Genomic DNA, 57,671 nt, shown 5'->3' on the forward strand with positions numbered 1-57,671 from the left:
TTCCTTCTCTTGTACCTAACCATTTGCCAGAGGATATACATGTTATGTTCCAGGCTGAAAACGGCATTGTTGGAATGGGACCAACGCCAAGTAAAGGAAGCGAAGATGAAAACTTGTGTAATGCGGCTGGATTGCCGACGTCACTCATTACAGGAGCAAGTTATTTTGATAGCTGCACAGCATTTGGAATGATTCGAAAAGGGTTGCTTGATGTAACCATACTTGGTTCACTGCAAGTAAGTGAAAAAGGTGATTTAGCGAATTGGATTGTTCCAGGGAAACGTGTTCCTGGTATTGGCGGAGCAATGGATTTAGCGCAAAAAGCAAAGCGGGTTGTTGTGGTGATGAATCACGTTGATAAGTATGGAAATGCAAAAGTTGTTTCAGAATGTACGCTCCCATTAACGTCGAAAAAGTGCGTAGATTTAATTATTACAGATATGGCTGTAATGGAAGTTACTTCTGAAGGGCTAGTACTTCAAGAGTTAATGAGCCCTTATACAGTAGAGGATGTAAAACAAAATACGGAGGCATCTTTTCATGTGAGTTCTAATTTACTTGTGATTGAATGAGGGGAGCTAACAATATGGAGCAATTAAAAAAACAAGTGTGTGATTATATTGAAAGTCATGAAGGGGAAAGTATAAAACTCTTAAAACGATTAATTCAGGAAAAAAGTGTATCAGGAGATGAGAGCGGCGCGCAAGCAATCGTCATTGAAAAACTACGTGAATTAGGTTTAGATCTCGATATTTGGGAACCTTCTTTTACAAAAATGAAAGATCATCCGTATTTTGTATCTCCAAGAACGAACTTTTCAGATAGTCCCAATATTGTTGCGACGTTGAAAGGAAGCGGCGATGGAAAATCAATGATTTTAAATGGACACATTGATGTTGTACCAGAAGGTGATGTGGATCAGTGGGAACACCATCCATATAGTGGTGAAAAAATAGGAAATCGCATATACGGTCGTGGAACAACGGATATGAAGGGCGGCAACGTGGCTCTTATGCTGGCAATGGAAGCAATTATAGAACTAGGTATTGAATTAAAAGGAAATATTTATTTTCAAAGTGTCATAGAAGAAGAGAGTGGTGGAGCGGGTACTTTAGCGGCAATTTTACGAGGCTATAAGGCGGATGGTGTTATTATTCCAGAACCGACAAATATGAAATTTTTCCCGAAACAACAAGGTTCAATGTGGTTTCGCCTACATGTAAAAGGAAAGGCAGCGCACGGTGGTACACGTTATGAAGGTGTAAGTGCGATTGAAAAGAGCATGTTTGTCGTTGAACATTTGCGAAAACTAGAACAAAAGAGAAATGAACGGATTACAGATCCATTATACAAAGGAATTCCAATCCCAATTCCAATCAATGTTGGAAAAATTGAAGGCGGTAGCTGGCCAAGTTCCGTGCCAGATTCTTTAATTTTAGAAGGAAGATGCGGAGTTGCGCCGAATGAAACTATGGAGGCGGTAAAAGAAGAATTTGAAAATTGGATAGGGGAATTAAAGAATGTAGATTCATGGTTCGAAGAATATCCAGTAGAAGTAGAGTGGTTTGGAGCAAGGTGGGTCCCAGGTGAATTAGATGAGGACCATGAGCTTATTACAACGCTTCAAGATAATTTTGTTCAAATTGAAGGCAGAAGTCCAATTATTGAAGCATCTCCGTGGGGAACGGATGGCGGTTTATTTACACAAATTGCAGAAATCCCAACTATTATATTCGGACCAGGGGAGACAAAGGTAGCCCACTATCCAAATGAATACATTGAAGTGGATAAAATGATTGCCGCAGCAAAAATTATTGCATGTACATTACTAGATTGGTGTGAGGTGAAAAAATGAAATATTATGAATCATTTAGAGAACAGACGAATCACTATACTGTAGAAGGAGCGCTAGATTATTTTAATAAACGTATCAGGGTAGATCATTATACAGGAAATGTAGAAAGTCTTGTGCAAAAAATAGAAGAGTTAGCAGAGAAGCATTCTTTCACCAAATGCATTATAAAAGGAAAGGGAGAGCATGTTTCGGCGTGGCTCTCTTTTGGCTTTTTATTAGAAGCGACGATTCCACATTATTTTCAAGGACATGATGCGTATTTTCTTGTGAAATACTGTGATGATGAAAGACGAAATAGTATTCAGTGGGTTGATGAGGATCGCATTATAGATGGTGTGAGAGAAAAAGAGGTAAAGGAGAAACAAGTTCCTGAGAAATTTGTCTTGCGAAAAGCGACAGAGGCAGATGCAGAAGAATTGGCAAGTGTATTTGGAAAAGTGTTTGAAATTTATCCGACTCCGTTAAATGAAGCAGACTATGTTGTTCAAACGATGAAAGAAGATACAATTTATTATGTGTATGAATTAGACGGGCGTATTATTAGTACTGCTTCAGCAGAAATGAATATAAAAGAGGGGAATGCGGAATTAACGAATTGTGCAACTTTACCTGAATATCGAAAACATGGATTTATGAAAAGTCTACTCATCAAGTTAGAAGAGGAATTACAAGAGAGAGCAATCTTTTGTTCTTATACAATTGCCCGTTCGCTTTCATTTGGAATGAACGCAGCTTTTCATCAGCTGGGATATACATACACAGGAAGGTTAGCAAATAATTGTTATATTTTTGATAAATTAGAAGATATGAATGTATGGGTGAAAGATTTATCCCGCGTTAACGGACAGTAAGAGCCTCGCATACAAAATTAGAGAAAATGCCTGGTTGTTAGGTTTTAACCATCAGTGGAGGATGGTTAAAACCTTCACTGATGCAAGTTTTACTTTGTCACTTGTTAGTGGAAAATGAATGATATGAAATAAATAAAAAAGTAGAACGGAATCGTAATGCTTATAATCGCACACAGGGATGCTGAAAATCCGGCATGTAAATCGCTGGATTTTCGGCAAGAGGGGGGATGACAATGCTAGCAGTTTCGACACAAGAAGTCATTGAGGCGATTTTGAGCAGTATTGATGAAGCAATTCATGCAGTGGATGAGAATGGTATTACGATTTTTTATAATACAGTTGCTGCAAAACATGATGGGTCAAAGATTGAGAATGTATTAGGAAATCATTTATTAGAAGCATTCCCATCTTTATCAAGAGAAACGAGTACACTTATGAAAGTTTTAGATACAAAAAAGCCGATTTTGCATCAAGTGCAGCGTTATCAAAATTTAAACGGTGAAGATGTCTGTACTGTAAATACCACATTGCCTATTTTTATAGAAGATAAAATTGCAGGGGCTGTTGAAATCGCAAAAGATTACTCAACGGTTCAAAAATTAACAGATACGATTGTCGATTTACAATCGAAAATGAAACGTTCTTCTAGGAAAAAGGTAATAAAAAAGCACGTTGCTTTTAATACAATCGTGACAGAAGATTCTCGCTTTAAACAAACGAAAGATTTGGCACAAAAGGTGGCCCCAACAGATGCAAATGTTTTAATTTATGGAGAGACAGGGACTGGAAAAGAATTATTTGTACAAGCGATTCATGAGGCTTCAAAACGGAAAAATAAACCGTTTATTGCCCAAAACTGTGCAGCTCTTCCCGAATCTCTTCTAGAGAGTTTATTATTTGGAACAACAAAAGGTAGTTATACAGGTGCGATTGAACGTGCCGGGTTATTTGAGCTTGCAGATGAGGGGACTTTGTTTTTAGATGAATTAAATTCGATGCCCCTTGATTTGCAAGCAAAGATGCTTCGAGCGTTAGAAGATGGAGTGATTCGTCGCATCGGTGATAGTAAGACGAGAAAAGTTAATGTACGCGTCATTACGGCGATGAATCAACCTCCAGAGATATGTTTACGTGAAAATAAAATTCGAACGGATTTATATTATCGTTTAAATGTATTTTCTCTATATATTCCACCGCTTCGTGAACGAAAAGAAGACGTATTATTGTTAGCGTCGTATTTTTTAAACGATTATAATAAAGAATATAAAAAAGAGGTACTTCATATTGACAGTGAGACGAAAGAAAGATTACTAGCATACCATTGGCCTGGAAATGTAAGAGAGTTGAAGCATACGATTGAACACGCTGTAATTATTGCAGAAGGAGGTTCATTAACGGTTAATTGTTTACCACGAACCTTTCGAAAAGAGGTAGCTGCAAAGAAAAAGAAGAAAAGTATCCTTCCGTTACGTGAAGCACTTTATCAAACAGAAAAAGAATTAATTGATCAAGCGCTGACAGAAACAGATGGGAACATTTTGCAAGCTGCTAAATTACTCGGTATTCCAAGGCAAACATTGCAGTATAAATTAAATAAATATGATAAAACCGCCGAATAATCGGCGGTTTTTGTGTGTTTGCACCAATAAAAGAGCGTTTACATATACAGAAAGTAATGAATATGGTATAGAATAGAGCACCATTTAAAATAAGAAAAATAAATTTCCTCATATATAATAGGATATCCTTTGCAATCACCTATTGAAGATAGAAAATTGGCACAATTATTGCTTATATAAATGGTGAGCGTAAAAAAAGGGGGAATAGCAATGTTACATGATGTATATAAACCAAATCGTCACTGGAAAGATATCGAATTATGGAAAGATGTTACAGAAGAGCAATGGAATGATTGGGTTTGGCAATTAACGAATACGATCAAAACGTTAGATGATTTAAAGAAAGTAATTAATTTAACACCAGAAGAAGAAGAAGGTGTTAAAATTTCAACGAAAACGATTCCGTTAAATATTACACCGTACTATGCTTCTCTTATGAATCCTGATGATCCACGCTGTCCGATTCGGATGCAATCTGTACCGATTTCGGAAGAGTTATATAAAACAAAATATGATTTAGAAGATCCTCTTCATGAAGATGAAGATTCACCAGTTCCAGGTTTAACACATCGTTATCCAGACCGTGTGTTATTTCTAGTAACAAATCAATGTTCTATGTATTGTCGTTATTGTACACGTCGTCGTTTTAGTGGACAAATTGGAATGGGTGTTCCGAAAAAACAATTAGATGATGCGATCGCTTACATTAGTGAGACACCGCAAGTACGAGATGTTTTAATTTCTGGTGGGGATGGCCTTCTTATTAATGATAAAATCTTAGAATACGTATTAAAGAATTTACGAGCAATTCCGCATGTGGAAATTATTCGTATCGGAACGAGAGCACCAGTTGTATTTCCACAACGTATTACAGAAAATCTATGCAATATTATTAAAAAATATCACCCAGTGTGGTTAAATACACACTTTAACACTTCTATTGAAATCACAGAAGAGTCTAAACTAGCATGTGAGATGCTTGCAAACGCAGGTGTTCCAGTAGGAAACCAAGCAGTTATTTTAGCTGGAATTAACGATAGCGTACCAATCATGAAAAAGCTGATGCACGATTTAGTAAAAATTCGTGTGCGCCCGTATTACATTTATCAATGTGATTTATCAGAAGGTATTGGTCACTTCCGTGCACCGGTTTCAAAAGGATTAGAAATTATTGAAGGATTACGTGGACATACGTCTGGTTATGCAGTGCCGACATTTGTTGTAGATGCACCAGGCGGAGGTGGGAAAATTGCTCTTCAGCCGAATTATTTAATCTCACAAAGTGCGGATAAAGTTGTTCTTCGTAATTTTGAAGGTGTTATTACAACGTATCCAGAACCAGAAAACTATGTAGCAGGAAGAGCGGAAGGCTACTTTAAAGAAATTTATCCAACATATGAAGAAAAGCGTTCAGACATTGGTGTAGCAGGATTGATGAGTGATAAGAAATTCAATCTTGTTCCAGATGACTTGCAGCGCATGAATCGCCGTAAAGATTATGAAACAAATGACGAACATGCTTCTTTAAAAGATAAGCGTGATAAGCGTGATCAGTTAAAAGATAAAAAATATCAAGCGCAAATGGCGAAATTAGAAGAGAATAAAAAAGCTGAGGGTGACGCAGTATGAATTGTATGTGGTGTGACAGTACAGAAGCGAAAGAAAGTCTGAATACTGTATATTGGGAATTGCCAGATGGTACAAAAGCCATTGAAATTCAAAAGACACCATGTATCTCTTGTTCATCATGTGGAATGGACTATCAGTCTGATCATGTTGTAAAAGAAATAGAAGATCAGTTATTTTTAATTTATACAAAAGATTTACCAAAACAATTAACATATGAAGAATTAATGGAACGTCCCCGCTTATTAAAGAGAAATTATTTTGATTTTTAACCAAAAAACCAGCGAGTATGCTGGTTTTTTTCTTTTCTCCCTTGTATAATGTACCCAAGTTAGAAAGGTAGGGAATATTGTTGAAAAAGTCATTTTATCACTATATGATGAAGCACCGTGCGTCTTTAATCAAAAATGAAGTATCAGATTTAGCTGAAGCTATGTACGATGATTTAAGTTTTCCGAAGCAATCAGAAGATTACGATGAAATTAGTTCGTATTTAGAATTAAGTGGATTACTAGGTAGCATGACTATTTTTGATGAAGCTTGGGAGTTATACATACAGGAAAGATAGTTAATAATAAAAACATAATGAAGAAATTCGTTTTATCTTCAGCGGGCTCTTTGTTTGTATTAATTGAAAAGTAGGAGTAGAGAACGCTCCGCCAAGAATAGTATGATGCATATAAAACATAATGAGTATATTACTTTGGATAAAGTAAAGTACTTATTATGTTTTTTGTTTTTTATTATATTTATAAACTGCTATATCTCTGAATCCAGAAGGTGTGGTCTACTGTATTATGCTGATAAATTAAATGAAAGTACAGCACGATGCGTAGAATATGATACGAGATGCTAGACATGTATTCAGGAATGCTAAACGGAAAGCTAGTATGTCTATTACATTTTTTATGAAAAAATTTTGTAATATAAGCTTATGTGATAAGCGTTTTTTAATCGTTTGCATATACTGTTATCAAAATCACGACTTTAAAAAGGAGAGAGATAAATGGCACGAAAAAAACAACCTAAATATAATGTAGGAGATATAGTCGTGATTACGCTATATGGGACTGTTGGTAAAATCACAAATATGAAAATATTAGATGGCGTTTATGTATATGAAGTTAATAATCATGATGGATTTTATGTGGAACAAACACTTCAACATGTCACAGAACAAGAAATGAAAAAAGGTGAAACAGAATGGATTGAACTACGTTATCATTTTACGTTCGGTGATCTAGTGCAAGTTACGGGATATGATAAAGATGTTTTTCGTATCGTTGGGTTTCGCACAGAGGTGTGGCGGTATAAAAATGACGCTTGGGAAGATACAATATATGAATTATCGAGAATTACAGATGGTGAGTGGTTAGAGGCTGATGAATCAGATTTAACCTTGCTTGCGAATGCGCAAACTGCTAATGCGATTTTGAAAAAACTAAAACAAGATAAAGCAGGGATGAATAAATTAGATTTAGGAAAATTGAAATCAATAAACAACTCAAAAAAGGTGAGTGTTAAAACGAGTAGACAAGAAATTATTGATGGATTATTAGATATTTATAATGACTATCAATTATTATATGAAACATTTCAAGATGAAGAATATAAAATTGTTATGGATGTCGTTCATAATTATTTAGTTAAATTAACAGAGAAAAAATAGCTAGAAAGTAAGAAGGAACTGAACAAAAATATATATTGTGTAAGGTATACCTACAATTGTTAAAAAAATAATAAGCCCTTTGATGACAGAGTCTGCCCATTTATCTTCATGCATGAACTCTTCTTTTCTTTGCTCTACTTCATATTGGTATTCCATTTTTTATTTCCCCTTTCAAATAGCTTGTACTACATCGTATGCTGTGAGCTGAATTGATATGACAGACAAGTATGATATAGAAAAGAAAATCTATTTTTCTAATCTCGTATACATAATTTTGAAATTTCTTCATAAAACAGAAATAAAGGAGTGATGCTCATGAAGGAAATTGAAGTCGTAATTGATACGGAAGAAATTGCGGAGTTTTTTTATGAGCAACTAATTGAGAGAGGGTATGTGCCAAAGCGAGAAGAGATTGAGGATCTCGCTGATATTACATTTGAGTATTTACTAGAAAAATGTATGATTGATGAAGTGTTTGATGAAGATGAAGGATGAAAGTAACGACGGGACCTACTCGTCGTTTTTTACACTTCAAAATTCTTTCTTTACAAACTTGTCACAAACATAAAGGATTATTATTGGTATAATAAAAAGAAAATTTGAAACAAGAGGTGAAGGGATGTTCAAAAAAATTATTGATTCTTTACTAGGAAAGAAGAATAGATATCGTTCCTACTCAAGTAGTGATTATCGTCATAGAGGTCGCTCATATTCAAGCAGTGATTATAACAAGAGGAGAAATTCTCATGGTTATGGACATCAGCACTATAAAAGAAAACGTAAGAGCCGTAGTTTCTTTTCTAGTAGTTGATGAAGTGGCGTGACATACTTGCTTGGTTTGATAGACCGCTACGCAATGATACAATTGTTACGCAGCGCTATAAAATTGAATCAGTAATTGGAATGGGCAGCTATGGCTTTACATATATCGTTTATGATTTGGAAACGAAAGAAAAAAAGGTTTTGAAACAATTAAGACAAAGTAAGCAAAGGTATATGTCGGGTCGAAGGTCATTTGCACAGGAGCAAACGATTTTAGAACAGCTAGATCATCCGGCTATACCAAATTTATATGATAGTTTTATATGGAAAAAACAGCCGTTTTTTGTAATGGAGTATATGCCAGGTAAGAATTTCGAAGACTTCATTTTCAGAGATGGACATGTATATGAAGAGCATGAGGTTTTTCATATTTTATATAGGGTACTCGAGCTTGTTTCTTATTTTCATAGTAAAGGTATTATTCATCGAGACTTGCGAACTCCCAACATTTTAATGGAAGAGGGGCAGATTAGCATAATTGATTTTGGATTAGCTAGATTTATAGGAGAAATCGATGAACGAGCATCGATCTATGAAGGAGAACAAGCCTGTATGCGGGAGGTTCACTATCGCAGTGATTTTTATGCACTAGGCCATTTTGTATTATTTTTATTGTATTCTGGTTATGAGTCTACTGTAAAAGAAGAAAGACCATGGTATGAAGAGTTGCAGCTAACGAAAAAAAACCGCGAAATTATTATGCGAATGCTACGGATGAAGACGCCATATTATGAAGATGTACAAGAGATTAGAAAAGATGTACGCCATACATTAGAAAGGATGGGGGATACATGTTTCAAAAGTTTTTAGCAAGCGTTGGAATAGGAAATGCAAAAGTGGATACAGTTCTTGAAAAAGAAGAATATTTAGTAGGAGAAGAAATTGCAGGTGTGGCTCATATTACGGGTGGATCAGTTGGTCAACAAATTGAAAGCATTTACTTAACATTAACAACGTCATATGTACGAGAAGTGGATGATAAAAAAGTAAGCGCAACATTTGATTTAGAGCGAGTACGTTTAACCGATCCTATTACGATATCTCCAAATGAAAAAGTAGAAATTCCGTTTTCATTCCCAATGCCAATCGAAGCGCCGCTTACACTTGGAATGAAAACGGTTTGGATTCATACAGGTCTTGATATTAAGCGGAGTATTGATCCGAGTGATCGCGATTACATTCAGGTATTACCGAATGCATTATTAAATAGTGTTTTAGATAGTGTAAAACAATTAGGATTCAGACTTCATCAAGCGGAGTGTGAAGAGTTACCACGTCATTTACGTGCCAATATTCCATTTGCGCAAGAATTTGAGTTCATTCCAGTTTCAGGGCAATATTATGGGAAATTAGATGAGTTGGAATTATTAATTTTACCACGTGCGCATGATCGATTGGATATTGTTATGGAAGTAGACAGAAAAGCCCGCGGATTAGCAGGGTTATTTTCAGAAGCGTTAGACTTAGATGAAAGAGTCGTTCGTTTTACTGTAACGCGTGAAGATATTCCAGCTATGCAGCAAAAAATTAACAGTTATATTTCTTGATAAATGATGCATAAAAAAAGAAATGGAGAGGGAAACTAAAACAACCGCTCCATTTTTTATTTTTATATAGTGAGGTTATGTATGTGAAACGATATCGGCATGTATACTTGTTAAGCTTATTACTTATTTGTTTTGTCGGATTATCACTTTCGTATCATACCGCTTGTGTTGAGAAATTTGATGATGTTGTTACCAAATTTATTCAAAGTTTTCGGAACGATTATTTGACAGCTTATTTCAATTGGATGTCTTATATTGGTTCAAAAAAAATATATTTCCCGTTATTAATCATAGTTGTAATGTACTTTCTCATTCGAAAAAGGTTGTTAGGTGCGTTATTATTAATTATTAATTATTATGGATCTCGTCACCTTAACAGCCTCCTAAAATTATGGTATGAACGACCAAGACCAGATGTCACGCAGCTTGTTACAGCTACAGGATATAGCTTTCCAAGCGGCCATACGATGAATGCCACCGCATTTTTAGGGTTTATCGCTTATGTAACAATCACAGAGCATCGTATTACACTGCATAGAAAATTGTTGCTTATTTTTATTACATGTTTCGTGATATTCTCTATTTCCGTTAGCCGCGTATATCTCGGGGTCCATTATCCATCTGATATATTAGCGGGCTGGGCAGCGGGTGGAAGTTGGCTTATTTTATGTATTATGTTCCACCGAGCATTCATCAAAAAAGAACCTATGGAAGCATAGGTTCTTTTTGCATAGGTTCAACATGAATATGAGTGTGTAAAATTCCGAATTTTCGCTCTAGCATTTCTTCAATTTTATCGGTAATATAATGGCTTTTACTCACGTCCATATGAGCATCTACTTCAATTGTAATATCTACATACGTTTGATTCCCATACATACGGGCACGAATATCAACAATATGTTCCACACCAGAAACAAGCTTAACAGCCTGTGAGTATTCTTCCATTTTATCTGGATCAATGCCATCGGTTAACATATGAGAAGCTTCTACAAAGATGTCCCACGCAGTTTTGCAAATGATAAAACCAACAAGTAAGGCCGCGATTGGATCGAGAATCGGCATGTGGAACTGAGAAGCAACAATACCGACAACTGTACCGATACTAACAAGAGCATCTGATAAATTATCTTTCGCTGCGGCTTCTAGTGCTTTGCTTTTTGTACGCTTTGCAATTTTATTATTATATTTGTACACGACGTACATGACGACAGCACAAAATAAGGCAACCCACGCTGCAAGCATACTTGGTGCGTTTTTTTGCGGATTAAAAAAGGATTGAATTGCACTCACAATAACTTCTAAACCAACCGTTGCCATAATAAAGGAGGCAACAAGTGAAGCGATTTGTTCTGCACGTGAATGACCGTACGGATGATCTGGATCACGAGGCTTTCGAGAAATTTTTAAACCGATTAATACAGCTAAAGAAGCGCCAATATCTGTTAAATTATTTAAACCGTCCGCACGTAATGCACTGGAAAGAGCAATATAGCTAATTACGATTTTCAGTGATGACAAAAATATGTAGGCGATAATGCTGACAATAGCTCCTTTATCAGCTTCTTTATTAGAAAGTGAATTCATAACGATCACTCACCTTTCTGTTAGGAATTTCTTTCTAGTAATAGAGTATCAAACGAAACTCGTGTGGGTCTATACAAACATTGTTGACGTTTTATAGCTTTTTAAGTAGGGGATAACAAAGTTTCGTGAAGGAAAAATATGTTGCGAAGTACAAAGTGCTTAAAATTGTATGGGATTTCATTTACAATATAAGGAAGGGGTGGTTGGAATGCGAAAAATATTATCTTGTTTCATATTAGTAATGCTGACATTGATTAGCGCAGGGTGTGGGGCGTTCAATGAAGATAATGTAAAGAAACAAGATATTTCTAAGTTGTCGATATCTACTTCAAAAGGGTTAGGTGGTTTAAATGAAGATTATTTTATAAATATTGAAGACGAAGAAAAATTAAAGAGGATTCATAATCTGCTAAACGACGTAAAAAAACAAAAAAGAAGTGATGAAAAGCCGCAATACGATTTGTTAATTACATATCAAAATGGAGATACACATGGAATCCATCTATACCTCGGAGGCGCAGGGGAGAAAAGTGTCATCATGTATATCGGTCATGAGGAAACCGCATATTATACTTCTGAAGAAATGACTAAGCAATTGCGAAAGATAATCATTAAAAAAGACTAAAAAATGCCTCTGAAAAAATATATCTCAGAGGCACTTTTTCTATTTTAGTATGCTTCTAAAAACTCAGTAACTTGTTCTTCTGTTTTTGCGTTTGCACTATGTAAATGACCAAGTTTTTCACCATTTTGATACACCAATAAGCTAGGAATTCCCATTACTTGATACTCTTCTGCAATACTTGGGAATTCATCTTTATTAATAGAGTACCATTCAAATTTATTGAACTCTTCCATTACATCTCCGATAAAGTTGTCCATACGTACGCAATCTGGGCACCATGTTGTGAAGAACTTTACTACAACTGGTTCCTCGCTTGCGATAATGTCCTTAAATTCCTTGTCACTCTTGATTTCTCTCATTTTTTTTGCTCCTTTCGATTTTATACGAATCTGCTAGTATTTTTATGCAAAATCCGTATTTGCAAACATTTTGCAAACATTAGTGTTTTTGAAATAGATTGTTTGCAAAATCTTCGACTGCTTTTTCTTGTAGGCCTGGTACGACATGTGAGTAGGTGTCCAATGTGATGCCTACTCTTTTATGCCCTAATCGTTCACTGACAATTTTCGGGTGAATACCTTGTTTCAACATTAATGTTGCATGGGTATGCCTTAGATCATGGAAACGAATATTAGGAACCCCACTTTTCTTTATAAGCTTTTTCCAGAGCTGTGTCAAACTTCTGAAATCGCAGGGGTTACCATTATAGGTTGGGTAAACTAAATCATAATTATTATATCCATCGCCATACCGTTCTTTTTCTTCATTTATTTTCTGGAGATGTTCTTGAAGTGCCTGTAAAGTAATTTCAGGCAGAACAATTAATCTCTTGCCTGTAGATGTTTTAGGCTCGTGAAATTCTTTGGTTATATGTGAGAGGGAACGATTAACAGATAAGGTCCGTCTGTCAAAATCAATATCCTTCCATTGTAGTCCTAAAATTTCACCTTTACGCATTCCGCAAGTGATGGCAAGAAGATAAGTTACATAATATCGACTATCCTTAGCATTTTCTAAAAAACGCAGTACGTCTTCTTCTGACCAAGTGTTCACGGTTTTTCTTCACCCTTAGGAGGGCTTACTACATCAGCGACATTTCTTTTTATAATCTCATGACGTACAGCGTAGCACTATTATCTTGAGTTTAAAAATGAATTTTTCACAATGCCAGTTCACGAATTTTTAAAGTATGTGAAGTGTGAAAATCTTGGATTTGCCGATATTACGCAACTTTATGGAAAGGAAAAGTATTTCCGAAGAATGTGCAGGTATAGAAAGATTGATTTTGCTTATCGTGGTATGCGTGTACAAGTAGCTGGGCGAATGGGAACGATCGTTGGTAACTATAAGACGAATTTATTTGTGGTGTTGGATGGAGATTTTGAGAAATGCAATGTCCATCCTTGGTGGGAAATTGCTCACTTAGATGAAGAAGGCAATATTGTTCGAGATTATCGGAAAGGGGTGTATGCGGTATAAGTAAAAAATCAGGACAAGCAGTCGTATCTGCTGTCCTGATTAGGAGAAAAGATTACTTTTGATAGAAACTACGAATAGTCAGAAATCAAGCTTGTAAATAGTGTTAACGAAAATTTAAAGATATATACAACAAAATGGGATAAGCAAAAACGCTTATCCCAGAAGGATAACTCAAAACACCAAAATGACTCGTATTGGTAAACTGGTTCATAGATAGTATGTGTGAAATGAAAAAGATTATACGAAAAGCAGATAGCCTCTTATGCCATCTGCTTACGTTGGAAATTATGTTTTCTGAAAAAACAATAGTACAGCAACTCACTTACGAGTAGTTTGTGTGAATTAAAAAAGTTTATACAAAAGAATGGCAGACAACAATTTTAGTCGCCTGCCGGTGGGTTGAATGAGTTACTCAATTGCAATAAATTGCTTTCTCATTACAAGAAGAGTGAAGCCGCTAGTTCGGACGGCTTGTAGATATTGTTTTCCGTAGGGTGGAATTTATGCATGCTGATTTTGTCGGGAAATAAAAAAGAAACAGCTATATACGCTGTTCCTTACACGGAGTATCAAAAATATTGGAAGGTTGCAGAAACGCCTAATCGTGTTGTGAATCAGTGTTGAAGGCGTAAGGATAGTGTATGCCAAAAATTAAAAAATATACAGAGAAAGCAGATAGGGGAAGAAACTACCTGCTTACTACTGTAAACAAAAGAAATAGTGCCGACCGTGGATTAAGCGGTCTGTAAATAGTATGTATTGATTTTGAAGATTTATACAGGGAGTGAAGGAGAGTGGAATCAGTGGGAAATCGTGTTTATGAAATTACGTTACTAATTAGTGCAACGAAAGAAGATAACAATGAGTAAGTACGGGAATAAAGAAGTTACCATTGACGGTCATACTTTCGACTCAAAAGCAGAAGGCGAGTATTACAAACTATTAAAAGAGCGTCATGCAGATGGAGAAATACAAGGGTTTGAATTGCAACCGGTATTTGAATTACAACCTACTTTTAAGAAAGACGGGAAGGGATTTAAAAAGATTACATACAAGGCAGACTTCATGATTTACCTTCCTGGTGGCGATATTGAGGTTATCGATATTAAGGGATTCATTACCCAAACGTTTGCATTGAAGAAGAAAATGTTCTAATACAAATATCCGCATTTAAACTTAATTCTTTTGTCTTACGTTAAAAAGTACGGTGGATTTATAGAAATTTCCGAATTAGAAAAGTTACGTAAAGCAGCTAAGAGGGGGAAGTAGATGCCAAAATGGGTTGATATTGCAGGTGAACGTTTTGGGATGTTGACGGTTTTAGGAAAGGTTAAGAAAGGCAAATTAACCTATTGGGAATGTAAATGTGATTGCGGTAATTTAACCTATTCGAGTGTAACAGATCTTCGTGTAGGTAAAAAGAAAAGTTGCGGTTGTTTAGCGAAGAAGAGTCGTAAGTTAGGCAATAAAACTCATGGGTTGAAAAATGTTAATAAACGACTTTATACAACTTGGAAGAACATGAAAAGTAGATGTCTTAACGAAAAGAATAAGTCTTATCAGTATTATGGAGGAAAAGGCGTTACTATTTGTGGCGATTGGTTGAGTTATGAGAATTTTTATAACTGGGCCATTACCAATGGTTATAAGGATGATTTAACTCTTGATCGAATTGACAATCACGGTAATTATGATGCAGAGAATTGTAGGTGGGTAGATAGAAAAACACAAACAAGAAATCGGGATATAACTGTAAAAGTTTTATTCCGTGGTAAAGAGGTACCTATTACTGAATTAGCTGAAAAATATGGTGTAGATTACTTGTTAATTAAAGCTCGCCATTATCGAGGCTTTAAAAATGATGAACTGATTAAGGGTAGAAAAAAACAAGCTAAATAAAGGGAGCGGATCATATGTCATATATCGAATTCAAACCAACTTTAAAGAAAGTAAATCTTAAACCAGATGGGAAGAAAGAAATGGTTTTGGAAGTAACAAACAGCTCATTAAACGGTAAGCTTGATGCTCTTTCTGAAATGATCGATATGAAAGTGGATGTGTCTCTTGAGTCGTTAACGGTTAATTTCAACGTGACATTAAATGCGAAAACAAATGAGCCACTTACTCAGTATGAAGTAAACAATAAAGGAATTGTACAAGAAGTGAAACCATCATTCGAACAAATAGAAGCAGACTTTGATATCCCAGAAGAGAAAATCCAAACGCGTGAAGAAAAAGAGCAAGTTGATCGTGAAATTGTGGATGAGTTCATTATTAGTGGCTTAGCACCAAGTTTTGATGGAATGCCAAACAAATTACCGAACATTGTAAAACGTCGTTTAGAGGGTGAATCGTAATTGAAGCTTGCAAACGAGTTGGATATGTCATCAGGAAAGATTATTGAAGTGATAGATGAATATCGTAAACGCGTAGCACCATTAGCACTGAAATGGCACGAATGGAAAGAGAATCAACCAGAAGCATCAGAGCAGCCAATGGTAGAGGAGAAGGCTGAAAAAGTGGATGAACAAAAGAGAGAAGAGAAATCAGAGCAAGAACCGGAAATAACAGACGAGGACAAGCCATCTGATGAAAATTTAGGAGACTAATCTTTTTGGGGAACCACAATGAAACTATTAAAAGAGGAACGCACAAAAATCACATTTGAAATTGGCGACATAATAGAGCAAAAGTGTCAACGGTGTTACTACAATCGTTCGGTAGATGAATGTTTCAGCATTAGTGTTTGTGGAGATTGCCCAACTGGTCAAGAGTTACGCCAGTTGGGCAGGTACTTTGATACAGAGTCAAAAGAACGCGGTGGGAAGAGAAAAAATATTCCCATAGGTTTAACACCAGAATGGGTTCGTGAATTAAATCTACAAGGCATTGCTGACAAAAGAATTGGCATCATGTATGAGCGGAGCCCTAATTATGTCAGTAAGCTAAAGAAGCGGTGGAAAGAGCGAGGTCAATGGGAAGGACCAACTGATATGCGAGAAGTTAAAAGGGGTGGGGAGTATTGATCAGTCCGGATTAGAACATTTACCTTCTGTACCAGGAAGAGCAATCTATATGAAGGAGAATTTCACAGAGCTTCAAGTACCGTATATCGATGACAAAGTCATGTGGGAACATCTAAAAGGATATGAGGTGGAGAAACATGAACATCCAGACACATATGAAAATCAACCGTCAGATGACGATACTTGCGACGATTAGAAAGCTGCAGTTTGCAACAAGAAGGCATTTGATGTGCGTGCATGACATGCGTGGCATACGGAATGCGAATAGGATTATGGCAGATATGAAGCCTTATGTGAGTAAAGCAGTGCATGGGAAGGAATATGTATATTATCTAAACAAAGAAGGTCACTCACTGATTGGTGAAGGTATAGTGGTATCTCGAGGGAAAATGGCTCATGCACTTTTGCGAAATGAAGCCTGGTTACATTTATATCGTCCGGACGATTGGCAAATTGAAACAGAAATACGATACAAGAAAAACGGAGAGGAGAAGCGAATTATTCCAGATGTGAAGTTTCGTGATGAAGAAGGGATACTGCATGCAGTTGAAGTAGATCGTTCACAAAAGATGAAAATAAATGAAGAGAAGTTAAGAAAGTATGAAGAGTTTACGCAAATTTATAAACAGAAATACAATGGGAAAATGCCTGTCATTCATTTCTTTACGATTACAAAATATAGAGAAAAGAAATTGGAGCAGTTAGCGGCTAAGTATGATTTGTTTGTGAAGGTTTATGTGGTTTCAAGTATATAAGAGTGTAACAAAAAAATAACTCCCCCTATAAAAGGGTTGTTGTTTTTTTACAGCCCATTACCGTTACAATTCGTTAAAAAACAATTGTAGCTTGTCAGATATTGATAAATTTATCTTAGATTGATGGTGATATGACGTGAACCCTTACAAGCTCCAATACAATCAAGTTGAAGAATATAATAATAAAAAAGACGATTCCCCATGTTGGAGAATCGCCTTTATTACCTTTTAGTTTTTTAATATGCAATTGTATTAGAATATCCGGTCACCTGAGTATAACTTGAAGTATCTTCTATATCTAAGTAATAATGATAAGGTTGCACGTTATAAAAGTTTACCCTTCCGTACCCCTTTTTTATTTCAGTGAATGATTTAAATTGTGTACAGTTTTCTGTATAGCTATTACATAAACGAACTTTTAACTTCTTAGGAGAATAAGTACCATTCCCCCAGACACTCGAATACCCGTATAAACCCCATACATCAACTTGCACATTCATATTTTTCCAATCTGGAAAATTAAGACCACCATCAATGCGTCCATCTTCAGTCTTAAACCAATAACCTGCTGCACTAGCTTGGGTTGACACACCGAAAATTAATGTAAAACTAATTAACGACATAATAATAAATTTTTTCATGTGCTCTTCTCCCTTATTAAAATATTAATAATCAAGTAGAGTTATAATCTAATCTGAAAATTTCATTTTACTATCAAAAATTAATGTGTTTTTTTTCGAAATGCTGGTGGTAATCCATATATCAATAATAAAGGAAATAAGATACAGTAACTTTATATCCCGGCCTTGGATTACTAAACCATATACGATGAGTTTTTCCCAATTTAGTTTGGTAAGGGTAAAGATCCACCCAACTCTCGGGCCAGGTACCACAGTCAATAGTTGCACTATCTGCATTGTACCAATACCCATTTTGATAAAATTGAAGATAAACCCTTTGATCTTGATTGGAGCTAGCCACATTCTCACATGCTGTATTTAATGTAACAGGGCTTCTATAGGTTACGAAGGACTTAGATGCCATGCCGTATTTATAACTAACGTCTCCACTCATTGTTGCTGCCTCTGCCTTATTTTGTGGCAAAAATATTAAAATCAATGTAAAAAATAAAACAAACGGCAACAACCATTTCCTTATAATTCCTTGAGATAATGTCATTTAATCATCTCCTTTATAATAAGTTAATTAATACCAACTAGTCGGTATTAATTAATTTATTATATGCTGATGAACTTGTTAGGATTAATTAAATATTCAGTTTTTTAGGGAGGGGGTTACTATGGTGAATTATCATCAGAAACAATCAGAAGATACAATTAAGAGATTAATGCAATCAGGAATTGAATTGTTTTCTAAGCAAGGCTATTCTAGTATAAGTATTGATCAAATTGTGAAACATGCTGGTTACTCTAAAGGTGCTTTCTATGCTCATTTTTCCAATAAAGAGGAGTTTTTGTTGAAACTGATAAAAGAAGGAATTGATTTTTATTTTGAAGATTTAAAGGAGTCTCTTACTCAAAAAGAGTGTGATTTACTAAATAAATTTAAAGAACACTCTATGCGTTTGGTAAATGAGGCTTATGAAAAAGGATCTTCTCCCATGCTTCTCCAAGGATGTATGATATCTAATCAATTACCCCGAATAAAAGCAAGGCTTATTCTCCAGATGGAAGAATGGAGATCATTTCTTACACATTTTTTTCAGATAATGAAAGACGAAAATATAATCGGAAGCCCATTAGATGCTAGAACTTTAGCAACAGCAGGAATGGCCCTATTTAATGGATACAACTTACAACACTTTGTTGATCATCGTATTCAAATACAGGACATGCTAAGTGTTTTTGTTGAATTACTACAAATCCAAGAGCCTAATAAAAAAGATGAATAAGAGTATGATATTTTATAAATGTAAGGTTAACATAACGTCCCATTATTGGTAGTATCCCCAAAAATCTCACTTCTTATCTTTTTTTAGACAAAAAGTGAGATTTTTTGTTTTGGGGGCGACTTGATTTCTTAGCTTGATAGGCATGGGGAAGTACCACATCGCTATCAAGCTAAAATTTTATAGTACCCCCAGAACGAAATTTTGTGCTAACTTGTAACAAAAAAGCTCATTTTTTCATTTTGGGGTAATCCTGAATTCTTAAGTTGATGGGCATGGGGAGTACCAACAAAACACGAATTTTATATCCTGGGAAAAATTTGAAAAAGAAAAAACAATTTCCTTAATTAATGATTTTCGTCATAATGGCAGTGAGAGTGATGTGTAATAGAAGAAATACAATGGAGGTTTTTAGTAGAAGAAGTATAAAAAGTGCTAACAAGTTTGCAAACAGGATTGCAAACAAAACTGCAAACTAAACGGATACTTCCAAGTAATGGCAAGAGGTAAATGGTCGCTGATATGTCCTCTAAACCCTTATAATATAACGTTTTTCAACCTTGCATAATCATGCGTAAATCGTACTACTTCACCCGTACGCAATCTGGGCACCATGTTGTGAAGAACTTAACTACTACGGGCTCCTCGCTTGCGATAATGTCCTTAAATTCCTTTTCAGACTTGATTTCTTTCATGTTTTTCGCTCCCTTTACAATTGTTTTATTTTGTATTTTTTAGGTGGTAATTTCATTAAAAAATCGAAACTTCTAACGAATTTCTAACGAACGGTTTTATTTCCGAACAATTCGTTTGCAAATTAATCCACCGCAGTTTCTTGAAGTCCTGGTACGACATGTGAGTAGGTGTCCAATGTGATGCCTACTCTTTTATGCCCTAATCGTTCACTGACAATTTTCGGGTGAATACCTTGTTTCAACATTAGAGTTGCATGGGTATGCCTTAGATCATGGAACCGAATATCAGGAACCTCACTTTTCTTTATAAGCTTTTTCCAGAGTTGTGTCAAACTTTTAAAATTGCAAGGATTGCCGTTAAAGGTAGAGTAGATTAAATCATAATCATTATATTGACTACCGTAACAATGGCCGGGTTCGGATGTATAATCTAAACAAATCGCGTGATAGCCATTGCAAGCAATTATCTATTTTATAAAAGGGACCGGATCATAATGGCATATATCGAATTTAAACCAACTTTAAAGAAAGTAAATCTTAAATCTGAGGGTAAGAAAGAACTCGTTTTGAAAGTAACAGATTCATGTTTAAAAGGTAAACTGGATTCTTTATCTGAAATGATCGATACGAAAATTCTTATCGCATTAGAATCTATGCATGAGTTTTAATATCACTACTAATACAAAAACAAGCGAGCCGCTTACACAGTATGAAGTGAACGATAAAGGAATTGTGTAAGAAGTGAAGCTATCGTTTGAACAAATAGAAGCCGATTTCGATATTCCAGAAGAAAAGATTCAAACGCGCGAAGAGAAAGAGCAAGTAGATCGTGAAGTGATTGATGCATTCATTGTTAGTGGTTTAGCACCAAGTTTTGATGGAATGCCGAAAAAATTACCTGATATCGTGAAACGTCGTTTAGAAGGCGAATCATACTTGAAGCTAGCAAATATTTGAGAAGAGATTAGTAGCTGAAATGCTAGGTATCTAACATTTCAGCAGGTTGTTTATCCATTTTTATTACGGGAGTCTTTCGACTTGCTATTAGAAGAAATAACTCCTCTAAATAAAGCTATACAAATTGCAGCCCAAGTTCCCATGGACATTAAAATCCCTCCAAGTAATAAAATGAACTACTTCTATATTTTAATATTATTTAATATTTTGATGTTTATTTGTTGAAAATTTTAAAAATAAGGGTGTCAGAAAACTGAACAAAAACGCTACTTTGTACGGTTTTAAATCTATGAGAAAAGGACCAGCTATGAATAGCAGGTCCTCTCCAAGATGGCAAAGAATAGTTCTTACTCTACTCTTTGTTTATATAATACACGATTAATAATAAAAATTCTAGGTTCTGTATATTGAGAAATAAAGTGATAGATTCTAATAAAAATTTCATTTGAAAATGTAGAAATGGGGAATAGACAATGGCATACGTAATTCAAAATGTAAAAACAAAGAAATACTTAAAGTATAATGATAACTATAATCCAGATGTTTATCATTTTAAGGATGTAAATAAACCGGAAGAAGCAGAACAATATCCTTCTAAAGAGCATGCTGATACTTGTCAGAAATTCGAAATTATCGAAGTGTAAAAGGGCAGCTAGCAAAAGCTAACTGCTCAGGTAATGGAGAAAGTTTAGAAAAATGTTAAGGGATACATGGTATCGTTTATTAAAGTATGACTTTGAGCATGTAATGAAACAAATTGAATCGAAAAACAAAGAAATAATGGTTCATAGAGACTCGCTTTTAAGATTTATATTTTGTATGATGTACAAGAACAAATGTTCTTGATTTACTAAAATATAAACAAATGGGGAATTTACATGAACAATTTTAATAACACACTCGAAAAATTAGATAAGATGATTTATATACCTAATAATTTACTAATCACTAACCTAAAAGAAGAAAAGCAAAATTCAGAATATGCAGGGGGAATATTCCAGTTAAATAATAAAACTATACGTTTTAGGGTTTCAAAAATTACTCCTAATAAGGTTGGACAATTTGTCTCTTTTTGGGAAAAAAATGAAAATATGAAAAATCAGGCATTCTCCTATGAGTCTTCTCCTGATCTGTTAGTTATTACTTGTATTGACGATAATAAACTAGGACAATTTATTTTTCCAAAAGAGACTCTTGTAAAAGAAAAAATATTGAAAACTCAAAGTGAAAAAGGAAAGATGGCTATGAGGGTTTACCCTATTTGGGATAAACCTGTTAGCAATCAAGCTAAAAAGAGTCAAAAGTGGCAACTTCATTATTTTATTGATTTAAGTGACATTGAAAATTTATCTATAGATAATTTATTAAACTTATATTCATAGTTTCTTGTATCAAATAGAAAACTATCTGGGACGGAGGGGAAGCGTATCATATGAATCAATTATCATTCTTTGAAGACATCGATGAAAAAGAGATGCGGAGACTTGTAGTGAAAGAGCTGAAAGACTACAAAGCATTACGTGTCCGGATGAAAAATTAAGAAGAACAAATTCAAGCTGGATACACTGTTCTTTTTCCGAAAATGAAAGAAGATAAAAAGCATGAGATATGGTTTAAGTAGATTGAAAGGACGTTGCAAAATGCGCTTGATAATGATCAGCGTCAGATAATTGAACTAAAGTACTTGGGGAATGAGAAAGTAAAAATTTCAAAAAGTACATAAGATATTTATAGGGAAAGTGTATTGGTGATGGAAGAAAAAAAACAGAAATTCCTGAAGTGCAAGAAGCTGTTGCTCAAGCAGTTTTGAGGTTAACAGATTGGATTAAAAAGGCATGTGATGGTTCGAGTGTATATGAAAAAGATATATTGCCTGATATGGTGATGTCTACTGCCAAATTGTATAAAGCTTATCATGCTACTTATACCCAAATCGGTGGCTCGAAATTAGACAAATTAGACGCCTAAAAAAGAGGTAATATAAAGAAAAATGTAAACATACAATGGCACAGAAAGGTCTTTTTTGACGTGTTAGTAACCTCTACGTGTTTTGTGGCACCTGGGCGAGGTGCTTTTTTTATTGCACCTTTTGAGAAGGACAAGCATATATTGAAGTATCGGACAAGCGAAACGCTTATTCACTCAATATTCACCCTTCTTATCACGTTGAGAGCATCCACTAGATTGGGTGCCCTGATTCACGTATTAGAGTGGACAAGCATATACTGCTTGTACCTCATTAACTTTCGTTAATGGGGGATACTCGTAATCCTTCAAAGAGTGCTCTTTTTATCGGACACCCAAAAAAGAGATAGTATAGTAGTTAATAAGGTGAATTTTATGCATAGTTTCAAAGGGAATAATCCTTACAAACCGCATGAAATCAACGTTGCATAAAGTGGCGTATAACTGATAAAACAGGAATCCAGTGTTCATGTACTTTTCCCGAGTTCACAACTTCTTAAAATGAGACGTTATGTGAACTCTCTATGGATAATCATTCATAGAGAGTTTTTCTTGAAATTTAAAAGAAATTTCTGTTTTAAAGCTTTCAACTCAACGACGGCACATAATCCGTTATTTCCTAAATTTTCAACTTTTATATAAAGAATGAGATAAGAAAACAAGCACTTTTCTTATTAAAACATAAAATAATACAAATATTGTTTGAAAAGGAGGTATAAGAAAATGAGTTGGAAATACAAACATCACAATGATTGTCCAGAACATAAATCTCATTGTGATTGCCGGAAACACAAACATCACAATGATCATTCAAAACACAAACATCACAATGATCATTCAAAACACAAACATCACAATGATCATTCAAAACACAAACATCACAATGATTATTCAACACACAAATATTATAATGATTATTCAACACACAAATATTATAATGATTATTCAACACACAAATATTATAATGATTATTCAACACACAAATATTATAATGATTATTCAACACACGAATATTATAATGATTATTCAAAGCACAAATATTATAAAGATTCTTCGAAACACGAACATCATTGTGATTAAAAACATTAGTAAAATTGTTTATGATTTTTTATTTTTAATGAGAAATTTTATAAATAGATTCATTCTTTGTAAGAAAGGATGAGTCTTTTTTGTTTGCTACTAATAATGATGCGTTATGTTAACCTCACATGTATAAGGTATACAAAAGACTTTTAATGAAAAGAAACTAATTCTAATCACTAATTTATATAAACAAGGTGAGTAGCAAGCTGGTGTCTTACAGGGATGGGGAAGAGTAAAGAAGTGAGTAAAAATAATACTGCATTACAGAAAATAATTATGGTTAAGAGAACAGATACAAACCGGAAGTAATTATTATATGATAGGTAAATATACAAGAAAAACGAAATCATTTTGCATCTATTGTTATATAAGTGATTTATAAGTAAAGGAATGTGATTATTCTTGAGCCGAAATAAAAGAAGAGACTGTAACCCTTGTGCGGTTCCTTGTTTTGTTCCTATTCCTATTTCCGTTCCTTTTCCAGGACCAGGAAAAAGAAAAGGGTGCCTTTGTGATTGCTGCGTTTCACCTATGCAGAATGTTTTACAACAACTTATCGGGCAAACTGTAATTCTTGCCACTATTGCAGACCCACCAAACATGCCCCCTCTTTTCTTTCTATTTACTATCACTTCCGTGAATGATTTTTTAGTTACAGTTACAGGTGGCACTGGATCCTTCGTAGTCAATATTTCTGATGTAATAGGAGTAGGATTCTTACCAACAGTACCACCTATAACATTACTTTCACCTACAGATTCAGGGTGCGAATGTGATTGTCGTGAACGACCAATTAGACAAGTACTAGATACACGTATTGGTTCTACAGTGAACCTTTTAGTAAGTAATGGTTCTACTGCAATAAATTTTAACGTGGAACGAACAGGTCTTGGTATAGTGATAGGTACTTTACCTATAGATCCATCTAATCCAATCGACTATAGATTTGCTATTTCAACTTGTAAAATTACAGCTGTAAATATATAAACTCTACTACAACGTAGTTCGTTTCTTGCAGAATGAAAATAAATCTTTTATTCAAAAAGTTACTTTCAAATCATAAAAAAGAGTCCTCGATTTCTAGGACTCTTTTTTATGAGAATAATTGTGCATTATGTTAACCTCACATGTATACAATATACATAATTCATTTTATTAAATGAGTATTAATATTTCTTTATTTTTAAACCTTGATATATTCAAGTTTTCTACTTTATCCCTGGTTACACGAACACTGATACTGGGCCAAGTAGAAAAAATGATACATTATCTCATTATCCATAAAATTACGAAAAGAAGGGTAGAAATTTTATGAAAAAATGGTTTGCTTCAAGTGGAGCTGTGATTATGTTGACTGCTGCTATCTCTTTTTTTTGCACCAACAGAAGCAAGTGCAACTTGTCCTCCTGGCAAACGAAATTATAACGGTTGGCTTGAGCCCGGTGAAATCTGTGATTATACTCCAATAGTTAGGATGCCATACGGTCAGCTCTCGAGAATTGAGAAAAGAGTTCGAATATTAAGTGGAGCTATGATGCACTACAGATTAACGAGAGTAGATGGTGTAGATATTTATAGACAAGGTTATCTTGATAGAAATTTAAGAACTTGGTATGACTGGATAGATACGTCAGCGGACGCAGGTATACCACCCGGAGATTATAGAATTGAATTAAGATGTACTAAAGGAGGAAGTTGGCAAAGTAACTGCCTTGGTGAAGCGTGGTTTAAATATGATGGTTGTAGTGATAGGTATTGTGATTAATAAAGAAAATGAAAATCTCGTTGTGAGATAAATTAAAAATATATGATAACCCACCTAAAGGTGGGTTCAGACTGTAGACGAACTAAATTTTCTCACATTTGTCTACAGTCTGAAGAATCTTTCAAGTAAAAATCCTTTTTTCATACCGATACCGATAATTATGTAAATGAGCTGTCCATATGGACGGCTTATTGTATTTTTTGCTTAGCGTGGTTTTTTTCCAAAATGCTGGCGGTACCCCATCGCTATCAAGCTAAGAAATACAAATACCCCCAAAACGAGAAAATTGACATCTTCATGTGAAAATGTACAATTTTTTGGTTTTGGGGTGTTATAAAATTCTTAAGTTGATGGGCATGGGATAGTACCAACATTTCATGGATTTCGTACGCTTAGATGAACCAATAATAATAAATAACAGCCCCTCAACTTATAAGTAGAGGGGCGGGGGTTACAAGGGATAAACATCTTCAAATTTAATCCCAACAAGCATATGTTTCATCATTATAAGGCATTGTGCACTATCATTAACTGTGAAAGAGAAAACTTCCTTTTTAGTTTTCTTTACAACCAAAACATCAAAACTAATTGCTAAAACGTCTGTAAGATAGTCTTTGTCCTGAGTATCTATAGCGATTAAAATATTATAAGTATATCTTGGAAAACTATTCCCAGTGTTATACCAGAAAATCCATGGTTCAGAATCTTGCTTATTTAAATTAATAAACATGTTAGTAATAGCATCGGTCACCTGACTCACAATATCTTGATTTATACTTTCACCCCAACGATAAGTAGGAAATACTAATATATCTTTAATAATCAGATTACTAATTTTCTCAATCAATTCTGAAATTTGAAGTGCTTCTCCTCCGATGATTGCTTCCTGTGACGACTTTAAAAAGTTTATATCATGATTTGATTCCAGCACGTTGACTAGAGTGCGAGGATCAGTGAAATCATTAAAATCCATATCCAATTCTTCAAAGAATTTCTTTAATTTAAGAACTTGCCCCAAATGTTCTTGTTTCACAGCAAACACATTATGAAAGTGATTATTCCCCATTTTTCAACATTCCCTTCTATATAGAGCATAAGACAGGTATATGATGAAAGTTTCAATATATAACTATTTTTTGTTTTAAAATGTGGTACTGTACCTTTTCGAAAATAAGTGGTCTAAAGTCTTGAAGAATAAGATTGTTTAGGTTCATTTTTTTGTTCACTGTAGTTCGAATAAACAGTGAACAATTTTTTAGTGTACGAAATTTGCTAGTATTTTTATGTGAAATCCGTATTTGCAAAATCTTCAACTGCTTTTTCTTGTAGTTCTGGTACAACATGCGAGTAGGTGTCTATGTGACGCCTACTTTTTTATGTCCTAAACGTTCGCTTACAATCTTTGGATGAATACTTTGTTTCAACATCAATATTGCATGAGTATGTCTTAGATCATGGAAGTGAATATCAAGAGCCTCACTTTTCTTTATAAGCTTTTTCCAGAGCTAGGTCAAACTTCTAAAATTGCAAGGATTACCGTTAAAGGTATGGCATCAACACTTATACAGCACCTGGCGCTCCAGATGGAAGTTTCAAGGGACGAGTTGATGGTACAACTGCATATGATATTTATTCTCGTGAAGATGGATGGATTGATATAGGACAACAAACATTTGTAGAAGAAAAGCATTTTGATATTCGGTAGTGAGAAGAGCTGGTTATAATTGAACTGCACCCAGTTGTCAGACTTTGTCTAACAACTGGGTGCAGTTTTTTATGGATAAACTTTCTTCAGAAGAAAATTTATGAACAGTGAGACGGTATTTAAATAGTAATGAAGGTGGAAAAGCAATATTCGCAAAGTATATAGAATACTATAATCATAAAAGAATTAAGGCAAAACTAAAAGGCATGAGCCCTCGTACAATACCGGGCTCATGCCCAAGAAGCTGCTTAATGAAATAAAACCTCAGTTATCTAGGGGAATAGTAAAAAGTATTTATGAGAAATCCAAATGCAACCACCACAATTACTATTAGAAAGGCTAAAAATTCGCGACTTCTATGATCATGAAGTGCATATATATTATTCATAATGGATTTCGAAAATCTAGCTTATAAGATCAGTTACCGCCAAAAGTACAACAGCAGATGGAACAAGAGTAAAAAATACAAGAAGAGAAAAGACAAAAGCAGGAACAAGGCTTAGAGTTACAACATCATAAGTTAGACATCGAAGAGAAGAAGGGTGAAAAACAAAGGCAGAAGGGTGAGAAGTAAATGAAGAATACTGTAGCACAAGAAGATATTAATGGTATTTTAGAAAAAACTCGATGGACAGTTGAGGAGTTTCATGGCAAATGTACAGTAGTGGTTGCTAAGTTACCGAATGGATTTATTTTAACCCAATCCAGCGCATGTGTAGCCCCTGCTAATTATGATGTGAATATTGGAATTCAATGTTGTAAAGACCGCATTATTGATAAAATTTGGGAATTAGAGGAATATAGGCTGCAATGTGAATTAGTTAAGCAAGTCGCTATAGAATAGCGACTTTTTTTAGGATTTGTTAAAGAATGTTGTTTGTTGAGTTCTTTGTTAAATTAACGTGGCAGGTTAGTTTGATAAGAACAAGTGATTATATAGAATTAAGTGGACACAAAAAACAAGCGGATGCAGCTACTCGTAAAATAATTAAGATAACAAAAGAATCTCCATTCGCATAATATCTAGAGCGCAGGAACTGTCTGAAGTAATGGGAATAGAGATGAAAGAGTACTTTTAGCGTGGAACAGAGAAGCGCTCACCTCTAAGTATTAGCATAGGTGGTGAGCGCTTTTTTGTAGTGTCTTTTAGTGATTTGGAAACTATTTTACATTAAGTTTTTCTTTTACTTTTGTAGGCAAGTCTTCTTTTGGAACTTCTTCATAGGACTTTACCTCTATAGATGATATGTCTGTTTTCTTTTCATTATCTTGGTCAACATAAATACATAAAAACGCATTTTCGTTTAATTTATGATCATTTGATGTTTTTTTACTTCTGAACCTAACTTTTTTTTCTACCCCATTCTCATCATAAGCAGGTAGAGTGTAATTACGTAAATTTTTACCTTCTACTTTTTCTACTTCACCTACCCCTTTTATTTGTACATAATATACATCTTTTCCGAATCTATTTAGAGAGGCTCTTTCACATCCTATAGCAAAACTAGAAAATAGTGCAAATACTGCAATGATAGCTAAAAAATTTTTCATGATCTTTTCGCCTTTTATGTGTTTCTGTAGAGAGTATACTGCTATTTTGATAATGAAAAAATCGAGTTAGGTTACACTATCCTTACAATCTTGTAAGGGAAATTAGATTGTTTAGAGTGGGAAAGGTTTCAAATATTATATGAATGATATGAAGATTGCTCAACATTATGCTGAATTATATAGGTGATCAAACATTTGTATTTGAAAAGTATTTTAGTGTTAAATAATAAAAAGTTTCATTATTGGAACAGCATTTTTATTTTATAAATCGTACACCTTTTGAACAGGAAGAGCATATATTAAAGTATGGGACAAGCGTAAATCGCTTTTTTCATACTCATTGAAAACTCCTTATCACGAAAAGAGCACTTTTAAGTGCTCTTTTAAATTTGGATTTAAGCAATTCGTACAGCGGTTTTCGCAATTAAAATCACCAAAATGGTAGAGGTGTGAGGTTGAAACTGTAGTTATTAGGAAAATTAGCATGGATGAAAGGGGATATTTTATTCTTTTTTAAGATAGGATAAGAACTCTAGGAATGATTGTTTTCGCAGTTTTTATGGATTGTACTGTTTTGGTAATTTAAAAGAATAAAAGGTGTTTTAGGGTGTAGGTTTTTCTTCTTTCCTGTCGAATATGTAGTAAAAGGGAGGGAGTTAAATGGCACAGTTTGAAGTAGAAAAAATCACTTATTTAGGAGAGAAAAAAGAAGACATCGATTTTCGAATAGCTTATGTAAGGATTGATGACTATTTAGACTGGAAAGTCATTATACGTGGAACTACTGATAAAGATACAATTTTCATTGAAACAATGAAGAAAAATGAGCAACCAGTATTTGAACTTATTACTACTGAAGGGGAAGTTTTTCAAGGTAGGACAAAATTAGTGAAATTTACCCCGAAATTAACTGATACAGAAATTGAGTTATTTGGTATTGGAAAGTTAAATGGCTATGAAATAAAAAGCGTCCAATAGGATGCTTTTTATCATTTTTAGTACTACATTTGTTTCGATGGTATAAACTAACAAGTAAATAATAAGGAGAGCTGGTAAGAATGATGTATTTGTTAGCGATTCTTTTTCCACCACTTGCTGTTTTACTTTGTGGAAAACCATTTCAAGCAGTTATAAACTTCTTTTTGACATTGATTGTTTGGGTACCAGGAGTAATACATGCGATTCTTGTAGTAAATGATAAAAAAGCAGATAAGCGTCTAAAAAAACAAATTAGAGCATATGGAAAAATCAATACTAGAACTAAAGCTTAAGTGGTGTGACTAAAACCTCATATATTTTTTGAGAAAGTCGGCTTATACGTTTCTGTGATACAACATTAAGTTACAGTTGACTTAGTAAGTGTTCATAAGAAAAAAGAATCTGTCACAGATTCTTTTTTCTATTATATATATTGGATTAGGAGAGTATGTTGAACCCTTGAAGGGAGCAAGGATTTAACGGTAATAGTAACCGTAGTATTAATGTAACATAGTTAACTTCTATAGGTAATTGATAATGTTTGTACTGAATATTACTAATGTTTAGTATAGATACTTACTACCATAAATATAGTATTAACGTATTTAATTTACGATTCGATCAATTGTTAGATAGAATTAGCAAAACAAACACCTATTTTAATCGATTCCTACTATATACATATTGCAGGAATGTATCCAATCTGGAAGTATCGTTTTAGATATTTAAAATGGTATGACAAAAGGAGAAGAGGAATAATGGACAAACATATTGTTGATATTTCTAAGTGGAATGGTAATATCGATTGGGATGTGGCTGCACCGCAAATTGAGCTTGCTATATGTCGTGTACAGTATGGTTCTAGAACAGTTGATGAGCAGTATAGAAGTTATGTAACAAATTTGGAACAACATGATATACCACATGCTGCATATGCTTATGGATGCTATGTTTCTGTTACGGATGCAGTTATAGAGGCGAAAGATTTTATGGAAAGAGTAAGTTCAAACGCTAAATTTCTTGTTCTTGATGTCGAAGATGATACCTTAAAAAGTTGCGGTCCTGATCAGTTAGCTGAAGCATCCCAGGCATTTATTAATACTTGTAAAGCCGCAGGGTGGAAAGTTGGATTATACGTAGGGCATCACATGTATAATAAATATGATTTAAGAGGAGTGAAAGCGGATTTCCTATGGATTCCGCGTTATGGTGGTAATAAACCAGCTTATCTATGTGATATATGGCAATATACTGAAACAGGGAATATTAAAGGGATTGGGAAAGTTGATTTGAATTATTTGGTTGGCGATAAGTCACTTTCTTGGTTTGTAGATGATGTAAGTCAGACAAAAAAAGATTCCGGACAAACAGTAGGTATTGGGAGTGCTCTTTCAAAATACCCTGAAGGTTATGGAGTTAATTTATATGAGAATCCTGAAGAACCTATATTTACTGGACGTATCACAAATAAAATTCCTTATCTTATCTTTGAAGGATATTGGGGCGGTGGGGATAAGGATATGATTAGATTAGGGAATGAGAAACAGTGGGCGAAACTAGAGCACTTTGATGTAGAGTGGTTCTGTGCCTATTCAAAATACCCCGCTGGATATGAAGTTAATTATTATGCAGAACCTGAATGTATAAACTTTAAAGGTGTGATTGATGGTTTAATTTCTTATCGTGTTTGGGATAGAAAAGATGGAGCAATTGATATTGGACAAAGTAGCTGGATTAAAGAGGAACATGTAGTGGTTCGGTAATATGCTAAAGATAGATTATGTATGAATAATGTGAAAAAAGATGGTATTATGTTATCGAACATAATACCATCTTTTTTTATTTTTATAAGTAGGCTTTTTATGCATGTAGACTTTTAAATTTTTGTGTGACGATAAGAATTTCTAATATAAGTGTTATGATAGTAGCTTTTGGATTGTGCGTTTTGTAATCCTTTGTATATACTTTCCGGGACATCGTAAAAATCATATGTACCATTTCTAAATTCAATTCGTAAAATCATAGATGATGGATTATAACCTACAGCGACTAATTTTTTGGAAATTACTGGATATAAAGTCATGTTAGTTCATCTCCCTTCTTTAATATATTTAGATATTAATAAAGGAAAATCCTGCTATTTTGTCGAAATATAGTCGTTGAGAAGGAGTGGAGAATATGAATGAACAAGAATTTATAGATATTATATTGGAAGAGGAAGATTCTCTAGCACATATTTTAAATGAAATTGTTGAACAAAAAAGAGAGGAAACAGGTTCTTATAACATCACTGTTCAACATGTAATTCCTGTTAGGGAAAAGCATTTTACAGTCATTTTATGTAAAATTGTTTCGGATTTTTAAGAGGATGTATTTCGATGTGTAATGTTTACTTATGGTAGGAGAAGGACAAGTTGATAACTGTTTTGTACTGTTTATCCTGCTATTAACAGTCGGTAAAACTTTAAAAAGGAATTATATTGGTGGCAACTATCAGTAAAAGCCCGATTAGTGAGGACTAATAATTGGTGTGTGATGAAGAAACACTCCACTGATTTTTAATTTATAAGTGTAGTGTGCATAGGCGATTTTTGAAGAAGCGACTGGAGATAAAGTAAAGGGTTATTTCCAGTCGCTTTTCTATTTTATGATATAGAAATATTTGTTAGAACGCTTCTACAAAGTATGTTGTAGAATTCAGGATAAATTCTGTTACATATTGACTCACTAGCACATTGTAAATAGTATATAGGTTGTTGGGTAATATATCATATTTATCCCTTCGATTATCTATGTCGATTCATTTTATTAGAAGTTCACACGAAATTCATATTGTTATGATATTTTATTCACACTATTGATTTGTCGCTAACGATTGTGTAGAAGGAAGTTATATTGTATATGACAGTTTTTGTACAACTAGTCCGGAATATAATCAAAGCTAAGTTAAGAAATTATTTGGTTTTAATGCAATTACCAGTTTATTATTTGTGGGTAAGGGTTTAGGAACAGGGTGTCAATATAGAACATGGGAGAAACTATTGTTTAAATGTATTAGTTGTGTCTGTATCTTTTTGATACAAGCTTTGACAATGAAGACATTTTGGACAGGTGTTTAAGAAATGATTTATATGGAATAAAAGGAGGAATACGAGCTCAAGTTTCAGTATGAAAAGAATATGCTTCTTACTATTACAAGTGTATAGATTAATAGGATTATATTTTTCATCAAGAGAAACAGGTGGACAATACAAACAACGAAATATGAATTTTTTAAGTGATTCAAAAATGTGTTCGGGGCCTTTTTGATTAAACAACATTGTAAGAGTAGACTTATTTATTGATGATAAATCAACAAGAGAATTGAAAGGCAGGAGAAAGCAACATGTCAGAAAATTATCGTTCTCGAGAGGAGCGAAGACAGGTACAAAAGAAAAAGCAACCGAGTGTTAATAAAGAAAAAACGAAAGGTAAAGCATCTTTTTTTCGTAAATTTTTAATTGGTTGTTTAATACTTGGAATCGTGGCGCTCGTAGGAGGAGTAACTACTTTTTTCATTATGATAAAAGATGCTCCTAAACTTGAAAAATCAAAGCTTGTTAATTCACAGTCAGCAAAAATTTATGATAAAGATAAAAATCTGATATATGAATATGGGAAAGAAAAACGAACGAATATTACGTACGATCAAGTACCGAAATTAGTAGAAAGTGCATTTTTAGCTACAGAAGATGCACGTTTTTATGACCATAGTGGTGTTGATTTTAAGGGTACTTCACGCGCAATTTTAGTCAGTCTTACTGGGAACTATGGTTCGCAAGGTGGGAGTACAATTACCCAACAAGTTATTAAAAACTATTTCTTATCTATGGATAAAACACCTAAACGTAAGGCACAAGAAATATATTTAGCCTATAAGTTAGAACAACAATATTCGAAGCATGAAATATTAGAAATGTATTTAAATAAAATCAACTTAGGAAACCGTTCATATGGTATTGCGACAGCAGCTGAAAACTATTATGGAAAAGAATTAAAAGAGTTGACTTTACCAGAAGTTGCGATGCTTGCAGGATTACCAAAGGGACCAAGTATTTATGATCCAACCAAACAACAAAATGTAGAGAGAGCAACAGAGCGTAGAAATGTTGTATTACATTTAATGAATCGTCATGGATATATTTCGAAAAAACAAATGGAAGAAGCTTCAAAAGTTTCTGTAACGGAGGGACTTCTTCCACCTAAAGAAATTACAGAAATGCCATATCCAGCATTTATAGACGCTGTTGTGAAGGAAGTAGAGAAAGAGTTACCGGATGCAAACGTTGGATCCGATGGGTTATCTATTTACACAACTTTAGATCAAGAAGCACAGAAATATGCTGATGATCTTTTAAACGGAAATAGCATTAGTTATCCGAATGATAAATTCCAAGGTGCTTTTACATTTATGGATACAAAGACTGGAGAAATTCGTGCTATAGGTAGTGGACGTGGTGAAAATAAAGCAACGTTCAAAGGGCATAATATGGCAATTGAACTAGACCGTTCAGCGGGTTCAACAATGAAGCCAATTTTTGACTATGGCCCAGCAATTGAATATTTAAAATGGCCAACTTATCATCAACTTGATGATTCACCATATAAATATTCGACAGGACAACAAGTTCAAAATGCTGATAAAACATTTAAAGGTATGATGACGATGCGTGATGCTCTTAAAATGTCTCGTAACATACCGGCAATTAAAACAGCAAAAGAGGTAGGATTAAGTAAAGCGCAAAGCTTTGCAGAAAGCTTAGGTATTCCATTTAAAGAAAGTGCGGTTGAGTCAACAGCGATTGGCACGAACGAAGTATCACCAACTGAAATCGCAGGTGCATATGCTACATTTGGTAATGATGGTAAATATAATAAACCACACTTCGTTAAAAAAGTGGTTTATCCTGATGGGAAATCACAAAGTTTTGAACCAAAATCTAAACGTGTTATGGAAGACTATACAGCGTATATGGTAACAGATATGTTACGCTCTGTTGTTCGTTCTGGTACAGGTACAGCAGCGAATGTAAATTCATTAGATGTTGCAGGTAAAACAGGAACAACAAATTATTCATCTAAAGAATTAGCGAGATATGGTATACCAGCTAGTGCATCGCGTGATAGTTGGTTTGCTGGTTATACACCGCAATATACAATGGCAGTGTGGACTGGATATATGAAAGATGGTTCTGAAGATTATATAAGCAGTAAAAATACGAAAATTGCTCAACAAATTTTTAAAGAGATGATGAGTAAATTTGGCACAAGCGAAGCAAAATTCAAAATGCCAAGCAGTGTTGTTCAAGAGGGTGATGAATTACGTGTGAAAGGTGCAAAACGAGATTCCTCTCCAAATCCGAGCACGTCAAATTCAAACTCAAGTTCAAATTCAAGCTCAGATGAACAGAAGAAAAATGATGAGCAACAGAAACAACGAATAGAAGAAGAGAAAAAGAAACAACAAATAGAGGAAGAACAAAAGAAACAACAAATGGAAGAAGAGAAAAAGAAACAAGAGCAAGAGCAAAGCGAAGAAAATAAGAAAAATGATCAAAATGGTCAAGATCAAGGTAATACAAATCCACCAGGTAACGGAAATGGTCAAGGTCAAGGTAATACAAATCCACCAGGTAACGGAAATGGCCAAGGTCAAGGTAATACGAACCCGCCAGGTAATGGGAATGGTCAAGATCAAGGTAATACGAATCCGCCAGGTAATGGAAATGGTCAAGATCAAGGTAATGTGAATCCACCAAGTGGTGGGAACGGTGAAGGTCAAGTTAGTCCGAATCCGCCAAGCACTGGAAATGGTCAAGGTGAGACAAACGCAAACCCAAATGGTGGTCAATAATAATATTTTAACAATAAAAACAAAACCGACTCTAGAAAAAGAGTCGGTTTTGTTTTTATATGTATAAGTAAGTCTTATCTAGTAGAACTAAGCACAAAGTCGTAAGACCAACTCAATCTATTGATGGTAGACCATTTAAATTTAAAAATACGTCTATATACGGAGGGAAATATGCCATTAAAAATGTACAATACGAGTGTAAATTATTTGCAGGTAGTGCAATATCGGGAGTGGTAGCTCTCTTGATTTTTATGTTTTTTGTAAAACAGCGATTAACTAAAAAGGCACTCGTATAAGGAGAGAATAAAATGAACATTCAAATTGAATCTAGAGCCATGCAATGGTTTAAAGAAGAAATGAATTTACAGAGCGGTGATTTTGTACGTTTTGTTGTGCGATATGGTGGTAATAGTACCATCCAATCTGGTTATTCTTTAGGGTTAGTTTTTGAGGAACCAGAAGATATAGCTGCATCTACTGAACAGGATGGCATCCAATTTTTTGTCGATGCTGATGATATTTGGTATTTTCAAGACTATGATTTAGTTGTAAGTTATCATATGGAAATGGATGAAATTGAATTTAATTATGTAAAATAATAACTTTATTAAAAATAAAAATATCTTATATAAAAATTATATTGTATTAATAGCAGTATATAAAATATGTGTAAGCGAGTTGGGTATAGATACAACTCGCTTTTTTCTGTGTTAAAAAAGACAATAAATATATGGAAGTGAAAAGTCTGTTTTACTAGCTTTATATGGAATTATATTGAAAATCAATATAATTAGATTCAAAAGAAAATAGAGAGTAATGAAATTTTTCAATAAAAAACTTAGACGTTATTCTTCAAAAATGGTTTTGTTACATCAGGAAAAGTATAGGAAACTTATCATTATAAAATAAATTGAAATCTTCTAAAAACTCTGATACATTGAAATAGAAATGTAGTTTCGCGATATTGTAAAGGCTTACAGTTATGTGCACGAAGATCTATTAGGATTGGAGGAAATGATAATGAAAGCTGAAGAAAAATTTTCCCCGGGATTAGATGGTATAGTCGCAGCGGAGACGAAAATCTCGTTTCTTGATACAGTAAAAGGTGAAATTGTTATTCAAGGATATGACTTAATTGAATTATCGAAAGAAAAAGAGTATTTAGATATTGTGCACCTTTTACTAGAAGAACATCTACCAAATGAGGATGAAAAGAAGGCGCTTGAAAAGAAATTGAAGGAAGAATATGAAGTACCAGAAGGTGTGTTCAATGTTTTAAAAGCATTGCCAAAAGAAACGCATCCGATGGATGGGTTACGCACAGGCGTATCTGCACTAGCGGGTTACGATAACGATATTGAAAATCGTTCGTTAGAAGTGAATAAAGCCCGCGGTTATAAACTGTTAAGCAAAGTGCCAAATATTGTTGCGAACAGCTATCATATTTTAAATAACGAAGAGCCGATCGGACCGCTTCAAGAGTTATCATATAGTGCGAATTTCTTCTATATGTTAACTGGTAAAAAACCGACTGAGCTGGAAGAAAAAATATTCGATCGCTCCTTAGTTTTATATAGTGAACATGAAATGCCGAACTCTACATTTACAGCGCGCGTTATCGCATCTACACAATCAGATTTATACGGTGCTTTAACAGGTGCAGTTGCCTCTTTAAAAGGAAGTTTACATGGCGGTGCAAATGAAGCGGTTATGTACATGCTGCTAGAGGCAGGAAATGTTGAGAAATTTGAAGAGTTACTGCAAAAGAAATTATATAACAAGGAAAAAATCATGGGATTTGGACATCGCGTCTACATGAAGAAGATGGATCCAAGGGCACTTATGATGAAAGAAGCTTTAAAACAGTTATGTGATGTAAAAGGTGATTATACATTATATGAAATGTGTGAAGCTGGAGAAAAGATTATGGAGAAGGAAAAAGGCATTTATCCGAACTTAGATTACTATGCAGCTCCAGTTTATTGGATGCTAGGTATTCCAATTCAACTATATACACCAATCTTTTTCAGTTCAAGAACGGTGGGCTTATGTGCGCATGTGATTGAGCAACATACAAATAATCGATTGTTCCGTCCGCGTGTAAATTATATCGGCGAGCGACATGTGCTTAGCAAATAAAAACAACTGGGGAGTTGTTAGAGCCGCCCGCCAGGTGGGTGTTTGACCGACACCCATCCTTAATAATAACGAATTTTCGACAGAAAGGGAAGAATAGCATGATTAAAACAAATGAAATTAAACAAAAAGATGCAATTTTAGAAGAGATTACGGATTATGTATTAAACAAAGAGGTGACAAGCTCAGAAGCGTTCAGTACAGCTCGCTATGTGTTACTTGATACGCTTGGATGTGGAATTTTAGCACTTCAATACCCAGAGTGTACGAAATTATTAGGACCAGTTGTACCAGGAACTATCGTGCCAAATGGTACACGTGTACCGGGAACGTCATTTGTACTTGATCCAGTAAAAGGTGCTTTTAATATTGGGTGTATGATTCGTTGGCTAGATTATAACGATACATGGCTAGCTGCAGAATGGGGACATCCATCAGATAACTTAGGTGGAATTTTAGCAGTTGCAGACTACATTAGTCGCGTTCGTATTTCAGAAGGGAAAGAACCATTAAAAGTACGAGATGTACTTGAAATGATGATTAAAGCACATGAAATTCAAGGTGTACTTGCATTAGAAAATAGCTTAAACCGCGTTGGTCTTGATCATGTGTTATATGTAAAAGTAGCAACAACAGCAGTTGTTACAAAAATGCTTGGTGGTACGCGTGAAGAAATCTTTAATGCATTGTCTCATGCATGGATTGATAATTCGAGTCTTCGTACATATCGTCATGCTCCAAATACAGGTTCTCGTAAATCTTGGGCAGCTGGAGATGCAACGAGCCGTGGTGTTCATCTTGCTCTTACTGCACTAAAAGGTGAGATGGGTTATCCAACAGCATTATCTGCACCAGGCTGGGGATTCCAAGATGTACTGTTTAATAAACAAGAATTAAAATTAGCAAGACCTTTAGATTCTTATGTAATGGAAAATGTATTGTTTAAAGTATCATATCCAGCAGAATTCCATGCACAAACAGCTGCGGAATGTGCAGTGAAATTACATCCAGAAGTGAAAGAACGATTAGATGAAATCGATCGTATTACAATTACGACACATGAATCAGCAGTTCGTATTATCGATAAAGAAGGTCCATTAAATAATCCAGCTGACCGTGATCATTGTTTACAATACATTACGGCAATCGGTCTATTAAAAGGTGATATTGTTGCTGATGATTATGAGGATGAAGTAGCTTCTGACTCTCGTGTAGATGAATTAAGAAATAAGATGGTTGTTGTTGAAAATAAACAATACAGTTTAGATTACCTTGATCCGAACAAGCGCTCAATCGCCAACGCTGTTCAAGTTCATTTTAAAGATGGCACAGTAACAGAAAACGTAGAGTGTGAATATCCATTAGGTCATCGTTTCCGTAGAGATGAAGCAATTCCAAAAGTTGTCCAAAAGTTCTCTGCAAATATGGCTGTACATTATTCAAGCAAACAACAAGAAAAAATTCATGAAGCTTGTTTGAATGAAGAAAAACTAGAAAATATGAATGTAAATGAATTTGTAGATCTTTTCTTAATATAAAATAGGGGGAATAAGAATGGCTTGGGTTGTGAATAAACAGTCAACACAAGAAGAGCTTGCCAATCGATTCCGATCTTTAGTAGAAGCACCTCAAATTTTACAAATCCCTGGTGCACATGATGCAATGGCGGCCCTTGTTGCAAAAAATACTGGATTTTCAGCTCTTTATTTATCAGGAGCTGCTTATACAGCAAGTAAGGGTTTACCGGATTTAGGAATTGTAACGTCTACTGAAGTAGCTGAGAGAGCAAGGGATCTTGTTAGAGCAACAGACTTACCTCTTCTTGTTGATATTGATACAGGATTTGGCGGGGTATTAAACGTAGCAAGAACTGCTGTGGAAATGGTAGAAGCAAATGTAGCTGCTGTTCAAATTGAAGATCAACAATTACCGAAAAAATGTGGACATTTAAATGGAAAAAAACTTGTTTCCACTGAAGAACTCGTACAAAAGATTAAAGCGATTAAAGAAGTAGCACCAACACTTATTATTGTAGCACGTACAGATGCTCGTGGTGTAGAAGGGCTGGATGCAGCAATCGAAAGAGCGGTTGCTTACGTAGAAGCAGGTGCAGATGCTATTTTCCCGGAAGCGCTTCAATCTGAAGAGGAATTCCGTTTATTTAACAGTAAAGTAAATGTGCCACTACTTGCGAACATGACTGAGTTTGGAAAGACACCATATTATAGTGCAGAAGAATTTGCAAATATGGGCTTCCAAATGGTAATTTATCCGGTTACATCACTTCGCGTTGCAGCAAAAGCATATGAGCGTGTATTCACACTTATTAAAGAGACAGGCTCACAAAAAGAAGGACTATCTAATATGCAAACGAGAAGTGAATTATATGAAACAATTTCGTATCATGATTTTGAAGAATTAGATAACGGAATTGCAAAAACAGTTTTATCTGAAGATCAATAAAACAAAGGGAAAAGGCGATGATGAGACATCTTTGGCAAAAACAACTGCTTGATGTGAAGAGTCATCGCCTTTTCATATTTCCTAATTGCTTGCAAAAGAGGTGGAAACATATGAACTCTATAGAAGATTACTCTGTAGGAAGATGGCTGAATAAAGAGTTTCAGTTTGTGAAAATGAGTAATACGATTGCAGAGGCAATCAATCTACTAATCGCATCAAAAACTGATGAACTGCCTGTACTAGAGGAAGAAAGAATGATAGGTATTGTGAAATTACTAGATTGTGTGCAGTGGCTGAAAGAAAATAGTGATGAAAGTACCTTCGTTCATATGATTATAGATAAATCTTTTCACAAGGGAACAAGAGTGAATGCAATGGAAGTGGTTCAGCGTTTACCGTTTTATGTACTAAATGGAAAAAATGGAATGTTAGAAGGGGTAATAGGTCCAAATGAGCTTCTTGCCTTTCAAAAATTTATAAAACAACAATTAGAAGAAGCAAAGCGTGTAATAGAATGGTTACGGCTTTCCTTTGATACTGCGTATGAAGGAATTGCGATTGTAGATGAAAATGGTGTTATTCAAATGTTTAATGATACGTATAGTCGCTTTGTTGGTGTAACAAAAGAAGAAGCAATTGGACAGCGCGCTGAAAATGTGATTGAGAATACAAGGCTTCCAGTTGTATTAAAAACAGGAGTACCAGAAAGAAATCAAGTGCACCGTCTGCAAGGACAGAATCTAGTTGTGCACCGGATGCCAATTTGGAAGCAAGGAAGAGTGATAGGTGCTGTAGGGATGCTTATTCATGAAGGGATTTCAGATATTTATAAAATACTAGAGCGATTTGATCAAAAAGATGGGGCAATCAAGCCAACGTTTTCTAAACCGAAAAAGAAGCAAATTCGATTTGAAGATATTCTTGGAGAAAGCCAAACAATTTCTGACACGAAAAAAATGGCCCGAAAAGCAGCTGGATCGAAAGCATCTGTGTTAATTACTGGGGAAAGCGGTGTGGGTAAGGAGCAATTTGCAAGAGCTATACATAGTGTAGGGATAACGCAAAATGGTCCATTTATTAGTGTGAACTGTGCTGCTATTCCTGATAATTTACTAGAATCTGAATTGTTTGGTTATGCAGAAGGGGCTTTTACAGGTGCGAAAAAGAACGGGAAGGCAGGAAAGTTTGAACTTGCAAATCATGGAACGTTATTTTTAGACGAGATAGGCGATATGTCCCTATTAACGCAAGTGAAAATTTTACGCGTTTTACAAGAAAGGGAAATAGAAAGAATAGGTGGTACACATCCAATACCTGTTGATTTCAGGCTAATTGCAGCGACAAATAAAGATTTAAAACAAATGGTGAGAGAAGGAATCTTTAGGGAGGATTTATATCATCGTCTTCATGTTATTCCGATCCATATTCCGCCGCTTCGCTTTCGAAAACAAGATATACCACTCATTGTCGAAGAACATTTACAAAAGTTATGTCAAATGTATGGTGCCGAAGAAAAGACACTCGATAAAGAAGTATTGCGTCTTATGTTCCATTATAACTGGCCAGGTAATGTCAGGGAATTAATCAATGTGTTAGAAAGACTATTCGCACTATCAGATGATGCACATATACGAGCGAAGGATTTACCAGAAGAATTTTATTATCGGGATATGGAGCAAAAGAAACTAGTACCTATGATTCAGTCCTTACCTGCAAAACAAGAAGCGATGAAAGTGGTGCGTGAAGAGGAAGAAAGAGGATTAATTGAACGCGTTTTAAAAGAAGCAAAAGGAAATAAGTCAAAAGCAGCGGCATTGTTAGGGATTTCTAGGGCGACCCTGTATAACAAATTGTCCCGATTCAAAATCTAGACAATTTGTTATATCAAGTGTAAAACTGTCTAGACAGTTTTACGTTTTCTTGTCATTTCGCCCTTGTTCTATCAAGTTTTTAGTTTGGCATAGATTTTGCATGTAAATAAAATGAAGACCGAAATGATAGGGGGATACAGATGGAGAAAACAAAGTTGCAATGGGACGAATTTTTTTCGCGGAATCAGGAGCTTCATACAACCTTTTTTACACCTGAGGATTTTTCAGGTGATGAAGATTTAATCGCAAAAACAACAGAACAATTTGTGAAACAAGAAATTGTTCCGCAAATTGAACATATCGAGCAGCACAATTATCAAGTTTCTCGCCAGCTATTTGAAAAGGCTGGAGAACTTGGATTGCTAAGTATAGAGGTTCCGGAAGAATATGGTGGATTTGAATTAGGGAAAGCAGTTTCCGGACTTGTAGCAGAAAAGATGGGATATGCAGGAGCGTTTAGTGTTTCTTTTAATATTCACGCTGGAGTAGGAACGCTGCCATATATATATTACGGAACAAAAGAGCAGAAGGAAAAATACTTACCAAAAATTGCGTCAGGCGAATGGATTGGAGCTTATGCATTAACAGAGCCAAACGCTGGATCTGATGCATTAAGTGCAAAAACAAGTGCTGTCTTAAATGAAGAAGGAACAGCATGGACATTAAACGGTGAAAAGCAGTGGATTACAAATGCCCATATGGCTGATGTATATGTTGTTTTTGCGAAGACAAATAAAGGAATGACAGCATTTATTGTCGAAAGAACATGTGAAGGCGTTTCGATTGGCTTAGAAGAAAAGAAGATGGGGATTAAAGGTTCGTCAACTGCGACACTGATTTTAGAGGATGTCGTCATTCCTGCTGAAAATGTACTAGGTGAAGTTGGAAAAGGACATCACGTAGCTCTTAATATTCTCAATTTTGCTAGACTGAAACTTGCTTTCGGAAATATTGGGACAGCAAAGCAAGCAATTGGTCTATCTGTTCAATACGGAAAAGAACGAAAACAGTTTCAAACAGAATTAGTTGATTTCACGATGATCCAAGAGAAAATTGCAAATATGATTATTGCTACATACGGTGCAGAGAGCGCAGCTTATCGAACAGCAGGTGTAATTGATGAAGCAATTCATGAGAGTGATGAAAGCATTATGCAGAAAATGTCCCAATTTGCAATGGAATGCGCAATCAACAAAGTGAACGCTTCAGAAACACTTGGAAATATTGTAGATGAAGCGGTACAAATTCACGGTGGTTATGGTTATATGCAAGAATATGAAGTAGAACGATTATACCGTGATGCTAGAATTAGCCGTATATTTGAAGGAACGAATGAAATTAACCGCTTAACAGTTGCGAAAATGTTAATGAAACAAACGAAGCAGCTAGGAGATCAAGCAGATGAAGGTACGTTTGATAATGTAGAACGTAATCATCGCTATATTTTATTATCGAAACAATTATTGAAGCAATCTTTGAAAACGCTATCTCAAACTCCTGAACTAAAAATTGAACAAGAACAAGAATATTCACGCGTGTTAGCGGACATGTTGAAAGATGTGTATGTAATGGAATCGTCATTTTTACGTACAAAGAAAGCGGTAAGTAAAAATGGTGAAGAAAAAGAACGTATAAAACAGTCTATAACAGATGTTCTTTGTGAAGAAGGGTATCGAAAAGTAGAAGCAGCGGCAATTGTTCTTCTTTCTGCAGCAGTACAAGAGGAGCAAAATAGAAACGCTATTCTAGATGAAATTCGTCAACTGTCAGTACCTCTATATACGAACGTATTTACGAAGAAGAGAGAAATCGCAAAAGCGATTATAAATCGCGGGAAATATATTGTTTAAATAGGAGGAGAACAGTATGAAAAAGATTGGTTTTATTGGTTTAGGTAATATGGGTCTTCCAATGTCTAAAAATTTAGTTAAATCAAATTACACGGTATATGGATTCGATTTAAATAAAGATGCTGAAGCTTCTTTTGAGAAAGAAGGAGGAATCATTGGCTTATCAATTGCAAATTTGGCAGAAACATGTGATTTGATTTTTACAAGTTTGCCATCACCTCGAGCTGTTGAAGCCGTTTACTTTGGTGAAGAAGGCTTAATTGAGAATAGCCATTCGAATGTTGTTCTAATTGATACAAGCACAGTAGCACCAGAGCTAAATAAAAGATTGGCAGATGCTGCGAATGATAAAAAAGTAGACTTCTTAGCAGCACCAGTTAGTGGTGGAGTGATTGGAGCGGAAAACCGCACATTAACTTTTATGGTTGGTGGATCAAAAGAAGTGTACGAAAAGGGCTTACCAGTGATGGAAGTATTAGGGGCAAATATTTTTCATGTGAGTGAGCAAATTGATAGTGGTACAACTGTAAAGCTTATTAATAACTTATTAATTGGTTTTTATACAGCAGGTGTTAGTGAAGCTTTGACTTTAGCAAAGAAAAACAATATGGATTTAGATAAAATGTTTGATATTTTAAATGTGAGTTATGGCCAAAGTAGAATTTATGAGCGTAATTATAAAAGCTTTATTGCATCAGAAAACTATGAACCAGGGTTTACTGTAAATCTACTAAAGAAAGACTTAGGATTTGCAGTTGATCTAGCAAAAAAAAGCGAGCTTCACTTGCCAGTAAGTGAAATGCTTTTGAGTTTGTATGATGAAGCTGGTAAAGCGGGATATGGTGAAAAAGACATGGCTGCCTTATATCAAAAGGTAAGTGAACAATTAATTTCTAGTCATAAATAATAATGAATACTAGCAAATATAAAAATAAAAAGGAGCGAATACAATGATTACAACAGAAATTAAACGCGTGAAAAATCATATTAATGGTGAATGGGTAGAATCTACTGGTACAGAAGTGGAAGCTGTTCCAAATCCTGCGACTGGGAAAATCATTGCTTATGTTCCACTTTCTCCAAAAGAAGATGTGGATCGTGCTGTTGAAGCTGCAAAAGCAGCTTATGAAACATGGTCGAAAGTACCGGTGCCAAACCGTTCAAGACAGTTATATAAATACTTACAACTTTTACAAGAACATAAAGATGAGCTTGCAAAAATTATTACATTAGAAAATGGAAAAACATTAAAAGATGCAACTGGCGAAGTACAGCGCGGGATTGAGGCTGTAGAACTGGCAACATCAACACCAAATTTAATGATGGGGCAAGCACTTCCAAACATTGCAGGCGGGATTGATGGTTCCATTTGGCGCTATCCAATTGGAGTTGTTGCGGGGATTACACCGTTTAACTTCCCAATGATGATTCCACTATGGATGTTCCCACTTGCAATTGCTTGCGGTAACACATTCGTACTAAAAACATCTGAAAGAACACCGCTTTTAGCAGAAAGATTAGTAGAATTATTCTATGAAGCTGGTTTTCCAAAAGGTGTCTTAAACTTAGTGCAAGGTGGAAAAGATGTTGTAAATAGTATTCTGGAAAATAAAGACATTCAAGCTGTTTCATTTGTTGGATCTGAGCCAGTTGCACGCTATGTATATGAAACAGGAACAAAATATGGAAAACGAGTACAAGCACTTGCAGGAGCAAAAAACCATGCGATTGTTATGCCGGATTGCAACATTGAAAAGACAGTACAAGGTGTGATTGGATCCGCGTTTGCAAGTAGTGGAGAGCGCTGCATGGCATGCTCAGTTGTAGCAGTTGTAGATGAAATTGCTGATGAATTTATTGATGTACTAGTAGCGGAAACACGTAAATTAAAAGTAGGCGATGGTTTCCACGAAGATAATTATGTAGGACCATTAATCCGTGAATCTCATAAAGAGCGTGTACTAGGCTATATTCATAGCGGTTTAGCAGATGGAGCTACTTTATTAGTAGATGGTCGTAACATTAATGAAGAAGTCCGTGAAGGATATTTCGTTGGAGCAACAATCTTTGATGGTGTAAATCAAGATATGAAAATTTGGCAAGATGAAATTTTTGCTCCAGTATTAAGTATTGTGAGAGTAAAAGATTTAGAAGAAGGAATTAAGCTAACAAACCAATCAAAATTTGCAAATGGTGCTGTTATTTATACATCAAGTGGCAAACATGCACAAACATTCCGTGATAACATCGATGCAGGAATGATTGGTGTAAACGTTAACGTTCCAGCTCCAATGGCATTCTTCGCATTTGCAGGAAATAAAGCGTCCTTCTACGGTGATCTTGGAACAAATGGAACAGATGGCGTTCAATTCTACACACGTAAAAAAGTTGTAACAGAGCGCTGGTTTTAATAGATAGAACACGTATGTAACTTGTTACATGTACGAAAAATCCACCACTCATTCATGAGTGGTGGATTTTTATTGTTAACTGTTTTTTTCGAAGGCTAATTTTATACCAAATCCAATTAATATAATACCAGTAAGCCCTTGAATATACCTTTGTGTAGCAGGCTTTTTCATAAAGACACTTATTTTATCAATTAAAAATATATAAAAAGCAAACCATATTGCAGTTAAAACAAGGTAGGTAAGCCCCATAATCAAAAATTGAACAAGTGTATTATGATTAGGATTTAAAAATTGCGGTAAAAAGGTCAAAAAGAAAACAGCAACTTTAGGATTTAAAAGGTTAGTAAGAAAACCTTGGCGAAAACAAGAAGTGTTTTCATCGGTATGTTTCATTGGCACATCATTCATATCTATGTTGTTTTTGTTTTTTAAGGATAAAAGTGCTTTTATGCCTAAATAGACGAGATAAAGTGCACCAACATATTTAAAAATAGAAAATAAGAAAGCTGATTTAACAATAATAGCAGAAAGACCAATTACAGCAGCTAAAGTATGAATTAAGAGGGCAATACATGTACCGAAAACCGTTTTCACGCCACCAATTTTCCCAGCAGAAAGAGTGTTTTTCGTAGCCATTGCAGTGTCAGGTCCAGGTAAAATGATAAGACAAATCGACATGATAATAAAAAGAAGGTAGTTCTCCACAACCACTCCGCCTTTCTTTGTTTATTTTTTTGAAAATTTAATCAAAATAAGTTTAACACAATTTAAGTTGAATGTTAAATCAAATTTAAATATATTAAGATGTATTTAATGAAATTGTTAAAAGGGGTATAAATGTAGAGGAGCTTTGAAACAGAGAGGGTTAAGTATGAGAGGGCTAGCAAAGTTAGCAGAAATAACACCTTTTATGTTAAGGCAAATTGAACGAGGGTTAGAGAAAGTGTTAGAAGTTCCAACCTTTAGTTTTCTAACGGAAGATAAGAATACAACTGATTTAGTTATCAGGGCAAACGAACGTAAAAAAATGATTGTAGGAAATTTATCATATGAATTATTATTCCCGGATTTAACAGGTGCTTTAGCTGCATCTTTAATGACTTTACCACCTAATGCAATTTCCTCTGATACACTTTTAGAACATAAGGGAGAGGAAGTTGCTTATATTTTAGAAGGTAACATTGTCTATTGATTACAACAAATAGTACGGTAATAAAACAAGCTAGATAGAGCAGAAAATGAACTGCTTTCATCTAGCCTGTTTGCTATTATGCATTAAGAAGGTTAAAGAAACGATTTACCTCTTCATCTGAAACATCACTTAATTGCTTATATTTGTATTGTGGGTTTTGATCCTTATCGACTACGACGGAACGGACGCCTTCGAAGAAATCTTCGTGTCTCATGAAATTTTTAGCGAGTATGAAATCCGTTGCAAAGCATTCTTCTATCGATTTTTCTTTCCCGTCAATCAGTTGCTTTAATGTTACTTTTAATGAGAATGGAGATTTTGAGAGTAATGTTTCTTTTGTTTTTAAAGCGAAAGAACTTTCAGCATGCTCTAATGAGTGGATGATATCTTCGACTGTTTGGAATGAAAAGTGCTTATCAATTTCTTCTTGCACAGAAGCAAGTTCACTTGCTACACTAGGTGTTGTTTCATATTTATTAATGAGTTCTTTTAAAGTAATATGTACATTTTGATTGTGCCAATTTGCTTTTTCAATTGCATTAAGAAAAGTAGGTAACGTTTCAGATGGCATATAATGATCAGCGGCGTTTATATATAACACATCAGCAGCTTTTAAGACAGATGCTGTTAATGCGACATAATGACCAGTTTGTCCTGGTGCTTTATTTAAGAAGTAAGCAGCGCCAACATCTGGGAAAAAACCAATGTTCATTTCAGGCATTGCCCATTTTGTACGCTCTGTGACAATTCTATGTGTAGCACCATTGGTAAGGCCGACACCACCACCCATTACAATTCCATCTAAACAAGCGATAATTGGTTTTGGATAATGATATAAATAAGTATCTATTTTATACTCTTCTTCAAAAAACTGTTCAGCATGCTGTAATGCAGTTTCATTTGAACGTGCTTCATATAATGTTTTAATATCACCGCCAGCACAAAAGCCTTTTGTACCAGCACCTTTTAAGATGATAATGGAAATTTGATCATCCTTTTCCCATTCCTTTAATTTTTGCCCGATTGGTTTTAACATATCATAAGATAAAGAGTTAAGTGCTTTTGGACGGTTTAAAGTAATTGATGCAACACCGTTTTCATTAATGGAAAATAAAACATTTTCAGTCATTTTGAATCCTCCTCTTATATATCTTCTCGTTCTTATTTCTCGATACAATCTGAAATGTCCTTTATAATTTATTTAATAAGCAAGTATCGTGCCAGTTTGGATGCCTTTCATAAAGAAGAAATACTAGTAAAAAAGTGTCTAACTGTCTAAACAAATGAACAATTAGACATAATATTAGACTTTTTGTAGAAAAATGCATATTTTGGCGAGTTCTATTTGCAGGATTTCCACGGATGAAAAGGAATATTACAACAATCATGATTGATTATAGGTTAAAAATGGAGGATATACTATATATAGGACTCTTATGCTGGGAAGGAAAGAGTTGAATATAGATAAGAATCATATTTTGTTATATTCGCTGAATTGTCAAACTTTTAACGAAGCTTGAGTTTGTATATAATAAGGAATAGAGAAAGGGGAGATCGGAATGCCAGGGCCTTTGCTATTATCGGTTATTATTTTGTCTTCTCTCATGGTAGGAATTACACAGTATTTTCATCATACAGATACGACAGAAGAAGTGAAAGATAAAGTACGTCTCGTATTTCCGGTTTTTATCATATCTATTTCACTCTGTTTTATGTTAAATAAAGATGGGTATATCGTGGCCTTATTCTCATTTTTTATAGCCATTATTTTAATCACTATATTGTACTATATAATGAAAGATTATTTACAAAAATAAGAGTGCCTGAAAGGGCGTTTTTATTTTTATAAATAACCATAATTTCACATACCGTATTTAAATATGAATGATAAGAATAAGGAAAACAATAGAAAAGTGTACTCTTCACTATGTATTCACTTGTCAATCTAGTATCGCCACTATACTATTAAAGTGTAGAGAATAGAGAAAAAGGGGTTGTATCCATATGAAGTTTGAGATGCACACAAAGATTATTTCAAATGAAAAAGAAACGAGATTACATATAGAAGAAAATGTATTTCAATTAGTATTAGATGGGTATCACTTATTTGCTATGAATGAAATGTTACCTTTATATAAAACGGACCAAGAAAGAATCGGTAATGCAATCGTTCAAAAGTTAGAGTGGGAAGATGGGAAGACAACACTTAATTATCAACTTGTTTCATTACAATCAGTAAATTAAAAGGGAGAAAGGAAGGGAAAGATGAAACTTTTTCATACAGCGGATTGGCATTTAGGAAAACTTGTTCACGGTGTATATATGACCGAAGATCAACGGATTGTTTTAGATCAGTTCGTTCAAGCTGTACAAGAAGAAAAACCAGATGCCGTTATTATTGCAGGTGATTTATATGACCGAGCAATTCCACCAACAGAAGCAGTAGACTTATTAAATGATGTATTACAAAAAATAGTGATTGATTTACAAACACCAGTAATCGCGGTAGCAGGGAATCATGATAGTCCAGACCGTATTCATTTTGGGAGTAGTTTAATGAAGAAACAAGGGTTACATATTGTGGGACAATTTCAATTTCCTTATGAACCAGTTGTTTTACATGATGCGTATGGAGAAGTACATTTTCATTTGATCCCATATGCTGATCCAAGTATTGTTAGACATGTGATGAAAAATGAAGATATTCGCTCTCATGATGATGCGATGCGTATTTTCATGAATGAACTTTCGGAAACAATGAATCAAGAAGCAAGACATGTATTTGTGGGACATGCATTTGTTACTTCTTCAGGTGAAGCAGAAGACAACACGAGTGATGCAGAGCGTCCGCTTTCAATTGGTGGTGCTGAATACGTAAATAGCCACTATTTTGACAAGTTTCATTACACAGCGCTTGGTCATTTACATCAAGCGCATTTTGTACGTAATGAAACAATTCGCTATTCAGGGTCACCACTTGCGTATTCTATTTCTGAAGAGCGCCATAAAAAAGGGTATTATATTGTTGAATTAGATGAAACGGGACAAACGACAATAGAGAAATGCTTATTTACACCTCGACGCCAAATGCGAACAGTAGAAGCGAAAATAGATGATTTATTAAAGCATCCGACAAGTGAAGATTACGTTTTCGTCAAATTATTAGATGAAAATCCTGTACTACAGCCAATGGAGAAAGTTCGTTCTGTCTATCCAAATGCAATGCATGTTGAACGCTCTATGCAAAGAAGAGAATTTACAGAAACAAATGAAGTTACTGTTTCTAGGCATAAAACAGATGACCTATCTCTTTTGAAAGCTTTTTATAAAGAAATGAAGGGCGCAGATTTATCAGAAGAAAAAGAACGTCTTTTCTTAGAAGTATTACAAACAGTGCAAGAACGGGAAGGTGAACGAGGATGAGGCCATTGCAACTTATTATGACGGCGTTTGGTCCTTATAAACAGCGAGAGATGATTGATTTTAGTGATTTAGGAGATCATCGTATTTTTGCGATTTCAGGAAATACAGGAGCGGGTAAAACGACGATATTTGATGCGATTTGTTATGTGTTATATGGAGAAGCGAGCGGAGAGGAACGTAGTGATACAAGTATGCTTCGTAGCCAATTTGCTGATGACAACGTATATACGAGTGTAGAATTAATCTTTCAATTGAAAGGTAAACAATATGAAATTAAAAGACAACTTGGTCATAAAAAGCAAGGGAATAAAACCGTTACTGGGCATGCTGTTGAATTATATGAGGTAATAGGTGATGAGAAGGTTCCATGTGTAGACCGTTTTCATGTGACAGATGTAAACAAGAAGGTTGAAGATTTAATTGGGCTTAGTAAGCATCAATTTAGTCAAATTGTTATGCTTCCGCAAGGAGAATTTCGAAAACTACTAACATCTGAAACGGAAAACAAAGAAGAAATTTTACGGCGTATTTTTAAAACAGATCGTTATAAGTTAATGCGTGAATTATTGGATCAAAAACGGAAGCAGTGGAAAGACGTCTTGCAAGAAAAGCAAAAAGAAAGAGAACTATATTTTCGTAATGTCTTTAAGTTGCCGGTTCGAGATGGTTCGTTGTTAGAAACATTGGTGCAGCAGGAACATGTTAATACACATCAAGTAGTCGAAGCACTTGAACAAGAAACGAGTTGTTATGAAACAGAAGTTGAACAATTACAAGCGCAGCAAACAGTACAAACGCAGCAATTAAAAGCAATAGAAGTTCATTTTCATGCAGCGAAATCTGTTAATGAAAAATTCAAAGATTTAGAGCAGAAACAAGAGCAACAAACAACTTTACAAGAGAATCGTGCGCAAATAGAAATGCAGGAACAGCGTTTTAAACATGCAGAACAAGCAAAACGATTATTGCCATTCGAACAGTGGTATGAAGAAGCAGTACAAAGTGAACAAAATGCTGAACAATTACTGAAGCAAATAGTTGTTAAGAAGGAAAAGACGGCTGAAACCTTTGGACTTGCACAGGAGAAATATGAAGAATTAAAGGGCAGGGAGTCTGTACGTGAAGAAGCTAAGAAAAATGTGCAAAGATTGGAAGAGTTACAGCCAATTATTGCTTCATTGGCAGAGAAAAAATCAACATTGCAAAAAGCAGAGCTTCAGAGTGAAAAATTCAAAGCAGGTGTTCATAAGCTTGAGCAACAGCTAGAAGGACAAATATCGCAAAAACAACAAATAGCTGAAGAACTACAGCAGTTAGAAGTAGCACTTGAACAATATGTAGTAAAAGTGGAAGAACTAACAAACATGCGAGAAGATGCGAAAGTCTTAAAGCAAGCATATGATGTTTGGAAAGAAAAACAAACATATGAACAAGAAAAACAAGCTGCTTGTCAAAGAATGGAAATAGCTGTGAAAGCGTATGAAGATATGGAACGCCGCTGGCTAAACGAACAAGCAGGTGTGTTGGCTCTTCATCTTCATGACGGGGAATCCTGTCCAGTATGTGGTAGCATGAATCACCCGAAGAAAGCTACAGAATTGGGAGATTCCATCGATGAGAAGCAGCTTAATGAGCTGCGAGAAAATAAGAATGTTGCCGAAAAATTGCACGTTCAATTAGAAGAAAAATGGAATTTCTATCGCTTGCAATATGAACAAGTAATAGAAGAAGTCGTGAAGCGTGGATATCGCTCAGAAGAATTAGTTGAAACATATCGAGAATTGGTACAAAAAGGAAAACAACTAGCAGCTGAAGTAAATACATTAAAAGCAAGCGAAGAAAAACGTAAACAATTGGCTTCAAGTCTAAAAGGATTAGAAGAACAATTAGAAGAGTTACAGAAGCAAAAACGTGAAGCAGAGGCTATGCAGCATCGCACTGAAATAGAGTGTATAGAAATTCGTACATCTTATGAACATGATCAACAAAAAATCCCTGAAAGCTTACAAACGTTAGAAGCATGGAAACAGCAATTTAACAATGCTATTAAAGAACTTCGTCTGATGGAAGATGAGTGGAAGAAAGTACAAGAAGCTTATCAACATTTGCAAAATGAAAATATACGTGTACAAGCTGAGTATGATGGGGCTGTGAAGCAAGTAACTCATACAAAAGAAAAGAAAGAAGAAACTTTACTTCGTTTTACGACAGAGCTAAAGCAAGGTGGATTTATTGATCAACAAGCTTATAAAGAAGCAAAATTAACAGATGTAGAAATGAAACATCTGCAAGATCAAATTCAAAAATACTATTCATCTCTTGAAGTATTAGCGAAGCAAATTGAAGAACTAACAAATGAATTAGCCGGGAAAGAATGGACGGATATTACAGTTCTAGAAGAGCAGATGAAAGAACTAGAAATTCAGCTTGATATTACAAAAGAAAAGCGCCAGCGTGCTCAAAGTGCAGTTGCATACATTTCTGATTTACATGAAAATATTAAACGAATTGATGAACAAATTCATGAAGAAGAAAAAGCTTTCCAAGAACTTGTTGATTTATATGAAGTCATGAAAGGGGATAACGAAAGCCGTATTTCCTTTGAGCGTTACATTTTAATTGAGTATCTAGAACAAATTGTTCAAATTGCCAATGAAAGACTTCGTAAACTATCAAATGGACAATTTTATTTAAAACGAAGCGAACGAGTTGAAAAAAGAAATCGACAAAGTGGGCTAGGGTTAGATGTATATGATGCATACACAGGCCAAACACGTGACGTAAAAACATTGTCCGGCGGAGAGAAATTTAATGCATCGCTTTGTCTAGCGCTTGGTATGGCAGATGTGATTCAAGCGTATGAAGGCGGTATTTCTATCGAAACGATGTTTATCGATGAAGGATTTGGCTCACTTGACGAAGAGTCACTAACAAAAGCAGTCGATGCATTAATAGACTTACAAAAATCAGGACGATTTATCGGTGTGATTTCGCATGTACAAGAGTTGAAAAATGCAATGCCGGCAGTGCTTGAAGTAACAAAGCAGAAGAATGGTTGTAGTCAGACGAGGTTTGTGGTGAAGTAACAGTCTCTCTAACGCTTTTGTTACAAAAGAGGGGATGTTTATCAATCCTTTAGATAAAGATTCTAGTGTGTTGTATTACAAAGACATTGTTTTTGTAAAATCATTAGAGCAACCAAACTGTGATGAATTAAAAGAAGTACTTACAAGACGGATTAAGAATTCCTTTGATATGATGGAACTTTCAGAATCAACAATTACATTTGAAGAAATGGTTGTAAGAGTATAAGAAAAAGAGTCAGCTTAGGCTGGCTTTTTTTTGTATATTGTATTACAACAGTGAAATAACTTACTTGGAAATTTAATAAGAGAGAAGAAGTGAGTAGAACTACCCATCAATACCCACTATGAAAAAATATCAATATAATTTTATGGCGGATTAGTTTAGAAAAAAGATGTAACTAGCCATTTTTAAATAAATTCGGAGTTCTTAATAAAATTTTTCAGAAATTTATTGAGAAATTTCATGGTTAATCAAATGGGTTTTATTGTAAAATAAAGGTTTTTATGTAATTGATGATGAATTTTGTGATAGTTAATTAGGAAATTTGAAAGTTCCATTTTAATTTTTTGATCTGTTATTTTGACAGAAATTAGGATTAGAAAAGGCTATATTTACAATGAAAGTAAAGACTGATTTATGTAGATAAGTATGGAAGTATAATGAAATGTTTTATCTGAAAAATAAAAAAAGATTGACAAACTTATTGAGAAACATTATCATTTCGGTGTAATAAAAGAAAATGAAAATCATTATCAATCAATCGTTTATGAGTATTATCTAGGTTAGTGTGGAAAAATTAAGATTAAAATACACTTGACTGATCAGTTTACTATGTGTATTATTTTTTGTGAAAACATTAATTGATAATGATTATCAATATCATATTGTGTTTTTCTATATGGGGTTCGTCTTTTGCAAGACAGAAGTATATAAGAATCTAATAGATTCTTGCAAAGAAAGGAATTGAGAATATGGACCTTAGGGAGTTTGATGGGAAAGTTGCTTTAGTTACGGGTGCAGCACAAGGAATTGGGGAGACTGTAGCGAATATGCTTGCGGAAAGAGGAGCAAAGGTTGCAGCGGTTGATAAAAATATTTTAGGTCTCAATAAGCTTTCCGATTATCATGCAACCAGGGGCAGCTCGTTGAAAGCATTCGCTTTAGACGTGAGTGATAGTTCTGCGGTGGAAGACACAGTAAATCAGATTGAGGATGCAATGGGGCCGATTGACGTTCTAGTAAACGTTGCGGGTGTTTTGAAGATGAATGCAATTCACTCTTTAAGTGATGAAGATTGGGACAAGACTTTTTCTGTAAATGCTACAGGAGTGTTTTATGTATCCAGATCGGTAAGTAAACGTATGATGTCACGTAAATCTGGTGCGATTGTGACTGTAGGGTCAAACGCAGCAAGTGTTCCTAGGATGGAGATGGCTGCGTATGTAGCGTCGAAAGCTGCTGCAACGATGTTTACCAAATGTCTTGGTCTTGAACTTGCGGAATATAATATTCGCTGTAATTTAGTTTCTCCTGGTTCAACTGAGACAGAAATGCAGCGCCTACTTTGGAAAGATGGAAATGGAGCTAAAAACATTATTGCAGGCTCACAAGATACATATAGATTAGGAATTCCATTAAAAAAAATAGCAACGCCTTCTGAGATTGCTGAAGCCGTTCTATTTTTAGCCTCAGATAAAGCAAGTCATATTACAATGCATAATCTATGCATTGATGGCGGTGCTACTTTAGGAGTTTAAATGAAATATAGGAGGTTTAAAATAATGAATCATACAACTGCTTTAAAGGAGTTAGCAACAAAATTACTAGATGATTATAAAGCTGGATCTTCATTCTTTTTTGCTTCACCGTACCGCACAATACTTGCTGAGGGAACATTTGCTACGGTGAAACATAGTCAGGCAGAAAATTTTCCTGAGATGGTTCATGCTGTACTAAATAACGCGAAGCAAGCTGGGCACCATAATCCTATTGTTGTAGGAGCGCTACCTTTTGATCGCACCGAAGCGGTACAGCTCGTTGTACCTCAAGAGAGCAGGCTAGCAGAGCGTCTACAATTTGATTTTACAGATCGAATGCAGCAATTACCTGCACTTACATATGAAATGAACCCTATCCCGGCACCTGCAGAATATATGCGCGGTGTAGAGCAAGGGGTAGCGAAAATAAAGAGCGGTGACCTAAAAAAAATCGTTCTATCTAGATCACTAGATTTAAAATCTCCAGAAAAGGTTGATATTCAAAAACTGCTTCGTGATTTAGCACAGCACAATCAACATGGGTATACGTTTGCGGTAGATTTACCCAAGAGTGAAGAAGGAGAGAGTTGTGATGTTTCATCAAAGCGTAGTCGTACACTTATAGGAGCGAGTCCAGAGTTACTTGTTTCACGGAGTGGAATGCAGGTCATTTCTAATCCACTTGCAGGATCTAGACCTCGTAGTGAAGATCCTGTAGAAGATAAAAGACGAGCAGATGAGTTGCTTTCTTCGGCTAAAGATTTACATGAACATGCTGTTGTTGTTGAAGCAGTAGCTGCGGCGCTTCGTCCGTACTGCCGCACATTACATGTTCCAGAAAAGCCATCATTAATAAATAGTGAAGCAATGTGGCATTTATCTACTGAAGTAAAAGGAGAATTACTTGATGCATCAGTGTCTGCGTTAGAATTAGCACTTGCACTTCATCCTACACCAGCAGTTTGTGGAACTCCGACAGAAGAAGCTCGTGAAGCTATTAACGAAATTGAGCCGTTTGATCGCGAGTTTTTCACGGGAATGCTTGGTTGGAGCGATTTGAATGGTGACGGTGAATGGATTGTTACAATTCGTTGTGCGGAAGTTGAAGAGAATTCACTTCGTTTATTCGCAGGAGCCGGTATTGTTGCGGAGTCAAAACCTGAAGATGAGCTAGCTGAAACATCAGCTAAGTTTCGCACAATGCTTCGGGCTATGGGATTAAATGATGAATTTTTGAAATAGAAGTTATAGGGGGATAAATGATGTTAACAGGATGCCGTGAGTGGCCAAAAGAGTTTGCAGATCGATATAGAGAGAAAGGTTGCTGGCGCGGAGAGACCTTTGGAGAGATGCTGCGAGAACGTGCAATGAAACATGGTGACCAGATTGCAGTGACAAGTGGCGAAAATCACTTAAGCTATAGTGAACTGGACAAAAGGGTGGATCGCTTAGCTGCAGGATTTCTAAATTTAGGAATTAAGCAAACGGATCGAGTGGTTCTTCAGTTACCAAATATTAC

56 protein-coding genes and 8 pseudogenes (2 of these 64 only partly in view) are annotated in these 57,671 nt (G+C 35.0%); 50 read left to right on the forward strand and 14 right to left on the reverse strand.

Annotation, left to right across the window (positions count from 1 at the left end):
* From AAIE21_RS10330 to AAIE21_RS10365, 8 genes are all read left to right on the forward strand, one after another.
* Window positions 1–572 carry the 3' portion of a CoA transferase subunit B gene (locus AAIE21_RS10330; protein WP_343266691.1) on the forward strand. Its footprint begins 91 nt before the window's first position, so the window shows 572 of its 663 coding nt (coding positions 92–663); its start codon lies off the left edge, out of view; its stop codon occupies window positions 570–572.
* Window positions 573–586: 14 nt separating this feature from the next.
* Window positions 587–1,855 carry a peptidase gene (locus AAIE21_RS10335; protein ID WP_343266692.1) on the forward strand — a complete coding sequence of 423 codons (1,269 nt, stop codon included), beginning with the start codon at window positions 587–589 and terminating at the stop codon, window positions 1,853–1,855.
* Window positions 1,852–2,706 carry a putative beta-lysine N-acetyltransferase gene (ablB, locus tag AAIE21_RS10340; protein ID WP_343266693.1) on the forward strand — a complete coding sequence of 285 codons (855 nt, stop codon included), beginning with the start codon at window positions 1,852–1,854 and terminating at the stop codon, window positions 2,704–2,706. Before AAIE21_RS10335 ends, ablB begins: the two co-directional genes overlap by 4 nt.
* Before the next feature lie 227 nt (window positions 2,707–2,933).
* Window positions 2,934–4,325: a sigma-54 interaction domain-containing protein gene (locus tag AAIE21_RS10345; protein ID WP_343266694.1), complete on the forward strand. Its 1,392-nt coding sequence runs from the start codon at window positions 2,934–2,936 to the stop codon at window positions 4,323–4,325.
* Window positions 4,326–4,535: 210 nt separating this feature from the next.
* On the forward strand, window positions 4,536–5,954 hold the full coding sequence (kamA, locus tag AAIE21_RS10350; RefSeq protein WP_343266695.1) for a lysine 2,3-aminomutase: 1,419 nt from the start codon (window positions 4,536–4,538) through the stop codon (window positions 5,952–5,954).
* The gene (locus AAIE21_RS10355; protein ID WP_000995767.1) at window positions 5,951–6,223 is read left to right on the forward strand and encodes a YokU family protein; all 273 of its coding nucleotides are present in this window, start codon (window positions 5,951–5,953) and stop codon (window positions 6,221–6,223) included. The genes kamA and AAIE21_RS10355 overlap by 4 nt, the downstream gene beginning before the upstream one ends.
* 80 nt (window positions 6,224–6,303) lie before the next feature.
* Window positions 6,304–6,519, forward strand: a complete 216-nt coding sequence (locus AAIE21_RS10360; protein ID WP_343266696.1) for a YozE family protein — start codon at window positions 6,304–6,306, stop codon at window positions 6,517–6,519.
* A 438-nt stretch (window positions 6,520–6,957) separates the two neighbouring features.
* Window positions 6,958–7,620, forward strand: coding sequence for a hypothetical protein (locus AAIE21_RS10365; protein WP_343266697.1), 663 nt, complete (start codon window positions 6,958–6,960; stop codon window positions 7,618–7,620).
* Here AAIE21_RS10365 and AAIE21_RS10370 read toward each other — a convergent pair whose 3' ends face one another.
* Window positions 7,621–7,776: a DUF3930 family protein gene (locus AAIE21_RS10370; protein ID WP_343266698.1), complete on the reverse strand. Its 156-nt coding sequence runs from the start codon at window positions 7,774–7,776 to the stop codon at window positions 7,621–7,623.
* 159 nt (window positions 7,777–7,935) lie between these two features.
* Here AAIE21_RS10370 and AAIE21_RS10375 point away from each other — a divergent pair, with 159 nt between their 5' ends.
* The 5 genes from AAIE21_RS10375 to AAIE21_RS10395 all read left to right on the forward strand — a co-directional run bounded on the left by AAIE21_RS10375 (window position 7,936) and on the right by AAIE21_RS10395 (window position 10,708).
* Window positions 7,936–8,115, forward strand: coding sequence for a YozD family protein (locus tag AAIE21_RS10375; RefSeq protein WP_003197525.1), 180 nt, complete (start codon window positions 7,936–7,938; stop codon window positions 8,113–8,115).
* Between the two features lie 124 nt (window positions 8,116–8,239).
* Window positions 8,240–8,431, forward strand: coding sequence for a hypothetical protein (locus AAIE21_RS10380; protein ID WP_017149660.1), 192 nt, complete (start codon window positions 8,240–8,242; stop codon window positions 8,429–8,431).
* The gene (locus tag AAIE21_RS10385; protein WP_343266699.1) at window positions 8,431–9,252 is read left to right on the forward strand and encodes a serine/threonine protein kinase; all 822 of its coding nucleotides are present in this window, start codon (window positions 8,431–8,433) and stop codon (window positions 9,250–9,252) included. Before AAIE21_RS10380 ends, AAIE21_RS10385 begins: the two co-directional genes overlap by 1 nt.
* The gene (locus AAIE21_RS10390) at window positions 9,234–9,989 is read left to right on the forward strand and encodes a sporulation protein (protein WP_343266700.1); all 756 of its coding nucleotides are present in this window, start codon (window positions 9,234–9,236) and stop codon (window positions 9,987–9,989) included. The genes AAIE21_RS10385 and AAIE21_RS10390 overlap by 19 nt, the downstream gene beginning before the upstream one ends.
* A gap of 83 nt (window positions 9,990–10,072) precedes the next feature.
* Window positions 10,073–10,708 (forward strand): phosphatase PAP2 family protein, encoded by a 636-nt coding sequence (locus AAIE21_RS10395; protein WP_343266701.1) that lies wholly within the window; start codon window positions 10,073–10,075, stop codon window positions 10,706–10,708.
* On the opposite strand, the gene AAIE21_RS10400 is transcribed toward AAIE21_RS10395, so the two are convergent.
* Complete coding sequence (locus AAIE21_RS10400; protein ID WP_343266702.1) at window positions 10,695–11,576, reverse strand: cation diffusion facilitator family transporter; 882 nt, start codon at window positions 11,574–11,576, stop codon at window positions 10,695–10,697. The genes AAIE21_RS10395 and AAIE21_RS10400 overlap by 14 nt on opposite strands.
* Window positions 11,577–11,784: 208 nt before the next feature.
* Here AAIE21_RS10400 and AAIE21_RS10405 point away from each other — a divergent pair, with 208 nt between their 5' ends.
* Window positions 11,785–12,201, forward strand: a complete 417-nt coding sequence (locus AAIE21_RS10405; protein WP_343266703.1) for a YhfM domain-containing protein — start codon at window positions 11,785–11,787, stop codon at window positions 12,199–12,201.
* 44 nt (window positions 12,202–12,245) lie between these two features.
* On the opposite strand, the gene AAIE21_RS10410 is transcribed toward AAIE21_RS10405, so the two are convergent.
* Both AAIE21_RS10410 and AAIE21_RS10415 read right to left on the reverse strand, forming a co-directional pair.
* A complete protein-coding gene (locus AAIE21_RS10410; RefSeq protein WP_001206934.1) occupies window positions 12,246–12,560 on the reverse strand; it encodes a thioredoxin family protein in 315 nt (104 codons plus the stop codon).
* A gap of 79 nt (window positions 12,561–12,639) precedes the next feature.
* Window positions 12,640–13,254, reverse strand: coding sequence for a site-specific integrase (locus AAIE21_RS10415; protein ID WP_343266705.1), 615 nt, complete (start codon window positions 13,252–13,254; stop codon window positions 12,640–12,642).
* A gap of 111 nt (window positions 13,255–13,365) precedes the next feature.
* On the opposite strand from AAIE21_RS10415, the gene AAIE21_RS10420 reads away from it, so the two are divergent.
* From AAIE21_RS10420 to AAIE21_RS10450, 7 genes and pseudogenes are all read left to right on the forward strand, one after another.
* Window positions 13,366–13,680 (forward strand): hypothetical protein, encoded by a 315-nt coding sequence (locus AAIE21_RS10420; protein WP_343266706.1) that lies wholly within the window; start codon window positions 13,366–13,368, stop codon window positions 13,678–13,680.
* A gap of 861 nt (window positions 13,681–14,541) precedes the next feature.
* Entirely contained in the window at window positions 14,542–14,835 is a 294-nt protein-coding gene (locus AAIE21_RS10425) for a DUF1064 domain-containing protein (protein WP_343266707.1), read from the forward strand.
* Window positions 14,836–14,949: 114 nt separating this feature from the next.
* Window positions 14,950–15,579 carry a hypothetical protein gene (locus tag AAIE21_RS10430; protein ID WP_343266708.1) on the forward strand — a complete coding sequence of 210 codons (630 nt, stop codon included), beginning with the start codon at window positions 14,950–14,952 and terminating at the stop codon, window positions 15,577–15,579.
* A gap of 14 nt (window positions 15,580–15,593) precedes the next feature.
* Window positions 15,594–16,289, forward strand: a pseudogene (locus tag AAIE21_RS10435) (2-methylcitrate dehydratase).
* A gap of 18 nt (window positions 16,290–16,307) precedes the next feature.
* Complete coding sequence (locus AAIE21_RS10440; protein WP_343266709.1) at window positions 16,308–16,706, forward strand: hypothetical protein; 399 nt, start codon at window positions 16,308–16,310, stop codon at window positions 16,704–16,706.
* A pseudogene (locus AAIE21_RS10445) lies at window positions 16,702–16,902 on the forward strand (FtsK/SpoIIIE domain-containing protein); the annotation flags it as partial. The gene AAIE21_RS10440 and the pseudogene AAIE21_RS10445, both read left to right, overlap by 5 nt.
* Entirely contained in the window at window positions 16,844–17,461 is a 618-nt protein-coding gene (locus AAIE21_RS10450) for a replication-relaxation family protein (RefSeq protein ID WP_343266710.1), read from the forward strand. The pseudogene AAIE21_RS10445 and the gene AAIE21_RS10450, both read left to right, overlap by 59 nt.
* A 236-nt stretch (window positions 17,462–17,697) precedes the next feature.
* Here AAIE21_RS10450 and AAIE21_RS10455 read toward each other — a convergent pair whose 3' ends face one another.
* Window positions 17,698–18,102, reverse strand: a complete 405-nt coding sequence (locus tag AAIE21_RS10455; RefSeq protein ID WP_343266711.1) for a hypothetical protein — start codon at window positions 18,100–18,102, stop codon at window positions 17,698–17,700.
* 121 nt (window positions 18,103–18,223) lie between these two features.
* The gene (locus AAIE21_RS10460; RefSeq protein WP_343266712.1) at window positions 18,224–18,640 is read right to left on the reverse strand and encodes a hypothetical protein; all 417 of its coding nucleotides are present in this window, start codon (window positions 18,638–18,640) and stop codon (window positions 18,224–18,226) included.
* 121 nt (window positions 18,641–18,761) lie between these two features.
* On the opposite strand from AAIE21_RS10460, the gene AAIE21_RS10465 reads away from it, so the two are divergent.
* On the forward strand, window positions 18,762–19,373 hold the full coding sequence (locus AAIE21_RS10465; protein WP_343266713.1) for a TetR/AcrR family transcriptional regulator: 612 nt from the start codon (window positions 18,762–18,764) through the stop codon (window positions 19,371–19,373).
* A 587-nt stretch (window positions 19,374–19,960) separates the two neighbouring features.
* On the opposite strand, the pseudogene AAIE21_RS10470 reads toward AAIE21_RS10465, so the two are convergent.
* Window positions 19,961–20,065 (reverse strand): annotated as a pseudogene (locus AAIE21_RS10470) (thioredoxin domain-containing protein); the annotation flags it as partial.
* Window positions 20,066–20,187: 122 nt separating this feature from the next.
* The gene (locus AAIE21_RS10475; protein WP_343267000.1) at window positions 20,188–20,505 is read right to left on the reverse strand and encodes a site-specific integrase; all 318 of its coding nucleotides are present in this window, start codon (window positions 20,503–20,505) and stop codon (window positions 20,188–20,190) included.
* A gap of 54 nt (window positions 20,506–20,559) precedes the next feature.
* Here AAIE21_RS10475 and AAIE21_RS10480 point away from each other — a divergent pair.
* The 4 genes and pseudogenes from AAIE21_RS10480 to AAIE21_RS10495 form a co-directional block, all read left to right on the forward strand.
* Window positions 20,560–21,016: pseudogene (locus AAIE21_RS10480) on the forward strand (2-methylcitrate dehydratase); the annotation flags it as partial.
* A 479-nt stretch (window positions 21,017–21,495) separates the two neighbouring features.
* Window positions 21,496–21,666, forward strand: coding sequence for a hypothetical protein (locus tag AAIE21_RS10485; protein WP_343266714.1), 171 nt, complete (start codon window positions 21,496–21,498; stop codon window positions 21,664–21,666).
* 234 nt (window positions 21,667–21,900) lie between these two features.
* Complete coding sequence (locus tag AAIE21_RS10490) at window positions 21,901–22,404, forward strand: MepB family protein (protein WP_343266715.1); 504 nt, start codon at window positions 21,901–21,903, stop codon at window positions 22,402–22,404.
* A 2,155-nt stretch (window positions 22,405–24,559) separates the two neighbouring features.
* Window positions 24,560–25,057: pseudogene (locus AAIE21_RS10495) on the forward strand (bclA protein); the annotation flags it as partial.
* Between the two features lie 1,229 nt (window positions 25,058–26,286).
* On the opposite strand, the gene AAIE21_RS10500 reads toward AAIE21_RS10495, so the two are convergent.
* Together AAIE21_RS10500 and AAIE21_RS10505 are read right to left on the reverse strand one after the other, a co-directional pair.
* Window positions 26,287–26,901 (reverse strand): pesticidal protein, encoded by a 615-nt coding sequence (locus AAIE21_RS10500; protein ID WP_343266716.1) that lies wholly within the window; start codon window positions 26,899–26,901, stop codon window positions 26,287–26,289.
* A gap of 215 nt (window positions 26,902–27,116) precedes the next feature.
* Window positions 27,117–27,388 (reverse strand): annotated as a pseudogene (locus tag AAIE21_RS10505) (tyrosine-type recombinase/integrase); the annotation flags it as partial.
* 292 nt (window positions 27,389–27,680) lie between these two features.
* On the opposite strand from AAIE21_RS10505, the pseudogene AAIE21_RS10510 reads away from it, so the two are divergent.
* Both AAIE21_RS10510 and AAIE21_RS10515 read left to right on the forward strand, forming a co-directional pair.
* Window positions 27,681–27,792: pseudogene (locus AAIE21_RS10510) on the forward strand (IS3 family transposase); the annotation flags it as partial.
* 322 nt (window positions 27,793–28,114) lie between these two features.
* Entirely contained in the window at window positions 28,115–28,384 is a 270-nt protein-coding gene (locus tag AAIE21_RS10515) for a Gp49 family protein (RefSeq protein WP_343266717.1), read from the forward strand.
* Window positions 28,385–28,701: 317 nt separating this feature from the next.
* Here AAIE21_RS10515 and AAIE21_RS10520 read toward each other — a convergent pair whose 3' ends face one another.
* Window positions 28,702–29,091 carry a YxeA family protein gene (locus tag AAIE21_RS10520; RefSeq protein WP_343266718.1) on the reverse strand — a complete coding sequence of 130 codons (390 nt, stop codon included), beginning with the start codon at window positions 29,089–29,091 and terminating at the stop codon, window positions 28,702–28,704.
* Window positions 29,092–29,751: 660 nt separating this feature from the next.
* Between AAIE21_RS10520 and AAIE21_RS10525 the strand changes: the two genes are divergently transcribed.
* From AAIE21_RS10525 to AAIE21_RS10535, 3 genes are all read left to right on the forward strand, one after another.
* A complete protein-coding gene (locus AAIE21_RS10525) occupies window positions 29,752–30,069 on the forward strand; it encodes a hypothetical protein (protein ID WP_343266719.1) in 318 nt (105 codons plus the stop codon).
* A gap of 80 nt (window positions 30,070–30,149) precedes the next feature.
* Entirely contained in the window at window positions 30,150–30,362 is a 213-nt protein-coding gene (locus AAIE21_RS10530) for a YqaE/Pmp3 family membrane protein (RefSeq protein ID WP_343266720.1), read from the forward strand.
* Between the two features lie 465 nt (window positions 30,363–30,827).
* On the forward strand, window positions 30,828–31,832 hold the full coding sequence (locus tag AAIE21_RS10535) for a GH25 family lysozyme (RefSeq protein WP_343266721.1): 1,005 nt from the start codon (window positions 30,828–30,830) through the stop codon (window positions 31,830–31,832).
* Window positions 31,833–31,945: 113 nt separating this feature from the next.
* Here AAIE21_RS10535 and AAIE21_RS10540 read toward each other — a convergent pair whose 3' ends face one another.
* On the reverse strand, window positions 31,946–32,152 hold the full coding sequence (locus AAIE21_RS10540) for a KTSC domain-containing protein (RefSeq protein WP_343266722.1): 207 nt from the start codon (window positions 32,150–32,152) through the stop codon (window positions 31,946–31,948).
* 95 nt (window positions 32,153–32,247) lie between these two features.
* On the opposite strand from AAIE21_RS10540, the gene AAIE21_RS10545 reads away from it, so the two are divergent.
* From AAIE21_RS10545 to AAIE21_RS10590, 10 genes are all read left to right on the forward strand, one after another.
* Window positions 32,248–32,433: a hypothetical protein gene (locus tag AAIE21_RS10545; protein ID WP_336452521.1), complete on the forward strand. Its 186-nt coding sequence runs from the start codon at window positions 32,248–32,250 to the stop codon at window positions 32,431–32,433.
* A gap of 1,021 nt (window positions 32,434–33,454) precedes the next feature.
* Entirely contained in the window at window positions 33,455–35,962 is a 2,508-nt protein-coding gene (locus tag AAIE21_RS10550) for a PBP1A family penicillin-binding protein (protein WP_343266723.1), read from the forward strand.
* 308 nt (window positions 35,963–36,270) lie between these two features.
* The gene (locus tag AAIE21_RS10555) at window positions 36,271–36,561 is read left to right on the forward strand and encodes a HesB/YadR/YfhF family protein (RefSeq protein ID WP_343266724.1); all 291 of its coding nucleotides are present in this window, start codon (window positions 36,271–36,273) and stop codon (window positions 36,559–36,561) included.
* Window positions 36,562–36,982: 421 nt separating this feature from the next.
* A complete protein-coding gene (gene mmgD / locus AAIE21_RS10560) occupies window positions 36,983–38,101 on the forward strand; it encodes a citrate synthase (protein WP_343266725.1) in 1,119 nt (372 codons plus the stop codon).
* 98 nt (window positions 38,102–38,199) lie between these two features.
* Window positions 38,200–39,636 (forward strand): 2-methylcitrate dehydratase, encoded by a 1,437-nt coding sequence (prpD, locus tag AAIE21_RS10565; protein ID WP_343266726.1) that lies wholly within the window; start codon window positions 38,200–38,202, stop codon window positions 39,634–39,636.
* Between the two features lie 16 nt (window positions 39,637–39,652).
* Complete coding sequence (gene prpB / locus AAIE21_RS10570; RefSeq protein WP_343266728.1) at window positions 39,653–40,561, forward strand: methylisocitrate lyase; 909 nt, start codon at window positions 39,653–39,655, stop codon at window positions 40,559–40,561.
* A 110-nt stretch (window positions 40,562–40,671) separates the two neighbouring features.
* The gene (locus tag AAIE21_RS10575; RefSeq protein ID WP_343266729.1) at window positions 40,672–42,432 is read left to right on the forward strand and encodes a sigma 54-interacting transcriptional regulator; all 1,761 of its coding nucleotides are present in this window, start codon (window positions 40,672–40,674) and stop codon (window positions 42,430–42,432) included.
* A 140-nt stretch (window positions 42,433–42,572) separates the two neighbouring features.
* Window positions 42,573–44,282, forward strand: coding sequence for an acyl-CoA dehydrogenase family protein (locus tag AAIE21_RS10580; protein ID WP_343266730.1), 1,710 nt, complete (start codon window positions 42,573–42,575; stop codon window positions 44,280–44,282).
* Window positions 44,283–44,298: 16 nt separating this feature from the next.
* A complete protein-coding gene (locus tag AAIE21_RS10585; protein WP_343266731.1) occupies window positions 44,299–45,189 on the forward strand; it encodes an NAD(P)-dependent oxidoreductase in 891 nt (296 codons plus the stop codon).
* Between the two features lie 43 nt (window positions 45,190–45,232).
* Entirely contained in the window at window positions 45,233–46,693 is a 1,461-nt protein-coding gene (locus AAIE21_RS10590; protein WP_343266732.1) for a CoA-acylating methylmalonate-semialdehyde dehydrogenase, read from the forward strand.
* A gap of 75 nt (window positions 46,694–46,768) precedes the next feature.
* Here AAIE21_RS10590 and AAIE21_RS10595 read toward each other — a convergent pair whose 3' ends face one another.
* On the reverse strand, window positions 46,769–47,371 hold the full coding sequence (locus AAIE21_RS10595) for a LysE family translocator (RefSeq protein WP_343267001.1): 603 nt from the start codon (window positions 47,369–47,371) through the stop codon (window positions 46,769–46,771).
* 193 nt (window positions 47,372–47,564) lie between these two features.
* Here AAIE21_RS10595 and AAIE21_RS10600 point away from each other — a divergent pair.
* A pseudogene (locus tag AAIE21_RS10600) lies at window positions 47,565–47,879 on the forward strand (cupin domain-containing protein); the annotation flags it as partial.
* 82 nt (window positions 47,880–47,961) lie between these two features.
* Here the strand turns inward: AAIE21_RS10600 and AAIE21_RS10605 are convergent.
* On the reverse strand, window positions 47,962–49,014 hold the full coding sequence (locus tag AAIE21_RS10605; protein WP_343266733.1) for an enoyl-CoA hydratase/isomerase family protein: 1,053 nt from the start codon (window positions 49,012–49,014) through the stop codon (window positions 47,962–47,964).
* 430 nt (window positions 49,015–49,444) lie between these two features.
* Between AAIE21_RS10605 and AAIE21_RS10610 the strand changes: the two genes are divergently transcribed.
* The 8 genes from AAIE21_RS10610 to AAIE21_RS10645 all read left to right on the forward strand — a co-directional run.
* Window positions 49,445–49,702, forward strand: coding sequence for a hypothetical protein (locus AAIE21_RS10610; protein WP_343266734.1), 258 nt, complete (start codon window positions 49,445–49,447; stop codon window positions 49,700–49,702).
* Between the two features lie 187 nt (window positions 49,703–49,889).
* The gene (locus tag AAIE21_RS10615; RefSeq protein ID WP_343266735.1) at window positions 49,890–50,129 is read left to right on the forward strand and encodes a DUF2584 family protein; all 240 of its coding nucleotides are present in this window, start codon (window positions 49,890–49,892) and stop codon (window positions 50,127–50,129) included.
* Between the two features lie 21 nt (window positions 50,130–50,150).
* Window positions 50,151–51,308 (forward strand): exonuclease SbcCD subunit D, encoded by a 1,158-nt coding sequence (locus tag AAIE21_RS10620; RefSeq protein WP_343266736.1) that lies wholly within the window; start codon window positions 50,151–50,153, stop codon window positions 51,306–51,308.
* A complete protein-coding gene (locus AAIE21_RS10625; protein WP_343266737.1) occupies window positions 51,305–54,394 on the forward strand; it encodes an AAA family ATPase in 3,090 nt (1,029 codons plus the stop codon). The genes AAIE21_RS10620 and AAIE21_RS10625 overlap by 4 nt, the downstream gene beginning before the upstream one ends.
* A 34-nt stretch (window positions 54,395–54,428) precedes the next feature.
* Window positions 54,429–54,620, forward strand: coding sequence for a hypothetical protein (locus AAIE21_RS10630; protein ID WP_343266738.1), 192 nt, complete (start codon window positions 54,429–54,431; stop codon window positions 54,618–54,620).
* A 746-nt stretch (window positions 54,621–55,366) separates the two neighbouring features.
* Window positions 55,367–56,152, forward strand: coding sequence for a 2,3-dihydro-2,3-dihydroxybenzoate dehydrogenase (locus AAIE21_RS10635; RefSeq protein ID WP_343266739.1), 786 nt, complete (start codon window positions 55,367–55,369; stop codon window positions 56,150–56,152).
* 24 nt (window positions 56,153–56,176) lie between these two features.
* On the forward strand, window positions 56,177–57,394 hold the full coding sequence (dhbC, locus tag AAIE21_RS10640; protein WP_343266740.1) for an isochorismate synthase DhbC: 1,218 nt from the start codon (window positions 56,177–56,179) through the stop codon (window positions 57,392–57,394).
* A gap of 20 nt (window positions 57,395–57,414) precedes the next feature.
* Window positions 57,415–57,671 carry the start of a (2,3-dihydroxybenzoyl)adenylate synthase gene (locus tag AAIE21_RS10645; RefSeq protein ID WP_343266741.1) on the forward strand. The gene runs 1,363 nt beyond the window's last position, so the window shows 257 of its 1,620 coding nt (coding positions 1–257); its start codon is at window positions 57,415–57,417; the stop codon falls past the right edge of the window.

The organism is Paenibacillus sp. 102 (assembly GCF_039549175.1).
Lineage (GTDB): Bacteria > Bacillota > Bacilli > Bacillales > Bacillaceae_G > Bacillus_A.

Bases quoted from the DNA above. Each gene is read 5' to 3' on its own strand.
- AAIE21_RS10335 (WP_343266692.1), top strand. From the start codon at position 587: ATGGAGCAATTAAAAAAACAAGTGTGTGATTATATTGAAAGTCATGAA.
- ablB (WP_343266693.1), top strand. From the start codon at position 1,852: ATGAAATATTATGAATCATTTAGAGAACAGACGAATCACTATACTGTA.
- AAIE21_RS10345 (WP_343266694.1), top strand. From the start codon at position 2,934: ATGACAATGCTAGCAGTTTCGACACAAGAAGTCATTGAGGCGATTTTG.
- kamA (WP_343266695.1), top strand. From the start codon at position 4,536: ATGTTACATGATGTATATAAACCAAATCGTCACTGGAAAGATATCGAA.
- AAIE21_RS10355 (WP_000995767.1), top strand. From the start codon at position 5,951: ATGAATTGTATGTGGTGTGACAGTACAGAAGCGAAAGAAAGTCTGAAT.
- AAIE21_RS10365 (WP_343266697.1), top strand. From the start codon at position 6,958: ATGGCACGAAAAAAACAACCTAAATATAATGTAGGAGATATAGTCGTG.
- AAIE21_RS10370 (WP_343266698.1), bottom strand. From the start codon at position 7,776: ATGGAATACCAATATGAAGTAGAGCAAAGAAAAGAAGAGTTCATGCAT.
- AAIE21_RS10375 (WP_003197525.1), top strand. From the start codon at position 7,936: ATGAAGGAAATTGAAGTCGTAATTGATACGGAAGAAATTGCGGAGTTT.
- AAIE21_RS10380 (WP_017149660.1), top strand. From the start codon at position 8,240: ATGTTCAAAAAAATTATTGATTCTTTACTAGGAAAGAAGAATAGATAT.
- AAIE21_RS10385 (WP_343266699.1), top strand. From the start codon at position 8,431: ATGAAGTGGCGTGACATACTTGCTTGGTTTGATAGACCGCTACGCAAT.
- AAIE21_RS10390 (WP_343266700.1), top strand. From the start codon at position 9,234: ATGTTTCAAAAGTTTTTAGCAAGCGTTGGAATAGGAAATGCAAAAGTG.
- AAIE21_RS10400 (WP_343266702.1), bottom strand. From the start codon at position 11,576: ATGAATTCACTTTCTAATAAAGAAGCTGATAAAGGAGCTATTGTCAGC.
- AAIE21_RS10405 (WP_343266703.1), top strand. From the start codon at position 11,785: ATGCGAAAAATATTATCTTGTTTCATATTAGTAATGCTGACATTGATT.
- AAIE21_RS10410 (WP_001206934.1), bottom strand. From the start codon at position 12,560: ATGAGAGAAATCAAGAGTGACAAGGAATTTAAGGACATTATCGCAAGC.
- AAIE21_RS10420 (WP_343266706.1), top strand. From the start codon at position 13,366: ATGCCAGTTCACGAATTTTTAAAGTATGTGAAGTGTGAAAATCTTGGA.
- AAIE21_RS10425 (WP_343266707.1), top strand. From the start codon at position 14,542: ATGAGTAAGTACGGGAATAAAGAAGTTACCATTGACGGTCATACTTTC.
- AAIE21_RS10430 (WP_343266708.1), top strand. From the start codon at position 14,950: ATGCCAAAATGGGTTGATATTGCAGGTGAACGTTTTGGGATGTTGACG.
- AAIE21_RS10440 (WP_343266709.1), top strand. From the start codon at position 16,308: ATGAAACTATTAAAAGAGGAACGCACAAAAATCACATTTGAAATTGGC.
- AAIE21_RS10450 (WP_343266710.1), top strand. From the start codon at position 16,844: ATGAACATCCAGACACATATGAAAATCAACCGTCAGATGACGATACTT.
- AAIE21_RS10455 (WP_343266711.1), bottom strand. From the start codon at position 18,102: ATGAAAAAATTTATTATTATGTCGTTAATTAGTTTTACATTAATTTTC.
- AAIE21_RS10460 (WP_343266712.1), bottom strand. From the start codon at position 18,640: ATGACATTATCTCAAGGAATTATAAGGAAATGGTTGTTGCCGTTTGTT.
- AAIE21_RS10465 (WP_343266713.1), top strand. From the start codon at position 18,762: ATGGTGAATTATCATCAGAAACAATCAGAAGATACAATTAAGAGATTA.
- AAIE21_RS10485 (WP_343266714.1), top strand. From the start codon at position 21,496: ATGGCATACGTAATTCAAAATGTAAAAACAAAGAAATACTTAAAGTAT.
- AAIE21_RS10490 (WP_343266715.1), top strand. From the start codon at position 21,901: ATGAACAATTTTAATAACACACTCGAAAAATTAGATAAGATGATTTAT.
- AAIE21_RS10500 (WP_343266716.1), bottom strand. From the start codon at position 26,901: ATGGGGAATAATCACTTTCATAATGTGTTTGCTGTGAAACAAGAACAT.
- AAIE21_RS10515 (WP_343266717.1), top strand. From the start codon at position 28,115: ATGAAGAATACTGTAGCACAAGAAGATATTAATGGTATTTTAGAAAAA.
- AAIE21_RS10520 (WP_343266718.1), bottom strand. From the start codon at position 29,091: ATGAAAAATTTTTTAGCTATCATTGCAGTATTTGCACTATTTTCTAGT.
- AAIE21_RS10525 (WP_343266719.1), top strand. From the start codon at position 29,752: ATGGCACAGTTTGAAGTAGAAAAAATCACTTATTTAGGAGAGAAAAAA.
- AAIE21_RS10530 (WP_343266720.1), top strand. From the start codon at position 30,150: ATGATGTATTTGTTAGCGATTCTTTTTCCACCACTTGCTGTTTTACTT.
- AAIE21_RS10535 (WP_343266721.1), top strand. From the start codon at position 30,828: ATGGACAAACATATTGTTGATATTTCTAAGTGGAATGGTAATATCGAT.
- AAIE21_RS10540 (WP_343266722.1), bottom strand. From the start codon at position 32,152: ATGACTTTATATCCAGTAATTTCCAAAAAATTAGTCGCTGTAGGTTAT.
- AAIE21_RS10545 (WP_336452521.1), top strand. From the start codon at position 32,248: ATGAATGAACAAGAATTTATAGATATTATATTGGAAGAGGAAGATTCT.
- AAIE21_RS10550 (WP_343266723.1), top strand. From the start codon at position 33,455: ATGTCAGAAAATTATCGTTCTCGAGAGGAGCGAAGACAGGTACAAAAG.
- AAIE21_RS10555 (WP_343266724.1), top strand. From the start codon at position 36,271: ATGAACATTCAAATTGAATCTAGAGCCATGCAATGGTTTAAAGAAGAA.
- mmgD (WP_343266725.1), top strand. From the start codon at position 36,983: ATGAAAGCTGAAGAAAAATTTTCCCCGGGATTAGATGGTATAGTCGCA.
- prpD (WP_343266726.1), top strand. From the start codon at position 38,200: ATGATTAAAACAAATGAAATTAAACAAAAAGATGCAATTTTAGAAGAG.
- prpB (WP_343266728.1), top strand. From the start codon at position 39,653: ATGGCTTGGGTTGTGAATAAACAGTCAACACAAGAAGAGCTTGCCAAT.
- AAIE21_RS10575 (WP_343266729.1), top strand. From the start codon at position 40,672: ATGAACTCTATAGAAGATTACTCTGTAGGAAGATGGCTGAATAAAGAG.
- AAIE21_RS10580 (WP_343266730.1), top strand. From the start codon at position 42,573: ATGGAGAAAACAAAGTTGCAATGGGACGAATTTTTTTCGCGGAATCAG.
- AAIE21_RS10585 (WP_343266731.1), top strand. From the start codon at position 44,299: ATGAAAAAGATTGGTTTTATTGGTTTAGGTAATATGGGTCTTCCAATG.
- AAIE21_RS10590 (WP_343266732.1), top strand. From the start codon at position 45,233: ATGATTACAACAGAAATTAAACGCGTGAAAAATCATATTAATGGTGAA.
- AAIE21_RS10595 (WP_343267001.1), bottom strand. From the start codon at position 47,371: ATGTCGATTTGTCTTATCATTTTACCTGGACCTGACACTGCAATGGCT.
- AAIE21_RS10605 (WP_343266733.1), bottom strand. From the start codon at position 49,014: ATGACTGAAAATGTTTTATTTTCCATTAATGAAAACGGTGTTGCATCA.
- AAIE21_RS10610 (WP_343266734.1), top strand. From the start codon at position 49,445: ATGCCAGGGCCTTTGCTATTATCGGTTATTATTTTGTCTTCTCTCATG.
- AAIE21_RS10615 (WP_343266735.1), top strand. From the start codon at position 49,890: ATGAAGTTTGAGATGCACACAAAGATTATTTCAAATGAAAAAGAAACG.
- AAIE21_RS10620 (WP_343266736.1), top strand. From the start codon at position 50,151: ATGAAACTTTTTCATACAGCGGATTGGCATTTAGGAAAACTTGTTCAC.
- AAIE21_RS10625 (WP_343266737.1), top strand. From the start codon at position 51,305: ATGAGGCCATTGCAACTTATTATGACGGCGTTTGGTCCTTATAAACAG.
- AAIE21_RS10630 (WP_343266738.1), top strand. From the start codon at position 54,429: ATGTTTATCAATCCTTTAGATAAAGATTCTAGTGTGTTGTATTACAAA.
- AAIE21_RS10635 (WP_343266739.1), top strand. From the start codon at position 55,367: ATGGACCTTAGGGAGTTTGATGGGAAAGTTGCTTTAGTTACGGGTGCA.
- dhbC (WP_343266740.1), top strand. From the start codon at position 56,177: ATGAATCATACAACTGCTTTAAAGGAGTTAGCAACAAAATTACTAGAT.